General features: G+C 68.6%; 66 protein-coding genes (1 of these 66 running past the window's edge). 58 read left to right on the forward strand and 8 right to left on the reverse strand.

Annotated features, from left to right (window positions below; translation table 11 throughout):
* Positions 1-595: 595 nt before the first annotated feature.
* Positions 596-1,210, reverse strand: coding sequence for a tyrosine-type recombinase/integrase (locus tag HNV26_RS04175; RefSeq protein WP_171443203.1), 615 nt, complete (start codon positions 1,208-1,210; stop codon positions 596-598).
* Between the two features lie 129 nt (positions 1,211-1,339).
* On the opposite strand from HNV26_RS04175, the gene HNV26_RS04180 reads away from it, so the two are divergent.
* Positions 1,340-2,140, forward strand: a complete 801-nt coding sequence (locus HNV26_RS04180) for a BRO-N domain-containing protein (RefSeq protein WP_171443204.1) — start codon at positions 1,340-1,342, stop codon at positions 2,138-2,140.
* A 127-nt stretch (positions 2,141-2,267) separates the two neighbouring features.
* Here the strand turns inward: HNV26_RS04180 and HNV26_RS04185 are convergent, their stop codons facing one another.
* Positions 2,268-2,561, reverse strand: a complete 294-nt coding sequence (locus HNV26_RS04185; RefSeq protein WP_171443201.1) for a hypothetical protein — start codon at positions 2,559-2,561, stop codon at positions 2,268-2,270.
* A gap of 395 nt (positions 2,562-2,956) precedes the next feature.
* On the opposite strand from HNV26_RS04185, the gene HNV26_RS04190 reads away from it, so the two are divergent.
* Complete coding sequence (locus HNV26_RS04190) at positions 2,957-3,586, forward strand: phage terminase large subunit family protein (protein ID WP_366816746.1); 630 nt, start codon at positions 2,957-2,959, stop codon at positions 3,584-3,586.
* 105 nt (positions 3,587-3,691) lie between these two features.
* A complete protein-coding gene (locus tag HNV26_RS04195) occupies positions 3,692-4,228 on the forward strand; it encodes a hypothetical protein (RefSeq protein WP_171443205.1) in 537 nt (178 codons plus the stop codon).
* 283 nt (positions 4,229-4,511) lie between these two features.
* Here HNV26_RS04195 and HNV26_RS04200 read toward each other — a convergent pair whose 3' ends face one another.
* Both HNV26_RS04200 and HNV26_RS04205 read right to left on the reverse strand, forming a co-directional pair.
* The gene (locus HNV26_RS04200; protein ID WP_171443206.1) at positions 4,512-5,414 is read right to left on the reverse strand and encodes a hypothetical protein; all 903 of its coding nucleotides are present in this window, start codon (positions 5,412-5,414) and stop codon (positions 4,512-4,514) included.
* 121 nt (positions 5,415-5,535) lie between these two features.
* On the reverse strand, positions 5,536-5,817 hold the full coding sequence (locus HNV26_RS04205; RefSeq protein ID WP_253816207.1) for a hypothetical protein: 282 nt from the start codon (positions 5,815-5,817) through the stop codon (positions 5,536-5,538).
* A gap of 303 nt (positions 5,818-6,120) precedes the next feature.
* On the opposite strand from HNV26_RS04205, the gene HNV26_RS38160 reads away from it, so the two are divergent.
* From HNV26_RS38160 to HNV26_RS04295, 20 genes are all read left to right on the forward strand, one after another.
* Positions 6,121-6,321, forward strand: a complete 201-nt coding sequence (locus HNV26_RS38160; RefSeq protein WP_246137794.1) for a hypothetical protein — start codon at positions 6,121-6,123, stop codon at positions 6,319-6,321.
* On the forward strand, positions 6,318-8,117 hold the full coding sequence (locus HNV26_RS04210) for a phage portal protein (protein ID WP_366816747.1): 1,800 nt from the start codon (positions 6,318-6,320) through the stop codon (positions 8,115-8,117). Before HNV26_RS38160 ends, HNV26_RS04210 begins: the two co-directional genes overlap by 4 nt.
* Complete coding sequence (locus HNV26_RS04215; protein ID WP_171443208.1) at positions 8,114-8,395, forward strand: hypothetical protein; 282 nt, start codon at positions 8,114-8,116, stop codon at positions 8,393-8,395. Before HNV26_RS04210 ends, HNV26_RS04215 begins: the two co-directional genes overlap by 4 nt.
* Positions 8,376-9,455 carry a structural protein gene (locus HNV26_RS04220; RefSeq protein WP_171443209.1) on the forward strand — a complete coding sequence of 360 codons (1,080 nt, stop codon included), beginning with the start codon at positions 8,376-8,378 and terminating at the stop codon, positions 9,453-9,455. The genes HNV26_RS04215 and HNV26_RS04220 overlap by 20 nt, the downstream gene beginning before the upstream one ends.
* Positions 9,456-9,510: 55 nt before the next feature.
* A complete protein-coding gene (locus tag HNV26_RS04225) occupies positions 9,511-9,696 on the forward strand; it encodes a hypothetical protein (RefSeq protein ID WP_171443210.1) in 186 nt (61 codons plus the stop codon).
* Positions 9,689-11,038 (forward strand): XkdF-like putative serine protease domain-containing protein, encoded by a 1,350-nt coding sequence (locus HNV26_RS04230; protein WP_171443211.1) that lies wholly within the window; start codon positions 9,689-9,691, stop codon positions 11,036-11,038. The genes HNV26_RS04225 and HNV26_RS04230 overlap by 8 nt, the downstream gene beginning before the upstream one ends.
* Complete coding sequence (locus HNV26_RS04235; RefSeq protein ID WP_171443212.1) at positions 11,035-11,733, forward strand: hypothetical protein; 699 nt, start codon at positions 11,035-11,037, stop codon at positions 11,731-11,733. Before HNV26_RS04230 ends, HNV26_RS04235 begins: the two co-directional genes overlap by 4 nt.
* A 46-nt stretch (positions 11,734-11,779) precedes the next feature.
* On the forward strand, positions 11,780-12,559 hold the full coding sequence (locus HNV26_RS04240; protein WP_171443213.1) for a phage major capsid protein: 780 nt from the start codon (positions 11,780-11,782) through the stop codon (positions 12,557-12,559).
* The gene (locus HNV26_RS04245; protein ID WP_046711606.1) at positions 12,493-12,720 is read left to right on the forward strand and encodes a hypothetical protein; all 228 of its coding nucleotides are present in this window, start codon (positions 12,493-12,495) and stop codon (positions 12,718-12,720) included. Before HNV26_RS04240 ends, HNV26_RS04245 begins: the two co-directional genes overlap by 67 nt.
* An 8-nt stretch (positions 12,721-12,728) precedes the next feature.
* Positions 12,729-13,106, forward strand: coding sequence for a hypothetical protein (locus tag HNV26_RS04250; protein WP_171443214.1), 378 nt, complete (start codon positions 12,729-12,731; stop codon positions 13,104-13,106).
* 1 nt (position 13,107) lies between these two features.
* Positions 13,108-13,746: a hypothetical protein gene (locus tag HNV26_RS04255; protein WP_171443215.1), complete on the forward strand. Its 639-nt coding sequence runs from the start codon at positions 13,108-13,110 to the stop codon at positions 13,744-13,746.
* Positions 13,746-14,270: a hypothetical protein gene (locus HNV26_RS04260; protein WP_171443216.1), complete on the forward strand. Its 525-nt coding sequence runs from the start codon at positions 13,746-13,748 to the stop codon at positions 14,268-14,270. Before HNV26_RS04255 ends, HNV26_RS04260 begins: the two co-directional genes overlap by 1 nt.
* Positions 14,267-14,590: a hypothetical protein gene (locus tag HNV26_RS04265; RefSeq protein ID WP_216611788.1), complete on the forward strand. Its 324-nt coding sequence runs from the start codon at positions 14,267-14,269 to the stop codon at positions 14,588-14,590. The genes HNV26_RS04260 and HNV26_RS04265 overlap by 4 nt, the downstream gene beginning before the upstream one ends.
* On the forward strand, positions 14,587-15,228 hold the full coding sequence (locus HNV26_RS04270; protein WP_171443217.1) for a hypothetical protein: 642 nt from the start codon (positions 14,587-14,589) through the stop codon (positions 15,226-15,228). Before HNV26_RS04265 ends, HNV26_RS04270 begins: the two co-directional genes overlap by 4 nt.
* 7 nt (positions 15,229-15,235) lie before the next feature.
* Positions 15,236-15,841, forward strand: a complete 606-nt coding sequence (locus HNV26_RS04275) for a hypothetical protein (RefSeq protein ID WP_171443218.1) — start codon at positions 15,236-15,238, stop codon at positions 15,839-15,841.
* Complete coding sequence (locus tag HNV26_RS04280; RefSeq protein ID WP_171443219.1) at positions 15,841-16,743, forward strand: IPT/TIG domain-containing protein; 903 nt, start codon at positions 15,841-15,843, stop codon at positions 16,741-16,743. The genes HNV26_RS04275 and HNV26_RS04280 overlap by 1 nt, the downstream gene beginning before the upstream one ends.
* Positions 16,740-17,069: a hypothetical protein gene (locus HNV26_RS04285; RefSeq protein ID WP_171443220.1), complete on the forward strand. Its 330-nt coding sequence runs from the start codon at positions 16,740-16,742 to the stop codon at positions 17,067-17,069. The genes HNV26_RS04280 and HNV26_RS04285 overlap by 4 nt, the downstream gene beginning before the upstream one ends.
* Entirely contained in the window at positions 17,066-18,601 is a 1,536-nt protein-coding gene (locus tag HNV26_RS39180; protein ID WP_366816748.1) for a phage tail sheath protein, read from the forward strand. The genes HNV26_RS04285 and HNV26_RS39180 overlap by 4 nt, the downstream gene beginning before the upstream one ends.
* Positions 18,602-18,665: 64 nt before the next feature.
* The gene (locus HNV26_RS39185) at positions 18,666-19,283 is read left to right on the forward strand and encodes a phage tail sheath family protein (RefSeq protein ID WP_366816752.1); all 618 of its coding nucleotides are present in this window, start codon (positions 18,666-18,668) and stop codon (positions 19,281-19,283) included.
* Between the two features lie 11 nt (positions 19,284-19,294).
* A complete protein-coding gene (locus HNV26_RS04295) occupies positions 19,295-19,756 on the forward strand; it encodes a phage tail protein (protein ID WP_171443222.1) in 462 nt (153 codons plus the stop codon).
* 3 nt (positions 19,757-19,759) lie between these two features.
* On the opposite strand, the gene HNV26_RS04300 is transcribed toward HNV26_RS04295, so the two are convergent.
* Entirely contained in the window at positions 19,760-20,233 is a 474-nt protein-coding gene (locus HNV26_RS04300; protein WP_171443223.1) for a hypothetical protein, read from the reverse strand.
* 87 nt (positions 20,234-20,320) lie between these two features.
* On the opposite strand from HNV26_RS04300, the gene HNV26_RS04305 reads away from it, so the two are divergent.
* The 28 genes from HNV26_RS04305 (at position 20,321) to HNV26_RS04440 (ending at position 41,502) form a co-directional block, all read left to right on the forward strand.
* Entirely contained in the window at positions 20,321-21,094 is a 774-nt protein-coding gene (locus tag HNV26_RS04305) for a hypothetical protein (protein WP_171443224.1), read from the forward strand.
* Positions 21,091-21,282, forward strand: coding sequence for a hypothetical protein (locus HNV26_RS04310; protein ID WP_141593130.1), 192 nt, complete (start codon positions 21,091-21,093; stop codon positions 21,280-21,282). The genes HNV26_RS04305 and HNV26_RS04310 overlap by 4 nt, the downstream gene beginning before the upstream one ends.
* Before the next feature lie 3 nt (positions 21,283-21,285).
* Positions 21,286-23,970, forward strand: coding sequence for a phage tail tape measure protein (locus HNV26_RS04315; RefSeq protein ID WP_171443225.1), 2,685 nt, complete (start codon positions 21,286-21,288; stop codon positions 23,968-23,970).
* Positions 23,971-23,984: 14 nt separating this feature from the next.
* Positions 23,985-24,497: a CIS tube protein gene (locus HNV26_RS04320; RefSeq protein ID WP_171443226.1), complete on the forward strand. Its 513-nt coding sequence runs from the start codon at positions 23,985-23,987 to the stop codon at positions 24,495-24,497.
* Positions 24,497-24,838, forward strand: coding sequence for a LysM peptidoglycan-binding domain-containing protein (locus HNV26_RS04325; protein WP_171443227.1), 342 nt, complete (start codon positions 24,497-24,499; stop codon positions 24,836-24,838). The genes HNV26_RS04320 and HNV26_RS04325 overlap by 1 nt, the downstream gene beginning before the upstream one ends.
* Positions 24,835-26,118 (forward strand): phage late control D family protein, encoded by a 1,284-nt coding sequence (locus HNV26_RS04330; protein WP_171443228.1) that lies wholly within the window; start codon positions 24,835-24,837, stop codon positions 26,116-26,118. Before HNV26_RS04325 ends, HNV26_RS04330 begins: the two co-directional genes overlap by 4 nt.
* 10 nt (positions 26,119-26,128) lie before the next feature.
* On the forward strand, positions 26,129-26,707 hold the full coding sequence (locus HNV26_RS04335; protein WP_171443229.1) for a phage baseplate assembly protein V: 579 nt from the start codon (positions 26,129-26,131) through the stop codon (positions 26,705-26,707).
* Between the two features lie 7 nt (positions 26,708-26,714).
* Positions 26,715-27,389: a hypothetical protein gene (locus HNV26_RS04340; RefSeq protein WP_171443230.1), complete on the forward strand. Its 675-nt coding sequence runs from the start codon at positions 26,715-26,717 to the stop codon at positions 27,387-27,389.
* 10 nt (positions 27,390-27,399) lie between these two features.
* Positions 27,400-27,780, forward strand: coding sequence for a GPW/gp25 family protein (locus HNV26_RS04345; RefSeq protein ID WP_171443231.1), 381 nt, complete (start codon positions 27,400-27,402; stop codon positions 27,778-27,780).
* Positions 27,781-27,806: 26 nt separating this feature from the next.
* A complete protein-coding gene (locus HNV26_RS04350; protein ID WP_366816749.1) occupies positions 27,807-28,700 on the forward strand; it encodes a hypothetical protein in 894 nt (297 codons plus the stop codon).
* A gap of 110 nt (positions 28,701-28,810) precedes the next feature.
* Positions 28,811-30,340, forward strand: coding sequence for a baseplate J/gp47 family protein (locus tag HNV26_RS04355; protein ID WP_171443232.1), 1,530 nt, complete (start codon positions 28,811-28,813; stop codon positions 30,338-30,340).
* Position 30,341: 1 nt separating this feature from the next.
* Positions 30,342-30,872, forward strand: a complete 531-nt coding sequence (locus HNV26_RS04360) for a hypothetical protein (protein WP_171443233.1) — start codon at positions 30,342-30,344, stop codon at positions 30,870-30,872.
* Positions 30,873-30,879: 7 nt separating this feature from the next.
* Positions 30,880-31,575, forward strand: a complete 696-nt coding sequence (locus tag HNV26_RS04365; protein WP_171443234.1) for a hypothetical protein — start codon at positions 30,880-30,882, stop codon at positions 31,573-31,575.
* Between the two features lie 4 nt (positions 31,576-31,579).
* Entirely contained in the window at positions 31,580-31,975 is a 396-nt protein-coding gene (locus HNV26_RS04370) for a hypothetical protein (protein ID WP_171443235.1), read from the forward strand.
* 9 nt (positions 31,976-31,984) lie between these two features.
* Positions 31,985-33,322, forward strand: a complete 1,338-nt coding sequence (locus tag HNV26_RS04375; protein WP_171443236.1) for a phage tail protein — start codon at positions 31,985-31,987, stop codon at positions 33,320-33,322.
* 64 nt (positions 33,323-33,386) lie between these two features.
* On the forward strand, positions 33,387-35,297 hold the full coding sequence (locus HNV26_RS04380; RefSeq protein WP_171443237.1) for a hypothetical protein: 1,911 nt from the start codon (positions 33,387-33,389) through the stop codon (positions 35,295-35,297).
* 10 nt (positions 35,298-35,307) lie between these two features.
* A complete protein-coding gene (locus HNV26_RS04385; RefSeq protein ID WP_171443238.1) occupies positions 35,308-35,745 on the forward strand; it encodes a hypothetical protein in 438 nt (145 codons plus the stop codon).
* 140 nt (positions 35,746-35,885) lie between these two features.
* Entirely contained in the window at positions 35,886-36,182 is a 297-nt protein-coding gene (locus HNV26_RS04390; RefSeq protein ID WP_171443239.1) for a hypothetical protein, read from the forward strand.
* Between the two features lie 71 nt (positions 36,183-36,253).
* The gene (locus HNV26_RS04395; RefSeq protein ID WP_171443202.1) at positions 36,254-36,484 is read left to right on the forward strand and encodes a DUF6900 domain-containing protein; all 231 of its coding nucleotides are present in this window, start codon (positions 36,254-36,256) and stop codon (positions 36,482-36,484) included.
* A gap of 109 nt (positions 36,485-36,593) precedes the next feature.
* On the forward strand, positions 36,594-36,818 hold the full coding sequence (locus HNV26_RS04400) for a DUF6900 domain-containing protein (protein WP_171443240.1): 225 nt from the start codon (positions 36,594-36,596) through the stop codon (positions 36,816-36,818).
* 109 nt (positions 36,819-36,927) lie between these two features.
* Positions 36,928-37,563, forward strand: a complete 636-nt coding sequence (locus HNV26_RS04405; RefSeq protein ID WP_171443241.1) for a DUF2924 domain-containing protein — start codon at positions 36,928-36,930, stop codon at positions 37,561-37,563.
* A gap of 201 nt (positions 37,564-37,764) precedes the next feature.
* Positions 37,765-37,923: a hypothetical protein gene (locus HNV26_RS04410; RefSeq protein WP_246137635.1), complete on the forward strand. Its 159-nt coding sequence runs from the start codon at positions 37,765-37,767 to the stop codon at positions 37,921-37,923.
* 277 nt (positions 37,924-38,200) lie between these two features.
* On the forward strand, positions 38,201-38,539 hold the full coding sequence (locus tag HNV26_RS04415) for a hypothetical protein (protein ID WP_141593109.1): 339 nt from the start codon (positions 38,201-38,203) through the stop codon (positions 38,537-38,539).
* Between the two features lie 186 nt (positions 38,540-38,725).
* Positions 38,726-39,031 (forward strand): hypothetical protein, encoded by a 306-nt coding sequence (locus HNV26_RS04420; RefSeq protein WP_253816211.1) that lies wholly within the window; start codon positions 38,726-38,728, stop codon positions 39,029-39,031.
* Positions 39,032-39,400: 369 nt separating this feature from the next.
* On the forward strand, positions 39,401-40,354 hold the full coding sequence (locus HNV26_RS04425; RefSeq protein WP_171443242.1) for an amidoligase family protein: 954 nt from the start codon (positions 39,401-39,403) through the stop codon (positions 40,352-40,354).
* Positions 40,355-40,439: 85 nt separating this feature from the next.
* The gene (locus HNV26_RS04430) at positions 40,440-40,880 is read left to right on the forward strand and encodes a gamma-glutamylcyclotransferase family protein (protein WP_171443243.1); all 441 of its coding nucleotides are present in this window, start codon (positions 40,440-40,442) and stop codon (positions 40,878-40,880) included.
* Positions 40,877-41,266, forward strand: a complete 390-nt coding sequence (locus HNV26_RS04435; protein ID WP_171443244.1) for a gamma-glutamylcyclotransferase family protein — start codon at positions 40,877-40,879, stop codon at positions 41,264-41,266. Before HNV26_RS04430 ends, HNV26_RS04435 begins: the two co-directional genes overlap by 4 nt.
* Before the next feature lie 5 nt (positions 41,267-41,271).
* A complete protein-coding gene (locus HNV26_RS04440; RefSeq protein WP_171443251.1) occupies positions 41,272-41,502 on the forward strand; it encodes a hypothetical protein in 231 nt (76 codons plus the stop codon).
* 113 nt (positions 41,503-41,615) lie between these two features.
* Here HNV26_RS04440 and HNV26_RS04445 read toward each other — a convergent pair whose 3' ends face one another.
* The 3 genes from HNV26_RS04445 to HNV26_RS04455 all read right to left on the reverse strand — a co-directional run bounded on the left by HNV26_RS04445 (position 41,616) and on the right by HNV26_RS04455 (position 45,448).
* A complete protein-coding gene (locus HNV26_RS04445) occupies positions 41,616-41,918 on the reverse strand; it encodes a hypothetical protein (RefSeq protein WP_171443245.1) in 303 nt (100 codons plus the stop codon).
* Between the two features lie 986 nt (positions 41,919-42,904).
* Complete coding sequence (locus tag HNV26_RS04450; RefSeq protein ID WP_171442555.1) at positions 42,905-44,782, reverse strand: HEAT repeat domain-containing protein; 1,878 nt, start codon at positions 44,780-44,782, stop codon at positions 42,905-42,907.
* Positions 44,783-44,842: 60 nt separating this feature from the next.
* The gene (locus HNV26_RS04455) at positions 44,843-45,448 is read right to left on the reverse strand and encodes an RDD family protein (RefSeq protein WP_171442556.1); all 606 of its coding nucleotides are present in this window, start codon (positions 45,446-45,448) and stop codon (positions 44,843-44,845) included.
* Between the two features lie 916 nt (positions 45,449-46,364).
* Between HNV26_RS04455 and HNV26_RS38165 the strand changes: the two genes are divergently transcribed.
* From HNV26_RS38165 to HNV26_RS04490, 7 genes are all read left to right on the forward strand, one after another.
* A complete protein-coding gene (locus tag HNV26_RS38165; protein WP_253816228.1) occupies positions 46,365-46,754 on the forward strand; it encodes a helix-turn-helix domain-containing protein in 390 nt (129 codons plus the stop codon).
* A gap of 47 nt (positions 46,755-46,801) precedes the next feature.
* The gene (locus tag HNV26_RS04465; protein WP_171442558.1) at positions 46,802-47,692 is read left to right on the forward strand and encodes a sterol desaturase family protein; all 891 of its coding nucleotides are present in this window, start codon (positions 46,802-46,804) and stop codon (positions 47,690-47,692) included.
* Positions 47,693-47,985: 293 nt separating this feature from the next.
* Positions 47,986-48,417: an ArsR/SmtB family transcription factor gene (locus HNV26_RS04470; protein WP_366816750.1), complete on the forward strand. Its 432-nt coding sequence runs from the start codon at positions 47,986-47,988 to the stop codon at positions 48,415-48,417.
* Positions 48,418-48,958: 541 nt separating this feature from the next.
* On the forward strand, positions 48,959-49,228 hold the full coding sequence (locus HNV26_RS04475) for a hypothetical protein (protein ID WP_171442559.1): 270 nt from the start codon (positions 48,959-48,961) through the stop codon (positions 49,226-49,228).
* Positions 49,225-50,847: an efflux RND transporter periplasmic adaptor subunit gene (locus HNV26_RS04480; protein WP_366816751.1), complete on the forward strand. Its 1,623-nt coding sequence runs from the start codon at positions 49,225-49,227 to the stop codon at positions 50,845-50,847. The genes HNV26_RS04475 and HNV26_RS04480 overlap by 4 nt, the downstream gene beginning before the upstream one ends.
* Positions 50,848-50,859: 12 nt before the next feature.
* Complete coding sequence (locus tag HNV26_RS04485; protein WP_171442560.1) at positions 50,860-54,006, forward strand: efflux RND transporter permease subunit; 3,147 nt, start codon at positions 50,860-50,862, stop codon at positions 54,004-54,006.
* A gap of 77 nt (positions 54,007-54,083) precedes the next feature.
* Positions 54,084-54,677 carry the 5' portion of a TolC family protein gene (locus HNV26_RS04490; RefSeq protein ID WP_253816212.1) on the forward strand. Its footprint extends 579 nt past the window's final position, so only the first 594 of its 1,173 coding nucleotides appear in the window; its start codon is at positions 54,084-54,086; its stop codon lies beyond the right edge, outside the window.

Raw genomic sequence — 54,677 nt, forward strand, 5'->3', positions numbered from 1 at the left:
CCCTCCGCCCCGCGCGCACCTGGGCGCGCGTGCCGTTACCAGGGGCGAGCCGAATGGCCGAAAATACGCAAAGGCGGCCATTCGGCGTCACCGCCCCCACGCTGTTTCGCGCGCTTACGAGGCCTCCTGGCGGGCCGAAGCGCCGAGGCCAATGGCCGCTTTCCGCTGGTTGGCGCCACCTGCCGCCCGTCATGCGGCCCAGCTCCTCCCCAGTCACCTTCACCGCCTGCCCCGGCCGGGCGCAACCATGCCTACCGATGACGCCAGCACGCCCACCCCGCCTACCCCTGACGCCAGGGTGGGGGGTGGTGCGATCTTTCGTGCGGGGTGCGCCGCCGGGGCGTGTACCTGGGGCCCTTTTCGAGAGGGTCAGCTCCGAAAAAGTGAACACCCCTCCCCTGTTCATTTGCGCCCGGTAAGTGAACGCCTCGCGCTGTTCACTTTCGCCGGCTGCGGCTGCGGCTGCGGCTGCGGCTGCGGCGCCTGGGACGGCCCGCGCGAGCGTTGCGCATGGCCGCCCCTCACCGCCTCCGCGCGGCACCACCGCCCAACCAGGGGCTCTCGCGGGCGCTCAGCGCGGAGGCGGCGTGCCCCATCAGCAGGGCAAGTCGTTCGTCACGCGCACCAGCTCGTCGTCCGAGGGGTGCGTGTAGATGACGGTGGAGTCGACGCTTCGCTGCCTCGCGAACTTCTGAGTGAGGCGGATGTCCTTCGTCCTTCGGTACACCCCGGTGCACGCGGTGTGGCGCACGGCGTGGAAGTTCAGGTGCCGCTCCAACCCCGCGCGTTGCTGCCAGACTCCGAAGCCGTGGCGCACCTGCCGCGTGGACAGGCGCAGGCCCTTGCGGCTCAAGAAGAGCGGCGCCTGGGGCCCCACGTCGTGCCCCTGCGCGCGCTTCAGCCGCAGCAGCTTCTCCAGCTTCGCGCGCACCGTGTCCGAGAGGACAACCTCCTGGGGGCGCGGGTGCCGGCGGCAGCCCTTGAAGACGTGCAGCAGCACGTGCCGGCGTGCGCGCCCGCGCTCGTCGAAGATGTCTCCGACGTTGAGGGCCACCAGCTCATGCTCACGCAGGCCCGAGGCCAGCGCGAGGCTGTAGAGGCAGTGGTCCCTGAATCCCTCCTTGTGCTCCCCCGTGGCGCGCAGCAGCCGCGCCACCTCCTTCTCCGTGAGAGTGCGGGGTGCTCGGACGACAGCGGCATAGGCAGACATGGCGACTCCTTCGTGAAGAGGACGCGGCCATACGCGCTCTGTCGCCCCAACAAGACAAGTCATTAACCACGCTGCGCATTCTTGAGCCGGGCCCCGCGCGGCCTCGGCCTTCCCCCGAGAGGAGTCGCTGTGCATCCGCTGGCCCATTTCAACTTCGAGGCACACCGCATCCGTGTCTCCCTGGACGAGCGGCGCGAGCCATGGTTCGTCGCCGCCGACATCTGCGCGGCCCTCGGCCTCACCGACAGCCGGGACGCCCTCGACTGCCTGGGAGACGATGAGCAGGGCGTCGGCACCACCGACACCCCTGGCGCCCCTGAGAAGGTCGCCACCGTCAACGAGGCCGGCGTGTACCGGCTCGTCTTCACCAGTCGGGTGGCGGAATCGGAGCGCTTCAAGCGCTGGCTCGCGCACGAGGTGCTCCCCACCCTCCGCGAGACGGGCAGCTACACGGCGCCAGATGCTCCGTCACCACAGCCGCGCTTGGCCCCCGCATCACCGCTTCAGGACCAGGTGCTGGCCCACCTGGAAGTGGCCAGGACGCTCGCCTCCTTCGTTCCGGGCCACAAGCCGGAGCTGGCAGCGGCCCACGCGCTCGACGCCATCCAAACGGACACCGGGTTGTCGATGGAGCCTCACCGCAAGGGGCTGTCGACCGCCGTGCCACCCGCGCGGCTCACTGCCATGCAGCTCGGCCAGAGGGTGGGGCTGTCCGCCCCGAAGATGAACCTTCGCCTGGAAGCATGCGGCCTCCAACGGCAAGCCGCGAGTGGCGAGTGGGAGCTGACGGACGCGGGCTGGGAGTACGCCGAGGCTGTTCCCCTCAGCCCCGATGAACATTCCATCTGCGAGCTTCTCTGGCGGCCCGATGTGCTCGGCGTCCTGGAGGATGCCGCTCGTTCCTCGGCCATTTCCGTCGGCCTCGGTTGAAGGAGGACACCGTGACGCTCAGCATCGTCAAGCGCACCGAGGACGACCTCACCCAGTGGCTCGCCACCGAGTCGGGCTTCATCTCCGGCCTCTGCCACTACGACAGTGAGCCGGTGGTGCTGGAGCCCTACCAGCAGGCGCTGCTGGACAACCGCTCCCGCTTCCGCTGGGTGGCGAAGAGCCGCCAGGTGGGCTTCTCCTTCCTCTTCGCCCTCGAGGCCCTCGCGCGCTGCCACCTACGCGACGGCCACACGGCCGTGTTCGTCTCGTACAACTTGTCGGATGCCGTGGAGAAGGTGCTCATCGCCCGGCAGGTGTACGAGGAGCTGCCGCTCGCATTCAAAAAGAAGCTCGTCACCGACGCGAAGACGGAGTTGGCCTTCGAGTCCAACGCCAAGGGCCGCCGCCTCTCGCGCATCATCTCCGTGCCCTCCAAGCCACCTCGCGGCAAGCGCGGCGACGCGTACCTCGACGAGCTGGCGCATTACGTGAACGATAGGGAGGTCTACACGGGCAGCACCGCCCTCATCCTCCGCTCGCACGGGCAGCTCACGGGCTGCAGCACCCCGCTGGGCCGGCGCGGCATCTTCTGGGAAATCGCCTCGCAGGAGCTGCGCAAGTACCCGCACCACACGCGCCAGCAGGTGCCCTGGTGGCTGTGCCGCTTCTTCTCCCTCGACGTGCGGCGCGCCGCAGTGGAGGCACCCCTCATGCCCACCGAGGAGCGCGTCGCGCGCTTCGGGCGCCCCGTCCTCACCGAGCAGTTCGACTCCCTGCCGCAGGAGGACTTCCAGCAGGAATTTGAATGCCTTTTACGTGGACGAATCGTACTCCTTTCTCCCGTACGAGCTCATTCTCCCATGCACCACGGACGAGCTGACGCTGGCCCAGGACGCCTCCGACGTGCCCGTGCCCCAGGGGCGCCTAGTGGCGGGCTTCGATGTGGGCCGCACGAGAGATCGCTCGGAGCTGGCCGTCTTCGAGGAGGTGGCGGGCCGATACACCTGCCGCATGCTGCGGAGCTTCGCGGGCATCCCTTTTGCCGAGCAGGAGGCGCACCTCCGCCGTCTCCTCTCCGTCCTGCCCGTGGCGCGCCTCAGCATCGACAGGAGCGGCATCGGCATGAATCTCGCCGAGAACCTGGCGCGGGACTTCCCACAGGTCGTGGCCGAGAACTTCACGAACGAGGCCAAGGAGCGCTGGGCCACCGACTTCAAAATTCTGCTCCAACGCCGCGACGTCACCCTGCCGCGCGAGCGTGAGCTTGTCGGGCAGATTCACTCCATCAAGCGCCGCGTGCTGCCCTCGGGGAAGGTGTCCTTCGACGCCGAGCGCACCAACCGCGGGCACGCGGACAAGTTCTGGGCCGTGGCCTTGGCCTGCCAGCGCGAACGGGGGCCGGAGCGGCGAGGTAGCGGGGAGATTGGGGTGAGGGTAATTGGATAGGACAGATTCGCTTGCCGCACAGCCAGGATATCCACTACAAACAATTCACTCCAAGTACAATCCATCTACATTTGGCAACTACCGCGCTACCCTTCAAGAGGACTGGTGAATATGCGAACGAATTTATCGATTGTCACACTGGCTGTTCTAGCCATGTCCACGAGCGCGAGTCTCGCCGTCGAATCCGAAGTGGTGGACGTGTGTGCGGAGCAAGGCTCGCCGCCATCCGGCTTCCCAAGCTGCGTGTGGTCAATTCCAATGGAGGGTGGCGAGGTGCTCCTCGACGTGGTCGGCACCGCCAGTGCGTCGGAAGTCCGCCAAGCACATGCCGAGATGCGAGAGCCGAAACTCACGCCCCACGTCTTGACAGACGAGGAAGGCGCGCTCGTCGTCGAGGGGTTGCTGCACGCAACGAGTACGCTCTCCGACGTGGTTGTCAGCGAACTGCCGATCTACGAGCACCCGGACGGCGACGAACCGGTGATAGTGCTTACCGGTAGGCTCTACGGGTTTGGCGGCCTAACCAGAATCGATATCGAGGATCGGGGCGGCGGCCACTTCACCTACATCTTCTTTTTCCGCACGGGCGGCAACGTAGCCTACGACACTCAATTCGGATGGGGCACCTTCTATCCATGGTAACAAACGTGAGAGTGCCGAAGTCGTGACGGTGGGGCTCCTGCTCCTGGTTGATGCACGAGCCCTCTCCATCGAGCACCTCCCGTCCTCCGGTGGATAGTTAGAAGCCGAGCAGTGCCGCGCGCAGCGATTCGCAGGCGCGAGCAGGTGCCCATAACGGTCGTCACCTCGTACCGGACGCTGCGCATCTCGCGTACTAGCTCTTTCCCGTGATGCCCCTGCTACCAGTTTTCCCATTGCAGGGGCACAGAACAGAATCTTGCCCCCGCCTACCTACAGCGGGGGCTCAGCGCCTCGCTGCCGTTCGCGCGTTGACCTTCAGCCACGCTTGGCGCCGGAAGGGGTACGTCGAGCAGATGCGGCGCCACGTCCACACCTCGCTCCGCGTCCACCACTGCGCAGGCGGCTGGAGGCCGACGTCCCGCAGGTTGCCGAGGCCACGGTAGCCAACGCCGTCGAGCCCGAAGGCGGCGTTGGACTCCAGCACCAGCACCTTGTCCGTCTCCGGGTGGAAGTCCGCGACGAGGAAGGTGTGCCCCGAGCCCCACTGGCTGCGCCACCCCTGGATGAGTGTCCAGGGGTGGGGAGGCACGTCCGCCGACGGCGCCAGCAGGGCCATTCCGGACTCGACGACTGCCGTCACCGGGGAGAAGTAGTCGGTCGTGGAGGAGATCATCATCTGCCGGTGGCGGCGCAGGTCCCACGAGAAAGCCGCGCCGTGCGCCTCGGAGAAGGCCTTCACCAGCAGGGCCTCGACGAAGGTGCAGCAGTTGTTCAGCCGGGGCGGCGCGAGCTGGACACGAACGCCCGGCAGCGCCCACGGGTAGTACGCCCGGCTCCCGTCATACCTGTAGTCGAGGAAGGCCCCCAGGAGCGTGGTGAGCCGCTCCTCCAAGACGGCGAGCGGCTCGCTGTCGAACAACAGCCGGGCCATGGCGGGCGAGCGCTCCTGGGAGACGAGCGTCGCGTAGCGCTGGGTGCGCCAGCGCGTGCACACCCAGGTGTCGAGCCCGCGCAACTGCGGCACCAGCAACCGGACGTAGTCGGTGTCGGGCGTGGGGTGGCGAGCCTTCTCCTCGAGCACGAGGTAGTCGCCCGCTTCAACATAGCCTTCGGGCTGCGTGCTCGTGTCCGGCAGCGCGAAGCCGCGCAGGCGCGCGGGCAGTTTCGCGACACGGTAGGTGTCCATGGTGTCTCCTCCACGTTGAAGAGGGGCTCCAACGTGTTCGCCATGGACGAAGAGACAGAGCCGGTCCTGCCATGAGGAGCGGGGTTCGTGCGGCCCACTCTTCGCGCGGGCGCAGCGCGCGTCAGGGAACCCAGTCCGCGTCAGGCGCGTCGTCATCGTCCGCGCGCCACGCGCCGCAGTGGATGCAGAACACCCACCCTACGTAGCCGGCCTGTGCAGCAGGGTGCTCGGGGTACTCCTCGGCCGTCACGAGGTAGTCGCTCGGATGGTGTGCCTCGTCCTCTCGCTCGGAGCACGGACATGGGCACGTCGGCACGTCGGCCGTCGTGGCGGCAACGTCACCGGCGGGCGCGATGCCGCGCGCGTCCTCGTCTCGCATCAAACACTCAGGGTTTGAATTCATCAGCAGCCCTCCCCATCGTCTCTGTGACTCTCGGCAGCGGGAGGCACCTTCACGCATGCGCTTCGGCTCGCGCGCGGGCTCCCGCGTCAGCCGCAGGTGTCGCAAATAGCGCTCTGTCCTCCGACGAAGGCAACTCATTGATGCGCGGACCTTGAGCGAAAAAGCGCGCTCCCGATGTCCCCGAAATTGGGCCCGAGGCCTTTGTCCTCGTTGGAGGTGAGGCGCGCGGCCCCCAACGCCCTCGCACATCGAGGGCGCCCCTCCCACCGCGCGCCTTGCCTCCACTTGGCCCGGGAGGCCCGTGTGCAGAGCGTCGTCAGAGTCTTCGTCCTCGCCTCTCCCTCGGGTGCGCCACACCCCGGGCCGGAGTTCACCGTCGAGGCCTCCACCCACGACGGCCTGCTGGAGGCAGTCCACGCCGAGCTGGCAGCACGCGGCCAGCGTGTGCGCGCCGTCTCTCACACCCCCACGGGCCTCCTGGCTTACGTGGAGGACCGTCCGTGACGGTGCCTGTGGAAGTCCACCAGGCCGAGGAGCGCCTCCAGTCCATCCTGAAGGCGGTGGTGGTGGGCGCGCGCGTGGACGAGCCCGCCAGCCGCCCCGGGGGCGAGGACGCCTTGGCCTTCAGTGAGGCCGGCGCCCTCCAGCCCCCGTATGAGCCGGAGGCCCTCTGCCTTCTCGTCGAGCACTCCAACTCGTTGAGGCAGAACGTCGACGCCTACGCGACGAACATCGACGGCTTCGGGTACCGCTTCGAACCTGCCATCGACTTCGACGCCGACGGCGCCCGGGAGAAGGTGGCCGACGCCATGGCCCTGGAGCGCCTGGCTGCGCGTGACGCGGGCACGCTGCCCTCGGGGACGCCCCCGCTCCCCACGGACGAGGAAGTCACCGCCCATGCCGAGGCAGTGCGTCAGCAGGCCCGAGTGGAGAAGGCCCGCCTGGAGTCCTTCTTCGACTTCTGTTGCTTTGACGGCAGCTTCGTCGAGTTGCGTCGCCGCACCCGCCATGACCTCGAGGTGACGGGCAACGCCTACTGGGAGGTACTGCGCGACGGGAAGGGCGACATCGCCCGCTTCGTCTACGTGCCCTCGTACACGGTGCGGCTCCTCCCTCTCGACAAGGAGGCCGTCGAGGTGCGCGAGCGCGTCCGCACCTCCGCCGTCAGCTTCGACACGGTGAGCACCCGTCGGCGCCTGCGCCGCTACATCCAGGTGCAGGGCAGCGAGCGGGTGTACTTCAAGTCCTTCGGGGACTCGCGCGTCATCTCCCGCCTCACCGGCCGCGCCTTCGCGGATGTCACCGCCCTCAGGGCCGCGGACGCCTCCGACGGTCCCGCCACGGAGCTCATCCACTTCGCCATCCACTCGCCGCGCTCCCCCTACGGCATTCCGCGCTGGGTGGGCACCCTGCTGTCCGTCCTCGGCTCCCGGCAGATGGAGGAGGTCAACTACCTCTACTTCAACAACAAGAGCGTTCCGCCGCTCGCACTCCTCGTCTCCGGAGGGCGGCTCTCCGACGCCTCGGTGCCGCGCATCGAGCGCTTCATCGAGGAGAACCTCAAGGGCAAGGCCAACTTCCACAAGATTCTCATCCTCGAGGCGGACGGCGGCGGCACCGGCGACGGAGGACGCGCGAAGATTGAGCTGCGCCCCCTGACGGACGCCCAGCAGCAGGACGCGCTCTTCCAACAGTACGACCAGCGCAACATCGACAAGGTGGGCAGCGCTTTCCGCCTGCCGCCGCTGCTGCGCGGAGACGGCCGGGACTTCAACCGCTCCGTGGCCGAGGCGCAGCTCCGCTTCGCGGAGGACCAAGTCTTCCAACCCGAGCGCGACGAGTTCGACTTCTTGTTGAATCGGAAGGTGCTCGCGGACATGGGCGTGCGCTTCTGGCGCTTCCGCAGCCAGACGACGGCCACCAGAGACCCGGAGCGCATGACGGAGATGGTGGAGCGCCTGGTGCGCGTGGGTGTGCTGACTCCCGAGGAGGGCCGCCACCTGGCCGGCGACATCTTCCACCGCGAGTTCCGCAAGATTGGGGACGACTGGGTGAAGCGCCCCATCACCCTCACGCTGGCGGGCATCCAGACGGGTGTCGAAGACTTGAAGCCCCAGAAGGACAAAGGCTCGCTGCTGGGCGAGGCGAAACGCCTCTTGGGGCTGCGAGAAGAGCTTCGGGCCGAGGAGGAGCGCCTGGCCCAAGGACGCCTGGCGCTGGCCCGCAGGTACATGGACACCGAGCACGTCCCCGTCCCCCGCGAGGAGTTCGACACCTGGTTCTCGGGGCAACCCACATGACGCCTGAGCAGCTTCAGCGCGCGTGGGTGCTCCAAGCCCAGGCCGACGCCGAGCGCGGAGTCCTGGAGTGCCGCATGTGCCGAAGGCGCGGTCCCCTGGAGGAGACGACGACGCTCTGGCGCAACGGCCTCCTCGTCTTCGCCCTGTGTGACAGGTGCGCGGCAAGCCACGACATCGTCTTCTCCCCCACTGCGGCCGGCGTCGAGGTGCGCGCCAGGCGCCGCAATCCCGTGGAGCTGATGACGCAGGAGCCCCCCCATGTGCACGGCCCCCGCTGACAGCCTCCTCCTCCTACACGAAGCGCGGGAGGTGGCGGACGCCCTGCTGGGGGACGTCCTCCGGCTGCCGGTGGCCAAGGCCCTCGACGTCGGCACCGCCGCCGGTATGGACCGCGCCGTGGCCCTGCTTGCCGCGCGCCTTCGACGCGCCGTCGGGCGCGCGGACGTGGACGCCATGCGAGAGGCGGTGGCCGTCCTCGACGTCGACTGGGGGACGACGACGGCGGCCCAGCGCAGGCGCCTCGTCGCCCAGGCCCTGGAGGCTGCTGGCCGGCGGACGGCCGTCATCCCTTCCCGCATCCAGGCGCCCCTCGGCGACGCAGCCGAGGAAGTGGTGGCGTCCACCCGCAGCCACGCCCGGCGAGAGCAGGGCCTCGCCCTCGCCGCCCGCTTCAACGCCGTCGACAGGCGCGTGGCCCAACACATCGTCCGGACCCAGGGCAACTTCGTGCGGGACGAGTATGGGCGCCGGCTGGACGCCTTCGGCGAGGAGGCCCGGCGCCTCGTGGCCGAAGGGCTGGAGGCCGGCCTCGGGCGAGTCGACATCGCCGAGTCCTTGGAGAGGGCCGCGCGCGGCGCATTCATCGAGCGTGCCCCCTTCTACTGGGAGGTGGTGGCAAGCCACTTCGTCGGCCAGGGGCGCTCCTTCGCCCAGGTGAGCAGCTACGCCGAGGCCGGCATCCGCCGCTACCGCATCGAAGCGGTGCTGGACGAAGCCACCACCCAGGTGTGCCGCTTCCTCCACGGAAAGACATTCTCAGTGGCCGATGCCCTCCAGCGCTTCGAGCGCCTGGAGTCCCTTGAGCGCCCGGAGGATGTGAAGCAGGAGCTGCCCTGGGTGAGGGAGCGCCTCGACGCGGACACGGGGCGCGCGCTCCTCTACGTCAACCGAGGGGGCCAGGAGACGCGCCTGGCCGAGGTGCTCCGCTCGGCCGCCGGCACACGCGACGACGTCGGCGAGTTCCGCGCGCTCGCTTCGGACAGGCAGCTCGCGGACGCGGGCGTGGGCTTCCCGCCGTACCACGGCCTCTGCCGCACCACGACGCTCGCCGTCACTTAAGTGATGTCCCCGATTTCGCGTCGCAGGCCTTTGTCTCTTTCGGAGACGAACCGCGATGCAGGCCACCTCGACACCGACCCCCACTTCACCTCCGACGCCGGAGGGCAACGCCACGACGCAGGAATCGACCTCCACGGCCAAGGCCGAGGCGACGCCCGTCGTCTGGCCTCGCGACCTCAATCTCCCCACGTCCAAGGAGCTGGCGTGGGGCTTCGACCCGGAGGGCCTCCGCGATGGGTAACGCCCTCACGAAGGCCCTCACCCGGGCCCGACACGTCCTGGAGTCCCTCCAGGGCGAGCCGGTGGAAAAAACTATCTGGGGAAGTCCCGCAGGCAAGAAGCGCCTGGCGAAGCGCCTGGTGGCCATGCTGCCCGCGCACAAGACGTACGTGGAGCCTTTCGCCGGCAGCGCCGCCGTCCTCTTCGAGAAGACCCCCTCGGACGTCGAGGCCATCAACGACGCGGACACCGAAATCGCCGACGCGTACCGGCTCATCCAGAAGCTGACGCCCGCGAGCCTGGCCAAGCTGAAGAAGCTGCCGTGGGTGGGCGACGAGAAGACGTTCAAGAGCCTCTTCGACGCCAAACCCCAGGGCGACGTGGCGCGCCTGCACCGCTTCCTCTACCTGACGCACTTCAGCTACGGAAAGCTGCGCGGGCGCAGCTTCAGTCCCAACGGCGCAGGCGTCGAGGCGAAGACGCTCGCCCGCATCGAGCAGTTCGCCCCGCGCCTCAAGCGCGTGAAGGTGTACGGCGGCGACTACGAGAAGGTGGTCCGCAAGTACGACGGGAAGGACACCGTCTTCTTCCTGGACCCCCCGTACCCTGGCTACAACGTCGACGTCGGCGAGGGTGACTTCGATGAGGAGCGCTTCTATGGCGTCCTCAAGTCGCTGAAGGGTCGCTGGCTCATGACGTATGGCATCCGGGGCAAGTTGCCCGGGATGCTGAAGGACTCCGGCTTCCTCGTGAAGCGGATCCGCACGCCTCGCACGATTGCAGCCATGCGCGGCGTGGGTGGCTCCTCCGTGCTGACGCAGCTCCTCGTCAGCAACTACCAGCCCGCCGCGAAGGCGCTGGAAGGTGACGGCCACTTCGCCGTGGACGACTGGAAGCCGGAGGAGCCGCCCGGCACCGCCCCCTTTGTCACCACGGCGTCCCTCCTCAAGGGCGTCGCGCCCGACGACGAGCGGTATGTCCTGGGTGTCGTCCTGGAGCCGGAGACGGTGGACGCCCAAGGCGACATTTACTCCGCCGCGGAGATTCGCCAGGCGGCGCACCGCTTCATGGAGGAGTTCGGCGGACTCGGCCTCATGCACCAACTGCGCGTCAACGGGCAGGTGAAGGTGCTGGAGAGCTACCTGGCCCCCGTCGACTTCAACCTGGGCGAGGTGCAGGTGCGCAAGGGCACCTGGCTTCTCGCCGTGCGCGTCCTCTCCGACGAGCTCTGGGGCCGGGTGAAGGATGGCCAGCTGACGGGCTTCTCCATTGGCGGCACCGCACGCCGCCTCCCCGAGGCTTCGGCCGCCGAGACGCCTCCTTCCGACACCCCTCCCGCTGAGTCCCAGCCGGAGGCCGCATGACGACCACCGCCCAAGGCCCCGCGTCCGTCCACCGCCTCGTCGACATGGTGGTGGAGGAGGTGTCCCTCGTGGACAGGGCCGCCAACAAGCACCGCTTCCTCCTCGTGAAGCGAGACGGAGACACCATGGACAACGCTTCCCAGGACACCACGCAAGCCGAGGGCGCGCGCAGCACCGCCTCGGACACCAACAAGGCCGAGGACGCAGTCCTCGCCGCTGCCCAACAGGCCCTCGAGACAGTGACGAGCCTCGTCGAGGCATTGGCTTCCACGGACGGCATCGACGGCGTGCGCGTGGTGGAGGTGGCCCAGCACCTGCGCGCGCTGGCCGACGCGCTGGAGGAGAGCGAGGACGACTCCGAGGACGAGGAGGATGTCGAGGCGCGCGCGAAGGCCGCCAACCCCGCTCTGCCTCCTCAGTCGGCTCCGCCCGCGCCCGCGACGAGCCCCGACACCTCCGGTGTCATCGAAGGCCTGACGAAGCTCACCGACGCCGTCCGCGCGCTGGAGGGCTCCGTGAAGGAGCAGCAACAGCGCCTGGGCCGCGTGGAGAAGCAGTTCGGCCTTCCCAACAGCAGCGCCCCCGCGGAGCGCCCGCCCAAGCCCACCGTCGAGGACGTCGGCTGGCCCCTCGACATGAACAAGCCCCTCAACCGGGAGAGCGTCGACAAGGCCCTCTCCTTCCACGACGTCTGACGTCCCCCACCCGCCACCAGGAAGCCTCAACGCCCAAGGAATCCCCATGAGTCGTCTCGACAACAGCACCCTCTTGGCCAAGGCGGACCTGGCCCTCGCCGACCTCACGGCCGGCGGCGGCGTCCTCCAGCCCGCGCAGGCGCAGAAGTTCTTGCGCCTGCTCATCAAGCAATCCGTCCTGCTGCAGCAGTGCACCGTCGTCCCCATGGCGGCCCCCAAGCAGCAGTTCTCCAAGCTGAAGTTCGGCAGCCGAATCTTGCGCCCGGGCCAGGAGGCCACCGCCGTCCCCGCCGCCCAGCGCGTGAAGCCCGACCTCTCCCAGGTGGAACTGGACGCCAAGCTCTTCAAGGGCGAGGTGCGCCTCTCCGACGAGGTGCTCGAAGACAGCATCGAGCGCGGCGAACTGCGCCAGACGCTCATGGAGATGCTCGCGGACGCCATCAGCCGCGACATGGAGGAAATCCTCGTCAACGGGGACACGGCCTCGGCGGACCCCTTCCTCGCCACGATGGATGGCGTGCTGAAGCAGGCCACCAGCAACGTCGTCGACGCGGCCGGCGCGCCCATCAGCAAGGACGTCCTCGGCGACCTGCTCAAGTCGCTGCCCTCGGAGCACCTGCGCGACAAGGGCAGCATGGGGTTCCTCTTACCAGCGTCGACGCGGACCTGGACTACCGCAGCACGCTCGCGGAGCGGGCCACGGCGGTCGGCGACAAGTTCCTCGAAGGCGATGCGCCGGTCCTCTACTCGGGCGTCCCGGTGCGGCCCATCCCCCTCTGGCCGGAGAACCTCGGTGCGACGAATGACCGCACGGCCATCCTGCTGACCAACCCCAAGAACATCCACGTCGGCATCTGGCGGCAGATTCGCATCGAGTCCGCGCGCGACATCTCCGAGGGCACGCTGAAGGTGGTGGCCACGCTGCGCTTCGACGCGAAGTTCGCCGAAGAGTCCGGCACGGCCAAGGCCATCAACGTGCAGTTGTGAGGCTCACCATGGACAACTCCTATCTCGTCCGACTGAAGGCCTACGACGCGCGCCGCGGCCACGTCCTGCGGCGCTACACGTACGCCGGAATCAAATTCCAGGAGGAGCGCGGCTGGTACCGGGTGGAGAAGCCGGTGGCGGACTACCTGCGCACCGTGCACCAGTTGCCCGGCGACACCTATTCGCCGCTCGCCTTCGACGTGTGCACGGAGGCCGAGGCGAAGTCCCTCGACGCCACCGAGGCCGACGAGGCCCGTGTGAAGCGCAGCGCCAGCGACGAGCTGAAGCTGAGTGCGGCGCGGCCCGCCGGCACGCTGACGACGGAAGACTTGCCGAAGGCCAGCGAGGAGAAGGACACGCGCCGCGGCAAGCGGGAGAAGGACTGACGTGTACGCCACGGTGGCCGACATGCGCGCCGAGGGCGTCACACCGGCCATGGCGGGCGACACCCGCCTGGCCGTCCTCCTCGACGAGGCGACGCGCACCATCGACAAGGTGACGGGGTGGCACTTCGAGCCGCGCGCGGCGACGTTGCACCTCGACGGGCGCGGCACTCCGTCCCTCTGGCTGCCGGCGCCGCCCATTCGCCTCTACCGCCTGGCGCTGTACGGGGCGGACGTGTCCTTCTCGAAGGAGCGCCTGGTGGTGGTGGGTGCCCCGGTGGGCCCGGGCTTTGATGGGCCCCGCCTCACCTTTCGCCACGGGCGCGTCTTCCCGCGCGGCGAGGGCAACGTCACGGTGGGCGCACGCTGGGGCTACACCGAGGCGGACGGGACGCCGGAGGGGCGCACGCCGCTCGCCATCCGCCGCGCGTGCATGCTCCTCGTCCTGCGCAGCCTCTCGCCCTTGGCGGACGAAGACTCGTTGGAGGAGCGCACGCGCTGGCGCGTGGTGGAAGAGAGGACGCGCGAGCAGAGCTACCGCCTCGACAGTGTCCGCCCCTCCGTGCGGCCTCTCACCGGAGAGCCGGAGGTGGACACCCTCCTCGCCCCCTACGTGAAGCCCTCCTTGCCCGGGGCGGCCTGATGAGGGGCAGGCTCATCTTCCCCTTCCTCGCGGAGCTGCACCGCCTGGACACCACCGCCATGGCGGGCCCCGGTCCGGGCCCCCATGCCAGCGGGTACGACGCGGACTTCCGCGAGCCGGTGCTGGTGGACGCGGACGACGACGGCCTGGCCGAAGCCTTCCGTCGCGAATTTCCGCCCGTGCGTGTCCCCTGCCAGGTGGAGCCGGATGCCTTTGAGTCATTGCGCATGACTCCTTCCGGCAACAGCCCTCGGACGAGCTTCGAACTCGTCTTTCACTTCCGCGACTTGGAGCGCCTCGGCCTCGTCGACGCGGCCACGGGCGACGCCCTCATCCGCCCCAGCGACAGATTGGGCGCCCTCTACGACGTCGCGGGCGCCCTCGTGCAGGCCGTGAGGACGCCTCCCGGCCTGTACGTCACCGAGGCGCGCCCCACGGGCTTCGGCCTCCACCGCCGGAGGCCTCGCCGCAACCTCCTTCTCGTCACCTTCAACGACAGACCCCAAGCCCGAGGACTCGCATGAAAGCACTCCTACTCACCCCACTGCTCGCCACCGCCCTCCTCACCCGCTGCCGCGCGCCGGACGGGTGCGCGCCGGTGTCCACCCGCTGCGCCGGCAACGTCGCCGAAGTCTGCAATGGCGACGGCAACTGGCAGACGCTGGCCGACTGCAACGCCGTCAGCGAGCACAGCAACGCCGCCTTCACCTGCGCCTACGTCAACGAGGAGGGCGTCGCCGGCCACACCTGCCTGCCCGCCACCGTGGACGCGGGCACCGTCAACGCCGGCACCGTGGACGCGGGCACGGATGACGCTGGCGCCACGGAAGGCGGTGTCCTGTGAAGGGTTACCTCCAGTCCCTGCCTGGCGTGGGCGCCCTCTTCCAGCGCGACATCCAACCCGCCGAGGTGTGGGCCTTCTACCAGCACATGCAGTCGCGCCTGCGCACCAAGACTGCCAACAAGGCCGACTCCCTCGAGATGCAGTTGGCGGCCGAGGCGCTGCAGCGCATGGGCATCCTCGACAGGCAGCGCTTCCTGGAGAAGTACGCCACCACCGTGGGCCGCACCCTCTACCTGCCCTTCGAGGTGGGTGTGCCGAAGGGGGGCTGGGACTTGTGGGCCCAGGTGGTGGTGTGCGTCCACGAGCACCAGCACGTCGTCCAGCACGACGAAGAGGGCCCCAGCTACGAGCTGGCCTACCTCACCAGCGCCTCTTCGCGCGCCCGCTACGAGGCCGAGGCGTACACCTGCAACCTGGAGCTGCACTTCTGGCGCTACGGCACCCTGCCCGCTGTGCGCCCCATCGCCGAGGGACTCAAGAACTACGGCTGCCGGCCCGAAGACGTGGAAGTCGCCGCCCACACCCTGGCCCTCACCTCGGTGTCCGTCCGCCACGGCGCGGTGGTGAGCGAGGCCACGCACGTGGCCCTCGAGTGGCTCAACTCGCACGTCCCCCACCTGCGGGCGAAGAAGGGCTGAGACTCCCATGGCCGTCTCGCGCACCGGAGACTGGGCTCGGGCCCGCCAACTGCTGGCGGCGGGCTCGTCGCGCCTTGAGGGGGCGATGCAGACGGCCTTGCGCCAGGAGGCGCACGCCCTGCGCAAGGAGGTGGTGCAGGGCCTCACGCAGCAGGCGCCTGGTGGTGAGCCGCTCCGCCCGCCTTCGCCCCTCACGCTGGCGGCGCGCCAGCTCGCCGGTTTCAACGGGACGAAGGCCCTCCTCGTCTCCGCGGCGCTGCGCAACTCCATCTCCGTCGTCGTGGAGGGTGACGAGGCCTTCATCGGTGTGTCCCGCTCGGCGAAGGGGCCTGACGGCGATTCCCTCGTCGACGTGGCGCAACTCCAGGAGTACGGAGGTCCGCCCGTCGTCATCCCCATGACGCCGAAGATGCGGCGCTTCCTCTTCGCGCTGCTCCGCCAGGCCGGCCTGGCCGGCCAGTCGCGAAACAGCGGCAGGGGGCGCGGAGTGGTTGTGACGCAGACGCCCGCGCGGCCCTTCCTGCGGCCCGCCTTCGCACGCTTTCGCCAGGGCGCCAGCCGCCGCTTCCTCGCGCGCGTCGCGAGGGAGCTGGGCCTCGGAGGGCCCGGGTAATGGCCGTCCCCTCTCTCACCTCCGTGATGCCCACCTCGGGCCCCACCAGTGGCGGCGACATTCTCCGCCTCGCCGGCACGGGCTTCGCCGCGCGGGTAGCCGTGCGCCTGGGTGGACTGCGCGCGGAGGTGCTCTCCGTGCGCCAGCAGTCGGGCGCCTCGCATGTCGACGTGAGGACGCCGCCCCATGAGGCAGGCACCGTCGAAGTGGAGCTGCTCAACCTCTCCGCGGGCGGGAATCCTGTTCCAGGTGAGGCCACCGTCCTCCAGGGGGCGTACCGCTACCTGCGCCCTCGCGTCGCGAAGGAAGCGGCGCTCACCCGCCTCGTGCGCACGTTGCTGCGCGAGCTGAAGCAGCAGGTGGTGGCCAACGTCAGCGCCAGCGTCTCCGTCGACTACGACGACACGGTGGCGGACGGCCTCAACGTCATCGCCATGGCCTCGCTGCCCTCCGTGGTGCTGTCAGGCCCCACGCTGCGAGAGAGTCGTCGCTACTCCACCAACGTCTTGCACGAGGACGTCGTGCAGGGCCCCTCCGGCGCGGAGCTGGTGCGCAGGCGCCCCGCGTACACGGTGGACCTGGCCTTCACCCTCACGGTGGCCTCCGAGCGCACCGCCGAGCTCTTCAACCTCATGGCCGCCGTGGCCACCTTCCTCAACCGCAACCGCTGGCTGACCATGCAGAGGGACGCAGAGGACGCCTCGCGAGGCACCGTGCGCTGGGAAATGGACGCGGACGGCGAGGTGCGCACGCAGCTCGGCAGCCGCGACGACGTGCGCGCCTTCACCTGGGGCCTGGTGGTGCGCGGCTTCGACGTCGACGAGGGCCTGCCCCTCGACATCGGCAAGGCCGTCGCCGGCACGCACCTCGAAACGGACTCTCTCTCTGGAGGCACCTCATGAGCGTCGCCCTCACCAATGCCCTTGGCAGGCTCGTCACCTTCCTCCTGTCTCATGAGTCGTACTGCGTGGCGCGCGGCGAGTGCGCCTGCACCGTGCAGCCTGGCCGTGGCGGCCGGCGCCTGCCCTCCTCCCTCACCCTGGCCACGGGTGTGACGCTGGAGGACGTGCCCGAGGCCGCTCTCTCGGTGCCCGCAGTGGCTGCTGCCATTCGCCGGGGCGAAGTCGCCCTGAAGCGGCAAGCCCCTATGGCCCCGCCGTCGTCGCCCCCCTCTGCCGCGCCGGAGGTGTCGGCGCGCGCGTCCCGCAAGAAGCGAGGTGCCTCATGAGTCGTGAGCTGCTGTCGTCGAAAATCGTCGTGGAGGAGGAGGAGCCGCGCGTCCGTGGCATTCCTTCCGTGCCCACCTCCGTGGCCGGCGCTGTGGGCCTGGCGGAGCGCGGCCCCATCGGCCAGGCCGTGCTGTGCACCTCCTTCGAGGAGTACCAGGCCACCTTCGGCGGCTTCACGCCGGACTCCGATTTGGCCCTCGCCGCCATGGGCTTCTTCGAGCAGGGCGGCAGCCACCTCTGGGCGGTGCGCACCGTCCACTACGAGGACGCCTCCGATTCCGAGTCGCACACGGCCACGCGCGCTGCGGCGGCCCTCACCACGGGTGGCGGGCCCACGCCCGCTGCCGTGCGCGGCACCCTGCGGCCTCCCTTCACCCTGGGAGACGGCCAGCACCTGGAGGTGTCCGCTAACGGCGCCGAGGCGGTGGACATCGTCTTCTCCGGCACCGCGGCTTCCGTCTCCGCGGGTCGCCCCGGCCCTTACACCCTCACCGCCGGGCAGTCGCTCCGCGTGCGCGTCGACGCCGGGCGGGACGTCTTCATCCCCTTCCTCGAGGAGTCCTTCGGCGACATCGCCCAGGCCACCGCCCAGGAGGTGGCCGCCGTCCTCAACGCCGGCCTCGTTGGGGGCCGCGCCCTCGTGGAAGACGGTGTGCTGAGAATCGCCAGCGACACCCAGGGCGCCGCCAGCCGCCTGGAAGTAGGCGACGAGGTGGCTGGCGACGTCTTCGGCTTCCCCGGCGGCCCCCAGGTGGGGAGCGGCAACGTCCAGAGTCTGCGCGCCGTGGAGCTGGCCGAGGTGCGTGCCCTCGTGGAAGCGGCCGTGGCGGGCGTCCGCGTGGCACCCTCCTCCCTGGGAGCCCTGCAGTTGCTCACCCAGTCCACGGGCCCTGGCGCCTCCTTGCGTGTGCAGGGAGACGCGGCCTCCGGGCTCGGACTGGACGCGATGCTGCACACCGGCGACGCCTCCGGCGACATCGACGTCCTTCTCCTGGAGGCCAAGGACGCGGGCGCTTACGCCAACCGCATCGAGGTGGAGGTGCGCCCCGCGACGAATGGCGCGCCCGACACCTTCGACGTCCTCGTCCTCGAGGACGGCGCTTACCGCGAGTCCTTCCCCAACCTCTCCTCGGCCCGGGGCGACGCACGCTACGTCGAGAGCGTCCTCAATGACGAGCGCACCGGCTCCACCTACGTCCGGGCCTTCATGGTGCAACCGGACGCGATTCCGGACGAGCAGACAGTGGCCCTCGCGGGCGGCGCGGACGGCCTCGTCGGCCTGGACGACACGGACTTCATCGGCTCGGAGGCCGGCCGGAGCGGCCTTTTACGCGCTCGACGAAGTGCAGGACCTCTCCCTTCTCCTGGTGCCCGGGCGCGCCACGCCCGCCGTCCACAACGCCATGGTGCGCTACTGCGAGGTGGCGCGCGACGGCCTCGTCTTCGCCATCCTCGATTCGCCCGCGGGCTTCAGCGCCACGGACATCGTCTCCTACGTCTCGCAGGAGGCCGCCCTCGACGGCCTCTCTGAGCACGCGGCCCTCTACTGGCCCCGCGTCAAAGTGCTCAACCCTGCCCGCGGCGTCTTCGGCAATGTGGAGCAGCTCGTCGTCCCGCCCTCCGGCATCATCGCCGGTGTCTTCGCGCGCAACGACAGCGCGCGCCCCGGTGGTGTGTATGAGGCTCCCGCAGGCATCGAATCCGGGCGCATGTTCGGCGTCCTCGGCTTCGAGTCCAAGGAAGCGCTGGACGAGAAGAAGCGGGACATCGTCTACCCTCGCCGCATCAACCCCCTCACCACCGGGCCCGGCCTGCCGCGCTTCATCGACGGCAGCCGCACGCTGAAGGCCAGCGGGAACTTCCCCTACGTCGCCGAGCGGCGCGGGGTGTCGTTCATCGAGCGCAGTCTCAAGGCGGGCCTGCAGTTCGCCCGGCACCGCAACAACACCGAGGGGCTGCGCGCTCAGGTGCGGCGCTCCATTGCCGCCTTCCTCCTCGCGCAGATGAAGAACGGGGCATTCCGCAGCCAGGAGCCCGCCAAGGCCTTCTTCGTCGACGTCTCGGACGCCCTCAACCCGCCGTCCGTCGTCTTCGCCGGCAAGCTGGTGGCGCGCATCGGGCTCGCCACCAACAAGCCCGCCGAGTTCATCGTCCTGCGCATCGCCCAGGACACCCGCGCCCTCGAAGCCGAGCTGGCTTCGGCGGGCCTGTGAGGAGCACCCCCATGGCCATCATCGGACAGCCGCGCAGCTTCCATAAGCGTTTCAAGTTCCTCTGTGAGGCTGACGGCCTCGGGCACTCGGGTTTCCAGAAGTGCTCCGAGCTGTCCGTCGAGGTCGCCAACGTCCAATACTTTGAGGGCGGCAGCCTCATCCCCAACAAGTCCCCGGGGCGCCTCACCTTCTCCGACGTCACCCTGGAGAGAGGCGCCACGCAGGACCATGAGCTCTTCGACTGGTTCCAGGATGTCGTGCACACCACCAGCGGCCTGGGCCTGCCGGACAGCCTCTACAAGCGCAACCTCGACATCGTCCAGCAAGACAGGGACGGCACCACGCTGCGTCGGTGGAGCCTCTCCCGCGCGTGGCCGGTGAAGTTCGTCGCGGGCGAGTGGGACAACGAGTCGGACGAGAACGTCATCGAAAGCGTCACCCTCACCTATGATTCCTTCGAGCTGGCCAAGTAGGCCTCAGTCACCGACGTAGCATCCGTGGGCCCTGCACGCGGGCGGGCGATTCCCATTCAACAGGGGCGCCCGCTCCGCCCATGAGCGAACAAGTTGATTCGCGAGCGTGACTTCGGCGCAGCGATCACACCAGTCCTTGCTCGTCCCCCAGCTCAGGTAGAGCGCCCCGGGGTACACCTTGTTGTCACGGCACCACCGCCAAAGCTTCTGCCCACCGCTGTGGTGCCCTGTCCCACCGTCGTAGAAGCCGTGCAGATCGGCGATGAGGTCGCCGATGCGCGTGCAGAATCGCTGGGACTCGCCAGTGTTGCTCCCCACGTAGAGCGGTTCGCATTCGGACCCGGGCGAGCCCGTCCACGCATACCGGGAGACGAGGTACACGCCACTCCCTGCTGGGGGCCAGGGCTGGTCCTCTTCCATGCACCGCGCCAGCAACTCTGAAATCCGAAACGGTCCTGCCCAGACCAACGCGCTCATGAGTCCCCCACGCAGATTGGGTGCTGCGTCTGTCGATGTCCCCGATTTGGTGCCCGAGGCCTTTGTCCTTCTCGGAGGAAGGACGACATGGCGGACATCATCTCATGCCCCTCGGGGCTGACGGGCCGCATCCGCGGCATGAAGGTGCGTGAGGAGAGGATTCTCGCGGACAGGAAGTTGGCGAAGAGCGGCGGCCAGGTGGATGAGCTGCTCTCCGCGTGCTGGGAAGAGCTGCTGGAGGCGGGCCCCTACACCTTCACCGACGGGAAGGTGGACTGGGGCCAGGTGCTGCAGGGGGACCGCTTCTACGCGCTCCTCCAGGTGCGCGTCCTCACCTACGGCCCCGAGTACGTCTTCGCCGTCCCCTGCCAGAATGCCGCCTGCCGGGCCCGCATCGACTGGGAGCTGGATTTGACGCAGTTGCCGGTGCGCGCCCTCTCGGAGGCCAGCCGCGTGGCCTTCATGGCCAGTAACCGCTTCGAGACGACGCTGCCCGACGCCGGCAAGCGCGTGCGCTTCAAGCTGCTGACGGGTGAGGACGAGCGGCGGCTGCCGCAGTTGCAGCGCGCGGCGCCGGAGAAGCTGCTGTCCTCCGTTCTCGCCTACCGGGTGCAGGACGTCGACGGCGTGGACTCGCGCGACAAGCGCCGCTTCGTCGAGGACCTCACGCTGCGCGACGCCGACTTCCTCGTCGATGAGTTCGACCGCGTCGACTGCGGCGTGGACACGACGCTCGAAGTCGAGTGCCCCGAGTGCTTCATGCGCCAGGAGGTGGAGCTCCCTTTCGACCGGGGCTTCTTCCTGCCGGGGCAAGCCCGGACAGCGAGGCGCCGGGAGCGCTCCACCTCTTCCCCAGCGTGACGCTGGAGACGTGGCGCGAGGGCCTCTTCAACCTGTGCTGGCACCAGCACGGCGGCAGCGGCCTCGCAGCTCCCCTTGGTGACGCGCTGGAGCTGCCCACCTCGGACAGGGACTGGCTCCTCGAGCGCATTGGCCAGCAACGCAGTCGCGAGGCGAAGGCCTTGGAGAAGTCCGCGAAGCGGAGGTAGCGCGTGCTCAACAACCTCGGCCTGGGCTTCGTCTTCACGGCAAGAGACTTGGCCTCTGGCACCTTTCAGGGCGTGGAGCGCAACTTCATGAGCCTGGACAGGCGAGTGGGGTTGGGCACCGCGCGTATTGAAACCGCCTTCCAGCGGCTCGGCGTGGCCATGGCCATCTTCACGGCCGGCGCCGTCACCGTGGGTGCATCCCTCTCGCTGGCCAACGCCGCCGGTGAGTTCGAGCAGGCCGTGGCGGGCGTGGCCGCCGTCTCTGGCGCCTCGGCCGAGGTGCTTGGGGAGCTACGTGACGCTGCCATCAAGGCAAGCCTCGCCACGCAATTCACGCCCACCGAGTCCGTGCTGGGCCTACGCGAACTTACCCAGGCCGGCTTCACCGCCGCCGAGGCCATGAAGCTGTTGGAGCCCGTACTCGACCTGGCCGGTGGCTCGCTGGGAGAGCTGACGCCCCAGGGCGCAGCGGGCCTCGCATCGCAGGCGATGAAGGCCTTCGGCATCTCCACCGACAAGGCCGCCCTCTCCGTCGACCAGATGCTCCAGGCCGTCAACGTCTTCGCCCTCAGCGCCAATGAGCTGCCCCTGGCCCTCGGCACCGCCGCCCGTGGTGCGCAGGCCATCAACCAGGAGCTGCCCGAGACACTCATCGCATTGGGGTTGGTGAAGAACGTCGTCCCCGGCGTGGAGAGAGCCTCCACCGCCGTGGCCGTGGCCATGGAGCGCATGGCGGACCCACAGGTGCAACAGCACCTGCGCGGCCTGGGCGTCGCCGTCACCGACTCCAGCGGCAACTTCCTCAGCTTCCTCGACATTCTCGACAAGCTGTCGCCCGCCCTCAGTCGCATGACGGAGGCCCAGCGCTCTGCATTCCTGCTGAAGGCGTTCGGCCGCGAGGCGCTCGGTGGTGTGAATGCCATCCTCACTCAGTTCACCAACGGCATTCGCAAAGACACCGGCGAAGTCGTCCGCGGCGCCGATGCCCTCGAGTACCTACGAGGCGCGTTCAAGAATGCGGGCGGCACGGCCGAGGCGTTCCGCAAGCAAATGCTGGACACCTATGAGGGGCAGAAGACGCTGCTGGCCGGCAACCTGGAGACGCTGGCCATCGTCCTCGGGGAGCCCTTTAGCCAGGTGTTGAAACCCCTCGTCACCCTCGTCGCCAGCGCAGTGCAGCAGGTGCTGGGTGTCTTCCAGGCCCTGCCCGGTCCGGTGAAGCGAGCCTTCGCAGCCTTCGCGCTCGGAGCTGGCGGACTGCTTACTCTCGTCGGCGCTGTCATCTCCGCGAAGGTGGGCCTGGCGCTGCTGGTGGTGGGCCTCAAGGTGCTGGGCCTCACGCTGGGCGGCCTCCTGGCCACGGTGCTTCCGGCCGTGGGCGCTGTCGTCCTCCTCGGCGTCGCCGTGGCGGGCCTCGCCTACGCCATCCGCAACAACCTCGGGGGCCTGGGCGACTTCGTCCAGCGTGTGCAAGAGCAGGTGACGCTCGCCTTCCGCGGCCTCGTCCAGCTCTTCGAGGACGGAGGCTTCTCCGGCGCGGTGCGGGAGGAGCTGGGCCGTGCGGAGAACGCCGGACTGAAGGACTTCCTAATCAACCTCTACCTGTGGGGCCATCGCCTCCACAGCTTCTTCTCCGGCATCGCCGACGGCTTCTCGGCCGGACTGGAGGCAGCGCGCCCCACCCTCGACGCCTTCCAGGCGACGCTGGGGCGGGTGGGCGAGGCGCTGGGCTTCCTCTCCGAGCGGGACGACGCGGCCACGGCCGCTGCGAAGTTCGCTGCCTTCGGCGACGCGGGGGCCACGGTGGGCCGCACCCTCGCCCGCGTCTTCGACTTCGTCGTCATGGGCATGACGGCCGGTGCAGAGGTGGCGGAAGGCCTGGCGGGCCAATGGCACTACATGAAGGCCGGCGTCGACGTCCTCCTGGGCAGCCTGGCGCACCTGGGCCGCGTCCTCGGCGGGGCACTCTCGGGCCTTTTTGGCACCTCCTCCGCTGTGCAGCAGGGCACCAGTGGGTGGACGCTCATGGGGGAAGCCATTGGGTTTGCCATCGGCAACATCACCACCGTCGTGGGCGTGTTGGTGTCCGCCGTCTCCCTCGTGGTGTCGGTGGTGGGGGGCATCCTCAACGCCGCCCTGGCGGCCTTCTCCGGCATCGTCGACGTCTTCTGGGGCGTGGTGTTGACGCTAAGCGGAGCCCTCACCGGCAACTGGGCCGAGGCGTGGACGGGCCTGAAGCTCATCGTCTTCGGGGTGGTGGACGCCATCTCCGGCGTCCTCTTGGAGTTGGTGGGCGCCATCCTCGGTGTCGTGGACGCCGTGGCGAGCCTCTTCGGCACGGACACCGGCCTCCAGCAAGCCCTGCGAACGGCTCGACTGGGCCTCCACCGGGACTTGTCCGTCGCCTTCGGCCTCGAGGACTCCCCCGGCTCGGCCCCGGCGCCCGTCGCCTCCACGGCCGCCACCTTGCCGGCGGAGTGGCCCCTGGAGTCCTCGTCCATGCCGGCGGTGGCCGCCCTCCAGGCCTCGCTACCCCAGGCAGAGGTGCTCTCTTCCCAGCCGGACGCGCCTCCCGCTGCGCCCGTCCTCGTCAGCGTGCAGGTGGACGGCGAGGTGCTTGCCCAGGCCACGGCGCGCGCCGAGAGGGACGCCGCCTCCCGCAGCTTCTCCCCCATGGCGTCTTACTGAAAGGCAGGCCCCACGTGTCCTTCGCTGCTGGCCTCGCCCGTCCCCCTCGCTGCGTGCTGGTGAATGTCCTCACCGCCGAGGCCATGGAGTGCCTCTTCAACCCCACGCAACTCACCGAGAAGCTCCAGGTGAACTGGAACCGCCTCGCGGTGCCCGGCCTGTCTCACCAGGTGCTCCAGTTTCAGGGCACCTCCAACCGACAGCTCTCGGGCGTGGAGTTCTACCTGGACGCCTTCTTCGCCACGCAGCAGGCCGACGCCTCCAACATCATGGAGTTCCGCGGCTTCGTCCGCGCTCTCACCGTGCCTCCGGCGGGTACCGAGGGTGTGCTGGCGACGGCACCACCGCGCGTCCTCGTGCTCTGGCCCGGCGTCCTCACCGTGGAGTGCGTCGTCGCCAGCGTGGAGTTCCAGTACCGCCAACTCGCCGTCGACGGCCGCGTGCTCGTCTACACCGCCACCGTCACCTTCGAGGAGGTGCTGGACACCCGCATCACCTCCGAGCAGCTCCGCCAGGAGGTGCCGTAGTGGCCCCTCACGCCGGCAGCCGCTACTCCTTCTCCCTTGGCCTCCGGGACGAGGCCAGCCGCCTCTTCCTCACCGAGAGAGTGCCCTACGGCTACCAGCCGCATGCGGACACGCGCGTCCACCTCGTCGCCCAGGGCGACTCCCTCTGGGTCCTCGCCGGCCGCTACTTCGCGCCCCTCCCGCGCGCCTGCGGCTTCTGGTGGGTGCTTGCTGATTTTCAACCCGAACCCATCGTGGACCCCACCCTGGAGCTGGAGGCCGGGCGCCGCCTCTTCATTCCCTCGCTGCGCGTCCTCACCGACGTCATCCTCAGCGAGCAGCGGCGGAAGGTTGGCGAATGACGCGGCCCCTCGACAGGACTGCGCCTGGCGTGCGCCTCACGCTGCTGGCACACGAGAAGGCCCGCAGCGGTGAGCCCCTCTCCCTTGAAGGGCGCGTCCTCGGCCTCACCTTCGAGGACAGCGCGACGAAGGCCGACAAGCTGTCCCTCCAGTTGGACAACTTCGACCTGGCGCTCTTCGACAGGGCCGAGCTGGTGGGCGGCGCAGTGCTGGAAGTGTCCTGGGGCTACCCGGGGCTCATGGCGCCTCCACGGCGAGTCGTGGTGAAGAAGCTGAAGGGCTTCCAGGTGCTCACCGTCGAGGGCCAGGCGCTCAGCGCCCTCATGCACCGCGAGGCGAAGACGCGCACCTGGAAGGGCAAGACGCGCGCCCAGGTGGTGCGCGAGGTGGCTGCCGAGTACGGCTACGAGGAGGCCTCCATCCACGTCGAGGACACCCGAGAGTCCTTCGACACCATCCACCAGGCCGGGGAGACGGATGCGCGCTTTCTCCGGCGCCTGGCCGCGCGGGAGGAGTTCGAGTTCCACGTCGACGACAGGGGCCTCACCTTCGGCCCGCGCAACCAGGCCGCCACGCCCACCCAGGTGCTGTGGTGGTACGCGGACGCGGGCCGGGGCGACATCCTCTCCGTCAACGTCGAGTCTGAGCTGGGCCGCCGAGTGGGCAAGGTGGACGTGCGTGGCCGGGACGCCATGGCCAAGAGAAACCTCGAAGCCCAGGCGAGCAGTGGCACCGTGGAGCGCACCACCCTCGCGGACTTTCTCGAGGTGGTGGACAAGCGCACGGGCACCACCGCGCTGCAGCTACGAAACAGCACCACCAGCGTCCAGCCCACCTCGGCATCGACACCAGCCCAAGCCCAGCGTGAATCCGAGGCCCGCTTCCGACGCGCGGAAGCCGGCACTGTGAAGCTGTCCCTCCAGGTGGTGGGCAACCCCAGCTTGCGTGCGAAGTCCGTCGTGGAGGTGCGCGGCATCTCCAGCTTCCTGTCCGGGAAGTATTACGTCACCGAGGCGAAGCACGTCCTCTCGTCCTCTGGCTACACCTGCGAGTTGAAGCTGTCGCGTGACGGCACGGGGCAGCGTCAGCAAGCCAGCGCCGAGAAGCGAGGCCAGCCCCAGGGCGGCCAGTCCAACACCAGCGCACCCTCGACGACGGGGGCGCTGAAGGAAGTAGAGGCATTCGAGAAGCGTACCGGCACCCGGTACATCGAGTACCACCGTGACGGGCAGCCCATCGGTGTCGAGGACCCGGAAGCCGGAATGAGTTTCCCCAGGTAGCGAGCCCACCATGAGCACCTTCGACGACGACATCCTCGCCCACGACACGCGCCTCCTCGGCATGTACGTGGGCTACGTCACCCAGCGCGACGACGAGGCGCAGCTCGGCCGCGTCCGCGTGTGCATCCCCGGCGTCCTCGAGCCCGAGTCCGCCTGGGCCTGGCCGCTGGGCACCTCCGGCGGTGGCGCCAAGGACACGGGCTTCTTCGCGGTGCCGCACGTGGGCGCGGAGGTGGCCGTCTTCTTCAACCAGGGCGACATCGACGCCCCCTACTACCTCAGCGCGCACTGGGGGAAGCCGGGCGGACAGAGCGAGGTGCCCGAAGAAGCCCAGGTGTCTCCGCCCGACAACCGCGTCCTCGCCACGCCCACCTTCCGCGTCGAACTCGACGAGTCCGCGGGCCACCGCAAGCTGAAGCTCACCAACCGGAAGACGGGCGACTGCCTCACCTTCGACGCTGAGGAGAACACCGTCACCTTGGAAGCCACCACCGCCCTCACTCTGCGCGCGGTGGGCGCCATCTCCCTGGAGGCGGCTCAAGTCACCATCGCCGGCCGCATCGTCCGCCCCATCGCTGAGCCGATTTGAGGCCCGCATGCCATTGCCCATCTGCGTCCACATCCCGCCGCTCCCCGAGGCGCCTACCCTCACCCTGCCCGGCGGGGCCACGCTGCAGCACCACCAGCTCCTGCAGGCCGTCCAGCCAGCGCTCGCGCCGCTCACGCCGCTCTTCGACATCATCGGCGCGGTGCTGGCCCTCGTCGAAGTCGTGAAGGCAATACCCGACGCGCTGGGGCCGCCGCCGGACCCAACAGCCATCGCCGCGGCCCTGCCGAATCTGGCCGAGAAGGTGTCCAAGCTGCTCCGCCTCGTCCCCCAGCTCTCGGTGCCACTCGCGGTGGTGGGCGTCATCGACATCGTCCTGGGCGAGCTGGGGCACGCCCGTGGCCAACTCCTCCACCTGCAACTGCGCCTGTCGAGCGTCGCGCGGGCCCGACTTCGCGCAGCCCAGCTTGGAGACGAGGGCCTCCTCGCGGTGGCGGGCTGCGCGGAGGCGAACGTCTCGCAGGAGGCCGCCAACGTCGGCAAGGCCCTGGGTGCCCTCTCCCAGCTCATGGCCCTCCTCAACGTCCTCCTCGGCCTGGTGGGCGGCCCCCAGGTGCCGGACTTCTCCAGTCTTGAGGGCAGCGCGCTGGAAGAAGCCATTGCCCCCCTCGATGCCATCGTCCGCACGCTGCAGCAGGTGCGCGCGGCCATCCCGGTTCCGTGAGGAGGACACCTTGAGCCAGCAACCTCGGAATCTCCTCGTCCCCTTCCGGCGCGATAGGAAGCGGGACTTCGCCGTGGGCAGCGGGGCCGAGCTGCTCGCATCGAAGGTGCGGCAGGTGCTGCTGACGGAAGGCGCCACGCCCCACTCCACCGGCGAGCTGCCCTGGCGCACCGGCTTCGGCGCGGGCCTCTCGCGCCTTCGCCACCAGCGCAACGACACGGTGCTGGCGGAGCTGGCGCGCGTGTACGTCCGTGACGCCCTCGCGCGCTGGCTGCCTGGCGTCCAGCTCGTGCGGATTAGTGTCGAGCAGGAGGCGGCCACGCTGACGCTTCGTGTGCGCGTGCGCGAAGGTGACACGACAGCGGACTTCGAGGCGCCCCTCCCTGGCTAAGTGGCGCTCCAATCCCACGCATCCGAGTGGACTTCTCCGCGCACCAGAGGGCTGTATGGCTCACCTCAAACGGAGCACCTCACTCAATGAGCCGACAAACAGAATACATGGATGGCAAAGACTTCACCCTGCACTGGTGGGAAGCCGGCGAGCACATCTGCTTCTACAACGCACGGGGTGAAGTCAGCCGGCTTCACATCCGGCAGCTTCAGGAGGAAGCGGTGAAGGTTGTCCGCAAACATCCCTCTGGCATTCGCCTCATGTCCCTGGCGCGAGAGGTGCACAACCAACACCCCGAGGCCCCATTCGCTTGCATTCCTCCGGCCCTCCGCGCCCTGGGCCGCCTGACCTTCACAAACGTCATCAGCAGGCCTGAGCGCGGCCTCTTCGTCCCCGCCGGAATGGGCGAACTCAAGGCCGCCGGGCCCGCTGCCCGGGAAGAGGAGTTCCTCCTGCCCCTCGCCGCATTCCTCGAGGGAGACGTGGAGGAGCTCACCGCCGCAGTCCCCATGGGCAGCCAAGGCCTCGGCGACCCATGGGGGGTGCCGGACATCGTCGGCGTGTACCGGCGATGCGCGGGGGACGCCTTCTCGTGGACTCCCGAAATCCTCGCTGTCGAAGTCAGGAACACGACGGAGGACCTCCTCTCAGCCTATGGGCGGACGGTGGCCCACCAGCTCTTCGCCACGAAGACGTACCTTGCCCTGCCACGTACCCTCGCCTTCAGCGACAAGCGGGAGCTGGTAGCTCGCTGCCAGTTGCGCGGGCTCGGCCTCATTCTCTTCGGGCCCAGCCCACGCGACGAGTACACCCTTCTTGTCCCGGCGCGCAGGTGCCCCCCGGCGCCAGACGAAGCCCAACGCTTCGCCGAGCGGCTGCATGCTCGTGACGAAGAGAAGTTCCGCACGCTGTTCGGGTAGGACGAGGCAGCAGAGCCCCGGCCCTGCGCATGCGGCGCAAGGCCGGCCCGAAGCGCTGTCGATGTCCCCATGTCCCCGAAAAGAAGTGGGCTCAAGGCCTTTGTCTCCCGGTGGAGGCCTTCGCCGACGTGCCACTTCTCCCCGCGTCTACCGACTACACCCACCGCGACTTCGACGCCCTGCGCGCGCGCCTCATGGCGCTGACGAAGAGCGTCTTCCCGGACTGGAGCGACTTCGACGTCGCCAGCTTCGGCAACGTCCTGCTGGAGATGTACGCCTTCGTCGGCGACGTCCTCGGCTTCTACCAGGACAACCTCGCTCGCGAATCACGCCTCTCCACGGCCACCCAGCGCCGTAACGTCATCGCCCTGGCGCGCATGCTGGGCTATCGGCTGCACGGCGCGCAGGCGGCCACAGCCGAGGTGGAGCTGCGCCTGGCCCAGCCTCCCGCAGCTCCCGTCACCTTCCTCGCCGGGACCGTCGTCCGCACGCAGGAGGTGACGGAGGCCGTCCGCTTCCAGTTGCTGGCGCCCGCCACCATTCCGGCCGGCGCCAACCCACCGCGCGTCGTCGCCGTGGTGGAGCATTCGAAGACGCACACCCAGCTCTTCGACGCCCGCGGCCTCGCTGACTTCGAGGCGCACCTGGACTTCGCCCCCTACCTCGACGGCTCCGCCCGCGTGTCCACCGCCCAGGGCGCCTTCAGCGAGGTGGACACCTTCCTCAACTCCCGCGCCTCCGACGCCCACTTCCTCGTCAGCGTCGACCAGGGGGACAAGGCCACCGTCCGCTTCGGCACCGGCACCAACGGCCTGCCTCCCGCTGGCACCGTGGCGGTGGTGTACAAGACGGGCGGCGGCGCGGCCGGCAACGTGGACGCAGGCCGGCTCGTCGTCGTGGAGGGCAGCTTCCGGGACGCCCACGGCCACGCGGTGCAGGTGTCCGTCCACAACCCCGCCCCCGCCTCGGGTGGCGCGGACAGGCAGACTGTGGCCTCCGCGAAGCTGCTCGCCCCTGAGAGCCTCCGGGCCCTGACGCGCACCGTCTCCCGCGAGGACTTCGAAATCAACGCCCGGCGCCTGCCCAGCGTGGCCCGCGCCCTCATGCTGACGTCCAACGAAGACGCCACCATTGGGGAGAACGCGGGCATCCTCTACGTGGTGCCCCAAGGCGGCGGGGTGCCTACGCCCGCGCTCAAGGCCCAGGTGCTTCGCCAGGTGACGGAAGTCTACCCCTGCACCCTCACCTTCCAGGTGAGCGTCCAGGAGCCGGTGTACCGGCGCGTGGACGTCTCCGCCCGCCTCTTCCTGCGCCAGGGCGCTTCGGCCCAGGACGTCGCCTCGCGCGTCCGCCAGGCGCTCGCCGCCCACTTCCGCGTCAGCGAGCCGGATGGCACGCCCAACACGCGCATCGACTTCGGCTTCAACCTCAAGGACGCCCATGGCTCCCCCGCCGGAGAGGTGGCCTGGTCCGACGTCTTCAACGTCATCCGCGACGTGCCCGGCGTCCGGAAACTGGGCGACGCGCGAATGGACCTGACACTCAACGGCCTGCCTGCGGACGTGAAGCTGACGGTGCGGGAGCTGCCGGTGCTGGGCAGCGTCACCCTGCAGGATGGCGACACCGGAGGGCTCTTCTGACATGGCGCTCCTCAACCCCAGCTTCGAGGACGCGGGCGCCCGGCCCGGCGAGGCTGCGCACTGGACGCTGACGTCGGTGACGCGCCTTGAAGTCCTGGCGGGCTTCGGTGTGCCGGAGGAGTCCTGCGAGGACTTCGAGCGCTGGTACGCGTGGCGCGCCGCCCTCTCCGACGTCCCTGTGGCCCTCGCCTTCTTCTCCGGCCAGCGCGAGGGCTTCGAGGCCTTCTCTCGGGGCTGGGACAACGACGGCTTCCTCTTCGAGCTGCCGCCCGCGCAGCTCGTCCCGCACCGCTTCGAGGGGAACGTCGTCGAAACGTGGGGCCAGGGCGCCTTCCTCGTGGACTGGGCGGACGCAGATTCCGTGGAGGGCCTCTTCAGCGACTCGCCGCACGAGCACTTCGAGCAGCGCTGGCACACCAACGAGGGCTACGCCTGGCGCTGGGAGGACGTGACGGCGCAAGGGGCCCTCTTCAACACCACTCAGCCCACCGAGGACTTCGACACCGGGTGGCCGCTGGCCGCCACGCAGTGAGGACACCATGGCACTCGCAGACTGGAGCTACCTCAATCAAGGACTCGACATCGCCACCGTGGACAGGGGCGTGACGGCGGGCATTGCCCGTCCCCCAGGCGGCGGCAACTTCCTCTTCGCCTTCAACTCGTTGTCGGCCGGCCAGGGCGCCGTTGCCCTCTTCGCCAACCTCCCTGACTTCGCCCCCATGGCCAAGGGAGGCAGCATTCGAGGCTGTCTCCAACGAGGGCCCGGTGGCGGCCCCACCGGCTTCTCCCCCTTCCTCTTCCTGTGCGGACAGGGCACCTCCGTCAACGACTCCGCCTACCTGCTGGGCCTCTCCGACGACGAGCCGCACCGGGTGGTGCTCCGCAAGGGCGCGGTGGCTACCGGGCTTCCCGACGCGGACGGCCCCGGCGTCCTCCTGAAGTCCTCGGCCAGCTTCACCCAGGGCACCTGGCTGCACCTGCGCCTGGACGTCATCGTCAACGCCAACGGTGACGTCGTCCTCAAGGCCCTCCAGAATGACTTGGCCGCGCACCCGCTCGGCACGCCTCCCGACTGGCAGCCCGTGCCGGGCATGGCCGACTTCATCGACGACGCCCTCGGCATCAACTCCGGCAGTCAGCCCCTCACCTCGGGCCGGGGCGGCTTCGGCTTCGCGGTGAAGGACGTCACGCGCCGGGCCTACTTCGACTCGCTCGAGCTGTCCCGTCAGGTGTGAAGACATGGCCCTCACCGCCTTCTCCAGTCGCCTGGGCCTGGGGCAGGGCCGCATTCAGCCCCAGCGGGCCACGCCCGCCTCGGGCGAGTACCTCTTCGTGCTCGGCGACGAGGAGCCGGGACGCCGCTTCGAGCTGGCCCTTGGGGACTTCGCCGAGGTGACGCAAGCCGTGGACGTCACCAGCGTGGACCTGGTCCGCGCCGCCTTGCGCCTCCGTGTGCCTTCAGGCGCCCCGGTGGGCCTGGCCTGGGAAGCGTCCCTCGTCGTGGACGGGGTGAAGTACGCCCGGTTTCTCGGGCGCCCGGGCCGCGAGCGCATCGTCTCGGACCTGGCCGCCAACGTCTCGAAGCTCTCCGGAGTCCACACGGTGGGCGTCCGCCTGGAGCTCGTTTCCCCGTGAGGAAGCCCCATGGCCACCGTTGAGCTGCCCGCCCTCTACGTCGACACCGTCTCCCTCTTCGCCGAGACGCGCCGTCCCCTCCTCCTCAACCGTGCCCCGGGCCCCGAGGAGGCGGATGTCCCCATTGACACGACACTCGGGCTGGAACTGGTGGACGTCGGCACGGACGGCATTGCCCGGGCAGCAACACGCGTCTGGGTGGATGGCTTCCTCGCCTTCGAAGGCGGGGCCAGCGTCGAGGTACAACCCGCCTTCATGGGGCCGCTGGCGGAGGTGACGCAAACGGCGGACACCCTGCGTGTGGTTCTCCATCCAGCGGTACCGCTGGTCAGCCAGGCCACCGTCTCCGTACGCGTCGTCTCGGCCACGTCCGGCGGCGCGCACCTCCTCGACGAGACGTACACCTTCACCGTGGAGGACAGGACGGCGCCCCGTCTCGTGGGTGCGCAGGCCCTGGCAGCGAAGTCGGTGCGCCTGGCCTTCGACGAGGACGTGCGGGTGCCACCCTCCGCGCGCTTCACCTTCACGGCTCGCGGCGCGCCCGCAGTCCCGGTGGCCTCCGTTGGCGCCGCGGCGGACGGCCCCCTCGTCCACCTCGCCCTCGACACGGAGCTGACACCGGACGTGGGGTACGAGGTGCTCGTGGAGGGCGTGACGGACGCCCACGGCAACCTGGTGCTCGCCCCCTACCACCGCGCCACCTTCGCGGGCTTCCGGCCGGCCAGGCCGCCCTCCCGGAGCTTCCAGCTCTGGGACATGCTGCCGCGCCACAACCGTCGCGACGACGTCACGGGAGACTTGCACCGCTTCATCTCTTGTCTCCAGGAGGTGACGGACTTGCTCCTCTCTGACTTGGACGCCTTCCCCGACGTCTTCGACTTGGAGCGCGCGCCGGGGGCATTCCTGGACGCCATCCTCCAGGACTTGGGAAACCCCTTCGCCTTCGAGTTGGACGTCCTCGCCCGGCGCCGGCTGGCCTCCGTCCTCGTGGACATGTACCGACAGAAGGGCACGGCCCTGGGCCTGCGCAACGCCATCCGCTTCTTCCTCGGCATCGAGGTTCGGGCCATCTCCCCCTTCGCCTCGGACACCCTCGTGCTGGGCGAGTCCGAGCTGGGCGTGGACTGGGTGCTGGGCCCCTCGGAGCGCTTCGCCCGCTACGCCTTCAACGTCGAGGTGGAGCGTCTCCTCTCGCCCGCGGAGCGCCAGCGCCTGCGCACCCTCGTCGAGTACCTCAAGCCCGCCCACACCCACTTTGTGGACCTGGTGGAGCCCCTGCCGCCCATTCTCCCGGAGCACTGGGAGCTGGGACTCAGCGAGTTGGGCGAGACGACGTTGCTGCACTGACGTCCGCCCTGCATGTCCCCGATTTCTCGCGCCCTGCCTTTGCCTTCCTCTGGAGGGCACAGGCATGAGCAACCGGCTGGATTTTTTCTTCAGGCAACGTGTCAGCGAGGCCGAGCTGGATTTGGCCTTCGCGCAGTTGGAACAGGCGGACCGAAACCTCGCCTCGGACTTGGGCGTCCACGGTGTCATCTCTGGGGCAGTGCCCGCGCCGCACTCCCCCGTGCCCAACCTCTCCGTCGACCTGACGGCCCCGGGCCGCGCCTACGACAACCTCGGCCAGCGCATCTTCTTCGGCACCGGGCAGACGGTGGACTGCGCCATGGACGTCTCCGGCATCCCCACCGACGTCTCCACCTCCGGCAGCGAGAGGTGGCTGGGCGTCTTCCTGCGCTTCACCCGCCTGCTGTCCGAGCCGCGCACGGACGGCAACTCCCAGCAGGTATACTTCCGCCGCGACGAGTCCTTCGAGCTGGTCGTGCGCCAGGCGCCGGAGGGCCCTGCCGGCCAAGCGCCCAAGCCAGCCCTCCAACCCGACGAACTGCTGTTGTGTGACGTCCGGCGCCGCCCGGGGCAGACGCAAATTCTCGCCGCGGACTTGGACACCTCTCGCCGCCAGGCCTTCATCTTCGCCCGGGGAACCTCCGTGGCCGTGGAGAGCGGCACCTGGGACGTCCTGAGCCCCAGCGCGGACACGGTGCAGGCGACGTTGGACTCGGTGGACGGCGAGTTCGCCGGGCACTACTCCGGCGACACCCGGAGGCATGAGGCCGGTGCCGTTGACTACGCTCCCTACGGCTTTCTCACCTCCACCACCGTGCAGGAGGCCGTGGACGAAGTCGTCGAGAAGCTCTCCTCGGCCGCCGCTGGCACACCGGGCGCCTCCCGCGTGGGCGCGGACGCGGTGCCCGGCACACCCAACCTCCTTCCGGCGGGCACCGTGGACGTGCAGCTCTCCTCGCTGCTGGGCTTCCTCAACGCCCACCAGGGCGCGGCCACCGGCGCCCACCACGCCAGCGCCATTGGCGCCACACCCCACGGCTACGTCAGCAGCACCAGCGTGCAGGCCCAGCTCCAGGAGGTCGTCACCCGCCTCGGCGAGACGACGGCAAACAGCCCCGGCGCCTCTCGTGTCGGAGGAGACGCGCTGGCCGGGACGCCCCACTCCCTCCCTGCCAGCAGTCTGCGGCAGCAGGTGGCCGCGCTGCTGGGCTTCCTCAACGGGCACGTCACCCAGCCCGCCGATGCGCATGCAGCCTCCGCCGTCTCCGTCGCGGATGCTGGCAACCTGCTGACGGCAGGCACCGTCGAAGCGGCCCTCGCGGAAGTCCTCTCGGCCTTCAGCGGAGGGCACTTCCGCGGCAACGAGACGGCGGCGGGCCAGCACAAGGCCATCCTCCAGCCCGTCCTCGGCGCCGGCCGCGTCCTTCTTCTCGACGCCCAGGGCGCGGGCGGCGTCGCCGCGCGGCTGCGCCTCTACGCCGACAGCGACTCGGTGTGGTTCACGCTCAACGCCGCCTGGAATGGGAGCGCCTGGGCCCGGGACACCACCGGCGCGGCTGCCGCCGGCTTCCGCCTCTCGCGCAACGAGGTGGAGTTCCTCCATGACGCCAGCCTCACCGCCACCTTCGCCTCCTGGACGCGCACCTTGCGACTCCCCCTGAGTAGCACCGCCAACAACACCTCCTTCGAGCTGGCGGGCAGCGTGCGCGAGGTGGGCCGGCTCGGCCTCCAGTACAGCAATAGCGACACCGCCGCGCACGACAACCTGTCCGGGGGAGGCTCGGTGACGTTCCGCAGTCGCTTCCCCTCCGCGCCCTCCTCCATCACCCTCAGCCCCTACGCCTTCTCCGGAAGCTTCGTCGGCAATCCCACCGTCATGGTGCCGGATAGAGACGGCTTCGCCTTCTACAGCCACCAAAACCTTCCAGGCCTCGCCGCGACGTACTGGTTCGGCTCGTACACCGCTGTCGCGTAAGGGCGCCCCCATGGCCATTCACGAAGTCACCACCGAGGACGTACTTCAGCGCTGCGCCCGGTGCGGCAGCGGCAATCGCCTCTCCCTCGACACCCTCGAGGTCGGCGTCGCCCGTCGGGAGGACGTGGACGACAGCCTCGTCCAGCTCCCTCCCTGTCCCGCCTGCCGCTCCACCGAATTTCTCATCCGCGCCTCCGAGAGCGAGCCGGCGCATCCGGCGCCAGGGAGCTTCGGACACCTGCACCGACTCCTCGTCGGCCATGTCCACGCAGAGCTCGTCCAGCGCGGACGCCTGCATACGGTGCTCAAGCCCAAGGGGGGCGGCGCCAGAAAGGTGGCCGTGCATCCCCTGTCGCAGGAGGCTCGCGAGCGCTGGTTTCCGCAGGGCTTGCGCATCGCGGTGCCCGCCAACGAGGAGCCCCGCGCCCCTGAAGAGCCCAGCCAATAGACATACACCGTCAGTAAAACAGCCCCTCGCGCCGCGATGCCCCGGGGCGTCGCGAATCCCTCGTTCCTCGACTTGCTATGTCCCCAAGACAGAGCGTGTATGTCTTCACGCGCTGCCCACTGCGCGACAGGGAGACACGCATGTTTATCGGCACTGACACCACCTACATCGGCAATGAAATCCCCGGGCTCCGGGGGCAGAGGGTCCGCATCTTCGCGGTGCTGCGCGGTGGCCTCCGCCCCGACGCCAACCCGGACGCGGACGACTACTACGTGAATGACAACGAAAAACTGGCGCGTCTCGGAGGTGCAACGGCCGAGGACTGCATCGACGCGGCTCCCATTCACCCGGACGGAACCACCTCCTTCGTGCATGTCGACCCGCGCGCCATCGACCTGGAGTGCTTCGCGCATCTGCAAAAGCCCAGCGCACAATGACTTGCCATGCGCGCGAAACAGAGCGCGTATGTCTCACGCGCGACGCCCAAGGCGCACGAAAGGACAAAACAATGACACCCCGCAAGCCCGGCCCCGCCAACGCCTCGAAGCCCGCCCAGGCGCCCGCAGAGACCCTCGAGCGCATTGCGCGCGAGGAAATGGACATCGAAACACTAGAGAAGCGATGGAGCGACAGCCTCGACTTCCACAACGTGTCGGTTTGGGGAGTGAAGGCTGCGCTCGAAGCGGCGTACCAAGCCGGTAAGCGCGACGCCGGCAACACTCCCGCCGTCACCCCGTAGCACCTCGGGCCCTCTCCCAAACCCAGCGCTCAATGACTTGCCATGCGCGCGAACCAGAGCGCATATGCCTCACACGCGCCTGCCCAAGGCGCGCAGGGAGGACGAAACAATGACACCCATCAAGCCCCGCTCCAGCAGCCCCTCGAAGCCCGCCCGGGCGCCCGCAGAAACCCTCGAACGCGTTGCGCGCGAGGAGATGAACATTGAAACACTGAAGACACGCAATAGCGACAGCCTCGACATTTACGAAGTGGCGGTATGGCAACTGAGGGACGCCCTCGAAGCGGCCTACCAAGCCGGCAAGCGCGACGCCAGCAACACACCCACCAAGTAGTCCACCACCACCGACGCCCCGCCCAGCGGGGCAGCCGCGCACGAGGGCCGCCGGGCCGCCCCCGTGAACGGCAGACGTGTACCCACGGCCCGGAAAGGAAAACACCACCATGCCTCGCAACGCCGCACCGAAGACGACGAAGACGACGAAGACGAAGATGCTGGAGTCCATGAACCTGACGGAGCTGCGCGCCCGGTACCGCGAAGTCGTGGGCGAGGAGACGCGCAGCCCCAACAGGACGCACCTCATCCGCCGCATCGAGGAGGCACTCGCCGCGAAGAAGCGGAGAAGCCCCACCCACCGGGCGACGGCCGCCACCCCCAGCGCGCCTCCGGCGCCTGCCGCACGGGCCGACACCCCGTCCGAGGGCACGCAGCCGGCCCCCCGACGCGGGCGCTTCGCCAACATGTCGCTCGAGGAGGTGCAGGCGAAGTACCGCGAAGTCGTGGGACGCCCGACAGGCAGCAGCGACATCCCCTACCTCAAGTGGAAGATTCGGGAGGCGGAGGCCGGGCGCGTGCCGGTGGGCCCCCGTCCCGAGCGCGAGGTGAAGGTGGGCGAGGACGGCAAGCGCGTCATCCCCCTCTCCTTCGACGCGGAGGACTTGGCGGTCCTGGACAAGGCCTGGCGCGACGCGGGCATCCCGAGCCGGACTCGTTTCTTCAAGCGCGCGGTCCACCGAGAACTCACGGCCATGGGCGCCACCGAAGCCGCCGCGCGCTTCGCCCCAAAAGAGGAGGAGTGAGGCCCGTACCCACTCGCCCCAGCAGGACAACGAATAGGCCGAGAGGCCCCCAACCCGGACGCGCTCCGCCCCGCCGTCCACACGCGAGGCGGGCGCCAACATCGCCGTGAAGTGGAACACCGCCCGAGACCTTCGACCGGCCCCTCTTTCAACGCAGTCCCCCAAGGGAACAACATGAAGACACGCAGCGAATTGGAAGCAATGACCGTCAAGAAACTGCGCCGCTATGTCATCGACACCGGAAACAGTTTCCCCTACCTGGGGGAAACCAGGAAGTCGGAGATCATCGACAAGCTGATGAAGATTCAAGCCGAGCGGGAGGGCACGAAGCCCGCCCCTGCCTCCAAGAGGGCGCCCTAGCCGCAGCCCCTCTCCATTCGAGGGCCTTGCCGGGCTGCGACAGGCGCGTCCGGCAAGCCACGCGAGCAGGCCGAAATAGGGCCCGAGCGCACACGCCCTGCCTCACCGCCAGCCACGTGCTCCATCAGGAACAGCGTCCCGGCCCGAACGCCAACGCCCCGGACAGCACATACATCCCAAAGACAGCAGAGTAGACTTGATACGCTCACCCACAAGAGCGTGTATGCCTTTCGCGACGGGCAACAAAGCACCGCGCGACTCCGCAGGAATATCGACTATGAGCGCCACGGCCATCCCTACCTTCATCGTCCCGGTCAAGGTTGTTGATTTCAGCAACACCGTATTGACGCTGACCCTCGGCAAGAGCCGGTACGGCACGGCCCAGCCGCAACTGGACATCTTCCTTCAGCCCGGCGCCACCCACCGGCAGGTGAGCGCGCTGCTCCACACCTTCGCCGCCAGCCTGGAGCTGAACACCCCCAACAGCGAGCGGTGGATTGTGCAGTCCGAGCGCCTCTCGGAGCCGAACCACGGCCGCATCTACCTGGAGCTGGCCGAAGGCGACGAGGCCGAGGCCATGCGGGGCATGGCGCTCCTCAACATACTGCTGGGCTGAAGGAGAGGACGGCGGGAATCCGCGCCGCAGCACCGCGCGGGTTCCCGGCCATACGAAAGCCGTCCATGCTCGCGGACGCACTGCCTACAGGCGCCGCACCTCAAGACTCGACTTGCATAACGCATCAACAAGAGCGCGTATGTCTTTCGCAACGGGGCGACATCCCTACGAAACGCGAGGATAACGATGGCCACGACGAGCCAGCAACTGATGATGGTGGGACAGCGCACCGCGCGCTATGGGATTCCCCAGCCGTACATCGAGGTGCGATTCCCGAGGGAGATACGCCAGCGCACGCTGAACGCCGCCCTCCATCGCCTCTACGCCGATGTTGAGATGGCAACCTCGGAGCGAGAGTGCTGGAATGTACGCATTGAGCTGATCCCAGACATACTCATGTACTCCGGGGGCTTCGTGTACGTGGAGCTTGCAGAGGGAACACCGGAGGAAGCGGAGCGGGCGATGGCGATGCTCAAGAGCCTCGTGGGCTGACCCCTCCTGAGCCCCTCGGCATGCGGCGCGCGCACGCCAGGAGCCCTGCGCAGGTGAGAGGCTCTTCCGGCTGAATCAGCGGGCGAGGCAGTGGCAGTCCGCTCCGGGGTATGCCGCCAATCCCCAACGCCCTGCCGGCGAGACAATCACACACGCTGGAATTCCGCCTACCGCCGCCAATCCAGGCAGACTGGCCGCACCCATTCACAGGCGCCCGGCGCGAAAACCCGCGAATTCTCGCAACTATCCCAGACACCCGAAACCCACCCAACCAGACGTCGAAGAGGACTTGCCTCATTCGCGCACAAGAGCGTGTATGTGTTTCGCGACGGGCGCCACAGCCCCGCGCGAACGCGAGAGGCAAACTCCATGAAGACGCTCCGGTTTGGAATTGAGATTGAAACGGTTGGCGCCAGCCGCCAGAAACTGGCCCACGCGATTCAGGGCGCGGTGGGCGGGCACGTTTCCGGCGACTACCGGGGCTGGCAGGTGACGGACCCCCAGGGCCGCGCCTGGAAGGTGGTGCCGGACGGCTCGCTGAGCGGGGGCGAGTACAGCGGCGAAATCGTCTCCCCCATCCTCACCTACCAGGACATGGACGCCTTACAGCAGGTGGTGCGCGCCGCACGCGAGGCCGGCGCTCGCGCCGACGCCTCCACCGGCATCCACATCCACGTCGACGGCAGCCGATTCGAGGCCCAGAGCGTCACCAACCTCGTGAAGATGATTCACAAGCAGGAGCGCCTCCTGGAGACCGCCCTCGGGGTGAGCGCCGCGCGGCTGAACCGCTTCTGCAAGCCCATCGACGGGGCCTTCCTCCAGCGGCTGGAGGCCCGGCGCCCGCGCACCCTCCAGGACGTGAATGAGGCTTGGTACGGACGCCGCAACCTCGCCCCGCAGCGCTACGACTCCAGCCGCTACCACGGCCTCAACCTCAACAGCCTCTTCTTCCGGGGCACGATTGAATTCCGCTACTTCAACGGCTCGGTCCACGCGGGCGAGGTGAAGGCCTACGTCCAACTGGTGTTGGCCCTGGCCGCCCGCGCCCTGGCCTCGAAGGCCGCCTCCAGCAAGCGCCGCGACTTCAACCCCGCCACCGCCAAGTATGACTTCCGGGTGTTCCTCCTCCATCTCGGCCTCATCGGCGAGGAGTTCAAGACGGCCCGCCTCCACCTCCTCAAGCACCTGGAGGGCAGCGCCGCCTGGAAGGGCCAGCGCCGCGACAGGCGCGGCCCGGGTGGGGACGGCACCCCTGGCAGCGAGGACGCGCAGGGCGGCAGCGGGAGCGCCCAGGGCAACGCGCACGAAGCCCTCGCCGCCTGAAGCGGCCTTCACGCCAGGGCCCTTCGGGGCCCTGGTCGGCACTGACAACGGCGGGCCGCGCGCCCGCCCTCAACGCGAGAATCCTATGCTCTACTTCGCCTACGGCTCCAACCTCGACAGGGCCCAAATGCGCGCGCGCTGCCCCAGCGCCACCGTCGAAGCGCGGGCCACCCTTCCCGGCCACACCCTGGTGTTTGGCGGCTACAGCCGCCGCTGGGGTGGCGCCGTCGCCAGTCTCCAGCGCGTGCGCGGAGCCCACGTCGAAGGACTGCTGTACCGCCTCACTCCCGAGGACGTGCGCGCCCTCGACGCCTTCGAGGGGCACCCCCTCGCGTACCGGCGCGCCACCCGACTGGTGACGGACAGGGCCGGCCTGCGCCGCCGCGCACTGGTGTATCTCCAGCCCGAAGCAGACTTCGAGTCCTGGCCCCCCGCTGGCCGCTACTTCCGCGTCCTCTGGCACGCCTACGGGCGCCTGGGCTTCAACCGCGCCGCGCTCGCAGGCGCCCTGGGAGGTGCGGCGTGAAGCGCGCTTCAACTTCGACGCGCGTCTTCGTCTACGGAACGCTGCTGTCCGGCGAGCCCAACCACCGCCTCCTGCGCGGCGCACGCCTCATCGGCCCAGCGCGGACGCAGCCCCGCTTCACCCTCTACGACTACGGGCCCTTCCCTGCCCTCGCCTCCAGGGGCAAGCACGCCGTCGAGGGCGAGGTGTACGAAGTCGACGCTCTCATGCTGGCGGCGCTCGACAGGCTCGAGGGCCATCCTCGCTTCTACGAGCGCACGTCCATTGCCCTCGACGGTGCCGGCCGCGTCGAGGCATACCTGTTTCCCAAGGGGCGGTTGGCCGGCCGCCCCATCATTGAGTCCGGTTGCTGGCGTCAACACCTACAGGAGAGGAAGCCATGGTAATCGTCATGCGCGACGAGCGCGTCCTTCAGGGCACTGCCGTCCAAATCGTGAAGGGAATGCAGGACATCGCCTTCGGTGTGGAGCGCTTGTCCTTGGGCGAGTACGTTGACTGGGTGGTAGCCAATGCCCTGCGATTCGAGTCTGTCGCGCTGCGCGTGCAAGGTGAAACCGACGAGGAGAAGGCCGCGTCCCTCGTGGACGAGATGCTCCGCACGGGCTTGGCGACGCGGAAGTGAGCCAGGCAGGCATGGCATGCCTCTCAGGGCATGCCCATGCAGCCCGGCCTTATCCGCTTGCCGAAGCATCCTGTTTCACCTGATGTTTCACGCACATCAGGGAGGTGCGCCCCTCATGCGTGGCACTCGCCACTGCGGAGGGGCAGTTCTCTCTCGCCGCGAGCAACCGACGCCCGCAGTGCTTCCTGCTCCGGTGTGTGGGCGCACGGCGAGTCTGTCGTCTCCACAAGCTCCAAGGCGTCCTCGGCGCCTAGCGCATGCAACGCCGCAGCCTCTGCTCGTCGGTACTCTTCCTTCGCCCTGGCGAGCCGCGTCCGCGATTCGACACTGCCGTCCATCGCCGCGTACGCCCGCTGCAACGCCACTTCTACTCGCCCCAGCTCTACCGCGAGGGCGTGCCGCTCGTTCATCGTCATCCGCATACTCCACAGCACGCGACATGCCAGCCCGCCGGGTGGCTCAGGCCAGCAACCATTCCCACGAGGTCGCCCCGTATGATTGGCAGAGGCGGGCACTCCTTTTTCCACCCAGGCATTGCTCGACTACGACACGTGCCCCGAGAATGGTAATCATCACCCGGCGCCTCAACGCGCACTCGCCCCGAATACACAGCAAGGCGAGCAAAGGCTCACATGCATAAAAAACCACGCCGTCCTGTTTCGCAGGTTCACGGTTCATCCTCTTCCGCGAGGGAGCTCCTCCGCCCGTCCGCTCCGAAGTTCGCGACATCTCTTGAGGCGTCCTTCCGCACCGCCCTTGATGAGGAGCTGGCGCGCCCACTCGCCAGCCTCGTCGCGAGACTGGCCGGGGTGGCGAAGCGCCTCGTCCCGGGGCCCCAACAGGAAGTGTCGCGCCAGCGCCCCGTCCACGACGCGAGGCCTCCGCCCCCCGCGCAACCGCAGCGCCTGCCCCCGCCGCCTCCTCCCGCGCCTACGGCCAGGGCCTGCGCCGTCATCGGCTGCAAGCGCCCCCACCGCAGCCAGGGTTACTGCGGGGCGCACTACCAGAAGCGGCGCCTCATGTTGGCCACGGGCCGCCTGCACACCGCGTGGGTGGAAGGCGCCGCGCCCCACAGCGTCCCCGAAATCATTCTCCCGCGCGGGCGCAGGCCCAAGGCTGATGCCGCGCCTGCGACGCCAGCCCCCGCCGTCAGCCCGTCCCCTCGCATGTGGGTGCGGAAGAAGGGGGCAATGGGGGCGGACGGCTCCTCCGGCCCTGGGGCGCCAGCGCCTGCCGGGAAACCAGAAGCGAGTCACCTCGACTCGGAGGGCGAGCGCGCCAAGGCCACCGCCCAGCGCTGGGCCAGCGAGTTCCGCTCGCGGACGCGGCGCGCCTGAAGCGCCCCTGCCCGTGCCAGGCCCCCTCCTGCCCCAGGAGGGGCCCCCATTCCCGCGCTGTGGCGTCAGGGTTGGCCCTTCGGTCCGACGGGGGCAAGGCGCCCGTCCCTCGTGATGCGCACCACGTGGGCGGGTGCAAGGGCCCCAGCCGGGCCACATACGACTGCGTCGAGTCGCTGGTCCGTCGTCCCCACCACGAGGTCTCCCGCGTCGTCCAGCGCGTATGCCATGGGCGCCCCCGGGAGCGTCACCCAAGGCGTGGCCCGCCACCGCCCCTCGGACGCGTCGACACGCACCAGACGCCCTGCACCGCCAAGCAGGTGCGCCAGCCCCTCCAGCACCACGAGGGTGCCGTGCATCCGCACGACTTGCAGGGGGTTGGCCTGGGGCTCCTCCAGCACCGTCATCCGCCCGGCCTCATACACCCCCAGGGCGCCCCCAAACTCCCCGTCGTCCCATCCGACGAGACAAGCCTCTCCCATGGCTTCGAGGACGGACGCTGAATCCCCCCCAGGCACGGCTGCACAGGGACTCCCTTGTGGGGGCGCCTTCGGCTTGTCCCAGTGCAACTGGACGGAGGTGTGCCCGTCCTCGCACACCGTCCACTCCCCGCTTCGTCCTGGAATGAGGCGGGCGCAGTCGATGGAGTCCGCCGGCCGCACCTCCTGGTCGGAGCGCCATTCCAGGGCCAACCTCGCGTGGATCCGCGCCACTGGAGAGGCGTGTGCCGCCACCACCTGCTGCAGCAGCGGCTTCAGCTCCTCCGCATGCGCCTGGAAGGAGTAGCTGCCCAGCGCATCAACCGCCGCGGCCTGGACTTCGCTGTGCGGCGCGTCGACCGCCTGGCGCAACGCATCGAGAGCGGCTGAATCTCCGACGCGCCCAAGGGCCTCCGCTGCCCGCGCGCGCTCCCACCCTTCGCCCCCCGTGGCCAGCAGCCGCAGCAGCGGCTCTGTCGCGGCTGGCCGCGCCACGGGCCCCAGGGACGCAAGGCTCGTGAGGGCCCGGGCACGGCATTCAGGCGCGGCGAGCTGCTCAAGGACGCCCGGCACCGCAGCAGGACTCCCGAAGGCCACCAGCGCCTGCAGCGCCACGGGTGTGAGGCGCACGTCCCCCCGCTGTAGCGCCTGCAGCACCTCGGGCGCGGCCTTCTCCCCTTGGCGCCCGTAGGCCGCCAACACCGAAGCCACGTAGGCCGCGCGCGGGGTGCACCCGTCAAAAACCGCCTCGCAGCCTGGCGCGGGGGCCGCCGGGCAGGACATCCCGGGTGGGCGCCGGAGAGTGGGCTCCGCCAGCTCCCTCGCGAGGAGCGTCCGCAGGCGCGGGACGAAAGTCTCCGTGTACATGGAGCCGCGCCGGGTGAGCACGTGGCGCACCAGCACCAGCGCCTCCCAGCTCGACTCAGGATTCTCCAGCACCCCCACCAGCACCGGGGCCAACGTCGGGCCGAGGTGCTCCAGCGTCGACGTGGGCGACTCCAGGAGGTGACGCAGAATGGCTGGAGCTGCTCGCTCGTCATCGAGGGAGGAGAGCGCGTGCAGGGCCATCCCACGGGGCTCCCGCTCATATGCATCAAGCAGAGCGGGCAAGGCGCTCTTGGCATTCTCCCCCATGTTCGCCAGTGCCTGTACCGCACCGCCGCGGACGCGGCGCTCCGGGTGCTCAAGCAGCGAAACCAACCGGGGGACGCCCTCCACCCCCGCGCGCCCCAACTTCCAGGCGGCACACGCCTGCTCCGGTGCTGGCCACTTCTCCCCGGTGTCGGGGCCGTGGGTTTCCTGCAGCAGCGCAAGGCACGCGTCAGTGCCCTCGCAGCACCCCTCCCACGTCATGACGTTGTCCCGCGTCCACGTCTGCCGGGCACACCCCAGCGCCAGCGCCACCACCGCACACACGAGCCCGGCCAACCACCCGGGGCGCCCGGACTTTACAACTCCCTCCATGTCATCGCCTCTCATTCTCCCCCCTCGGTGAAGGGACTTCGAAACCAACGCTCCAGCCAGTCACGCACCACCCAGCAACCGAGTGCCGCGCCCGAGGGCCTTCACAACGCGCGTGCCGGCCACCCAGTCGTGAAGACATCGCCGCTCCTCTCCGACAATGAAGAGCGCATCCACGAGGCCGAACCAGGCGCAGTAACCGCACAGCGCCATCGGGAGCGCATTCCGCAGCAGGGCAATGCGCCACACCTCCGCCGGAAGTCCGTCTCCTCGGACGACTCGAATTCCCAAGAGCCGCTTGCCGAGGCTCGCGCCAGTGCCTCGAATCAGGCTCGCCTGCACGAGCAACACGAGGAGCGCCGGAGTGTAGACGGCTGGAGCCTTCATCGCCGCTTCGCCCGGAATGGCCAGGCACCGAAGCACGCCCAGGAACAGAGACGGAAGCAGGAGCGCTGCCCCATCGACAAGGCATGCCGCGAGCCGGGCCCAGCACGTCGCCAGCTCCGGAGCCGCATGAAGGCACCGGAAACACAGGCCCGCCCCCGACGCGGCACAGAAGGCACAGGTGAAGGTGCCGCAACGAGTACAGGCAAGGGCGGCAGAGAAGCCTGGATGCTCGGAGCATTCGGCTTCCGAAATCGATTCAAGGGCCTCGCGGAAGTCGGACATGGAGGGCCGCAGCACAGCTACGCTCGCCCCCGTGCGGCAAGTTCCTTCAGCGAGAAATCCCCGCCCGCTCCCACAAATGCAACCCAACAGGTATAATCTCCTCGACCATTATGGCAGGCCGCTTGCCACCTGCTGGTTACCGCGACGCCCGCTTTTCGCTATTGGCGGGCTGCCCTGCCCAAGAAATGAGCCTCTTGGCGCGCTCCACTCCAAGGCGGCTCCACCAAAGAGGTGGCCACGTCCAGTGGGTTGAGTGTGGCCAACCTCGGTCGCTGTGTCATGGGTGCGTCACGACGAGTGAGCGGGGAACACACGGGCCGGGGAGTAGTTGTGCCAACGAAACCGGCCGCAGAATAACCAGGGTACGGTCCGGACTTGTCCCGGACGCCAAACGGGGTGAGCAGTTATCCTTGCCCATGTTCCTGGTGCGCCGCAGTCAGCCCCGGAGCCCATCGCAGGTAGCCTCAAACGCGCACATCCTGTCCTGGAACTCCAATCCTGGTAAAAGGAGGGAGTGCCTCGAGAACAGAGATGGCTAGGGCGCGCGATGGTAGGCCCGCGCTGGCTCGCGTACCTGGGGGCCGTTGGCCCAACTCAAGAGCATTCGCACCACGCGTTCCAGCTCGTGCGCGCCACTGAGGGACTGCTCGCGCTCGTAGATGCGCGCGGACGCCGAGCTGAGGGGACGGTGGCCGTCATTCCTCCGGACACCGCTCATCGCATTGAGCACGGTGCAGCACGTGCGTCGCTCGTATTCGTGGACCCGGACGGTCTCGTCGGCCGCAGGTTACGACAGCTTGAGGTGGGCACGGCTTCAGCAGAGTGGGTTCATGCGGGGACGCCTCTACTTCGTGTGCCGCACCCAGCCGAGCTGGTGAGTGCGGATGACTGGGTGCGACTTGTGGAAGAGTCGCTGATGCGATTGGTAGGCGAGGCAATCTCCCCCGGCGCGGTGCACCCTGCGATAAAGCGCCTCGTTACGCTCCTCCCGGGGCGCATCGAAGCGGGAGATGTGAGCCAGCGCGCGCTCGCACAGGAGGTAGGGCTGTCCGCTGGGCGCTTAGGTCATCTTTTCTCAACCAGCATTGGCATCCCGCTGCGTCCCTACATCCTTTGGCTTCGCCTCCGTCGGGCGACAGAAGCCTTCCAGGATGGCGCGACTCTCACCCAAGCCGCTCACGTCGCGGGCTTCACGGACAGCTCGCACCTCAGCAATGCGTTCCGGCGAATGTTCGGTCTTGCCCCCTCGGAGGTGGCGCGGGGCATCGAGTGGGTCAGCGAGCAGCCGTTCGCACCAGCGAAGTAGCCAGTTCTTCCAAGTCAGCGGCGGTGCGGCGATGCCACCCTCCTCCCATGCTGACAACTTCTCTTGAAGCCCCTCCAACGCGTCTGGCACGCCAGGCACTGCGCATGGGGTACCCGCTCTTCATGCTCCTCGGTGTCAACGGCGCAGCCCTTGCCCTTCTCCACGGCGGCGCCTCGAAACTGTGGCTTGGCGGACTCCTCATGGCAGCCATCGGAGTGTCCTTCCTCGCTGAGCGCGCCATCCCCTACGAGCCAGACTGGAACCGCCCCCACGGGGATGTGGGGCGAGACCTCGTTCACTTCGTCGTCAATGAAGCCTCCAATATCCTGTCCATTCTCGCGCTGCCGCTTCTTTCAGGCGTGGTAACCGTGCGCGACGCATGGCCACATGAATGGCCGTTCGTTCTCCAGGTACTCCTCGCCGTGCTGGTGTTCGACCTCGGCGTCACCCTGACGCACTGGCTGAGCCACCGCGCGCCCGCTCTCTGGCGACTCCACGCCGTGCATCACTCGGTAAAGCGCTTCTACGGCTTCAATGGACTGATGAAGCACCCTCTTCACCAGGCGTTGGAGATGACAGTGGGGGTGGCGCCACTACTTCTCATCGGGCTTCCCTCAAGCATCGCCTCAGCGCTCGCCGCACTCTCGTGCGTGCAGCTCCTCATGCAGCACTCGAACGCGGACTACACGGTGGGACCGCTGAAGTACCTGCTGGCCCTCAATGCAGGGCACCGATTCCATCACCTCAAGTGGGCGGGCGTCGGTGACGTCAACTTCGGTCTATTCACCAACATCTGGGACTACCTGCTTGGCACGTGGGCTTACACGCCCGAAAAGCGCTTCTCTTCGGATGAACTCGGCATCGCCAAGGAGCCGGGTTTCCCGGTGGGCTACTGGGCGCAGCTACTCAAGCCCTTTCAAGGCAGCAAGGAAGCCTGAGCGTGGACCCGGTCGCACTGCTGGCCTTCAACGGGGGACTCCAAGTCTTCGTCTCGTCCTTGCTGGCTTCTCGTCTTCAGGGGTTGGACGAACGCGAGCCCGCACCTCCTTAGCGGCTTCGGCATCAATGCATTTGTGCTCGGCGGCTCGTGGGGGCAGCGGACGACTGCTGGCAGCGCAGGGCTCAGGGCCGCGGCGATTCTCTCCGCATGGAGCAGGCTGCACTGCACGACGCTCCCCGTACTCCGGAGGTGAGGGCAGGCGACACAAGGCGCGTTGGAGGGTTGACCCGAGTGCGTCACTTGCTTATATACGCAAACGTGAAGATGAGGCGACCACAAGCCCCCCAGGAGACGACTCCGCTCTCCGCCGACGCCTGTCAGGTGGACTACGTCGACGAGGCGAAGGTGGCGGCTGTCCAACCTCGAATGCTGAGCGCCGACGCGGCCCAGCAGGCGGCGGAACTACTCGGCGCCTTTGCAGACCCGACCCGTCTGCGGCTACTCCATGCGCTCTCACTCTCAGAGCTCTGCGTCTGCGACTTGGCCCACTTGGTTGGGCGCTCCATGGCCACCACCTCGCGGCAGCTTCAGCAACTGCGACACATGGGACTGGTGAAGTACCGGGCCGCTGGCAAGCTCGTGTATTACTCCCTCGCCAGCACCTGGGCGAAGGGGCTCATTCACGACGCCGTCAGGCAGCTTGAGGGCAGGGAGGCCGCATGAAGGGTACCCTTCGCCTCCAACGCGCCCTCTCCCTGAGCCGAGCCCTCTTGGTGGTGCTTCTCGCTCTCGTCTACTCCGGTGCCCCTCGCTATGCGCTGGCCGCGCTTGGCTTTGAGGAGCCAGAGTGTAGTGAAGAATGCGCTGGGTCTCTCGGGGACAAGCAGTGCCCGCCGGGTTGCGCTGTTGGCCCGTGTGCCAAATGCCCCCCCGTTGTCGCGCCTGCTGCGCAGCCTCTCCTCGTGGAGGCGCGCCCGGTGTCCGAAATGCTGGTGCTAGTGCCGCACGCGCCTGCCCCCCCTGTAGCTGAAGGGCTCTTCCAGCCTCCCAGGGCGTAGCACCCGACGCCCACGGGAGAGGTGTGCCCCAAGGCCGGCACCTCACGGCGGTTTGACTCAGACGCACCTTCCCTTCGCCACGCGAGCGCAGTCCGTGCTGACACGGACTGCCACATCGCGCACCGTCCAACCACGCTTCACGTCCAAGCTGTGGGCCCGCTCGCGGGGCTGTCCCCGCGGTGGCCCATGGCCGGAGTCGTCGCCCCATGTCCATGCCCCGCTCGCTGGCGTTTGCTGCCCTCTTCGCGCTTGCCTCCGCAGCCTTCCCAGTTTTTGCCGAAGAAGCCCCCGCCCAGACAAAGCCTGCTGCCCCAGTCAAGTGCGAGCACGGAGTGAAGAAGTCCCTATGCACGCGCTGCAACCCGAAGCTTGAGGCCGTCTTCAAGGCAAAGGGCGACTGGTGTGAGGAGCACCGGCGTCCTGAGTCTCAGTGCGCCGTGTGCAACTCGAAGCTTGCGAAGGAGGGCGTCAAGTGAAGCCCCCGCGCATGCACCTGGTGTGCGCTGCCCTCTTCTTCCTTTCGCTTGCAACTGGCTGCACAAAGGCAGAGGCACCGGCCCCAGACGCCAAGGCCGAGGCGCGCACGCCGCAGACGCAGGCCACCACGGCAGTTGCCACCCGAGAGGCGAAGCCCGCCCCTTCTTCCCCTACTGCCGCGGGCCCCAAGCTGTGCCAGCACGGGGTGCCGGCGGAGTTGTGCACGCAGTGCAGCCCGGAGCTTTCGGAGGTCTTCAAGGAGAAAGGTGACTGGTGCAGCTCGCACGACGTCCCGGAGTCCCACTGCTTCAAGTGCAACCCCAGTCTCACTTTCGCCTCCACGCAAGGCCCCGAGGCCGGAGAGGCTCATGCAACTGTTCCACAGGAGGCGTGGTGTGGAGAGCACGGCGTCCCCGAGGCCAAGTGCACCAAGTGCAAGCCGCAGCTCATCGCGAAGTTCATCGAAGCAGGCGACTTCTGCCGCGAGCACGGCTTCCCCGAGTCGGTGTGCCCCTACTGCCACCCTGAGGTAGTGAAGGCCGCAGGCCACACCCCTCCCGTCTTCCCTCCGCCGGACATGGAAGTGAAGCTCTCTTCGCCCGAGCTTGAGAAGAAGGCCGGCCTGCAGACAACGCGCGCAGCCTCGCAGCCCTTCGCCCCCTCGCTCGAGGTAGTGGGGCAGCTGGACTTCAACCACAACCGCCTCGCGCAGCTGTCCGCGCGCGGGGAGGCCCTCGTCGCCAAGGTGGAGGTGGACATCGGCGACAGGGTGAAGGCGGGCGAGTCGCTGGTGGTACTCACGTCCGCGGGGGTGGGCGAGTCGCAGGGCAAACTGTCCGCTGCCCGGGCGCGCCTGGAAACGGCGCGCGCAGCCCTCCAGCGAGAGGAAGGGCTCGCCTCGCGGGGCATCAGCTCTCGCAGGGAGGTGGAGGAGGCACAAGCTGCCCTTGCGGAGGCCCAGGGTGAGTACCAGGCCGCCACGGCGAGCCTGAATGCCGCCGGCGCTGGCACAGGTGGCAGCGAGGGCCGCTACACGCTGACGGCGCCCTTCGCGGGCATCGTGGTGTCCCGCACTGCGGTAGTCGGCAAGACTGCCTCGCCCGACGAGACGCTCATCGAGGTGGCGGACATGACCACCCTTTGGGCCATTCTCGACGTGCCGGAGGAGGCTGCCTCACAGGTGCATCCCGGCCAACCCGTCACCCTCTTCCTGGACGGCAGGGGCACCCCCCTTGTGGAGGCCAAGGTGAGCCGGGTGGCCGCCTCGGTCGACAAAGAGACGCGTACGGTACGGGTGCGGGTGGACGTGGCCAACCCGGACGGTGCGCTGAAGGCGGGCCACTACCTGCGGGCCCGAATCCAGACGGGGAGCGAGAGGGAGGCCGTCTTGCTGCCACGCGACGCCATTCAGGAAGCCGAAGGGCGAAAGCTCGCCTTCGTACGCTTGGGGCCGGGGGTCTTCAAGCCCGTCGCGGTGGAGCTCGGCGCCCCCGTCGGTGAGGCCGTGCCCGTCTTCAGTGGACTGACGGCTGGTGTGGAGGTTGTCACCACGGGCGCCTTTCTCCTCAAGACAGAAATCCTCAAAGACTCCATCGGCGCCGGCTGCGTGGACGACTGAAAAGGCACGCACATGCTGACACGCATCGTCGACTGGTCCCTGCATCACCGCTTCATGGTGCTCCTGGGCGTGCTCGCCCTCATCATCGCGGGCACCATCTCCTTCCGAGCCCTTCCCCTCGACGCTTACCCCGACACCACGCCCACGCAGGTGACGGTCAACACGGTGGCTCCCGCTCTCTCTCCCGTCGAGGTGGAGAGGCAACTCACCGTCCCCCTCGAGCAGGCGCTCGCTGGCCTGCCGCACCTGGAGGAGATGCGCTCAATCTCCAAGTTCGGCCTCTCCCAAGTGACGCTGCGCTTCTCCGACGAGACGGACATCTGGTTTGCGCGCCAGCAGGTCGCCGAGCGCATGGGCCGCGTCGAGGTGCCCGAGGGCATCGAAAAACCCTCCCTTGGGCCCGTCGCCACGGGCCTCGGCGAGGTATTCCACTACCTGGTGAAGGGCGAAGGACAGTCCCTTGAGGAACTGCGCACGCTGCATGACTGGGTGATTGCACCACAGCTGAGGAGCGTCCCTGGCGTCGCCGAGGTGAATGCCTGGGGGGGCAACGAGAAACAGTGGCACATCGTCGTCGAGCCGCGCCGCCTGCAGAAGTATGACCTGTCCCTCGGGGATGTGTACGAAGCGCTCGAGCGCAACAACGCGAATGTCGGCGGGGGCGTCCTTGAGCGGGGCGGTGCCGCCCGTCTCGTCCTTGGCGTAGGCGTCTTGGAGGGTGGCGAGTCCATCGCGGACGTCGTGCTGGCGGCCCACCAAGGCGTTCCGGTGCGGGTGCGTGACATCGGCCGGGTGGAGGTGGGCCATGAGGTACGGCGCGCCGTCGTCACTGCGGACGGCGAAGGGGAGGCCCTTCTGGGCCTTGGCTTCATGCTGATGGGCGAAAACTCCGACACCGTGACTCGGGCGCTCGCCACACGCCTTGAGGAGGTGAAGAAGAGTCTGCCTGAGGGCGTGGAGGTAACGCCCGTCTACGAGCGCACCGAGCTGGTCGACCACGTGCTGGACACGGTGAAAAAGAGCCTTCTTGAAGGCGCGCTGCTCGTCATCGCCGTCCTCTTCCTCTTCCTCGGCAACGTGCGCGCAGGCCTCATCGTGGCCTCCGCCATCCCACTCTCCATGCTGTTTGCCGCCAACGCCATGCTGCGCTTCGGCATCGCAGGGACGCTCATGTCGCTCGGAGCCATCGACTTCGGGCTTATCGTCGACTCGTCCGTCATTATGGTGGAGAACGCCGAGAAGCACCTGGCCGAGGACACGAAGGGGCGCAGCATCCTCGACGTGGTGCGCGACGCCGCGGTGGAGGTGCGCAAGCCCACCCTCTTCGGCGAGCTCATCATCATGATTGTCTACCTTCCCATCCTCGCCCTCGAGGGTGTGGAAGGAAAGCTGTTCCGCCCGATGGCCCTCACCATCATCTTCGCGCTGCTCGGCAGCGTGCTGGTGTCCATGACGGTGATGCCCGTGTTGGCCTCCTTCGCCCTGAAGAAGGTAGCGCACGGAGCGCACCATGAGCCGCGCTTGGTGCGGTGGCTCAAGCGCGTCTACACGCCCGTCCTCGATTGGGCGACGGGGCACCCGAAGGCCGTCCTCGGTGGAGCACTGGGTATCCTCCTGGTAACGGCCCTTTCCGCCACACAGTTGGGCAGCGAATTCGTGCCGAAGCTGTCCGAGGGCACCATCGTCGTGAACACGGTGCGCCTTGCCGAGGTGTCCCTCACTGAGTCGGCGCGCTACGGCGGCCAACTAGAGAAAGCTCTCCTTGAGAGCTTCCCCGACGAGGTGGCACGAGTGTGGACGCGCACTGGCACCCCAGAGGTGGCGACCGACCCGATGGGGCCCGAACTGTCCGACCTTTTCGTCACCCTTAAGCCGCGCGAGGACTGGAAGCGCGCCAGGACGCAAGAGGAACTCGTGCACCTCATGCAGGAAGAACTCGAGGGCATGCCCGGCATGCGGATGAGTTTCCTCCAGCCGATTGAGATGCGCGTCAACGAGATGATTGCCGGCGTCCGGAGCGACTTGGGCATCAAGCTCTTCGGGGACGATTTGGACGTGCTGAAGGCCAAGGCCCAGGAGATTGAGAAGGTGGCGCGTACTCTCCCCGGTGCCGCCGACGTCACTCTTGAGCAGGTAACAGGTCAGCCGGTGCTTGAGGTGCAGGTTGACCGAGCAGCCATCTCCCGCTACGGCATTCCGGCCCGCGCGGTGCTCGACGTCGTGGAGGCCATGGGCGTGCGCAAGGTGGGCGAGGTGCGTGAGGGCGAGCGCCGCTTCGATTTGGCCGTACGCCTTGCGGAGGAGTTCCGTGACGAGGAGAAGGTGTCCTCAGTCCTCGTCACCGCCCCTTCCGGTGAAAGGGTACCACTCGGCCGCCTGGCCACCCTGAAGACGGTCTCCGGTCCCACCACCATTCAGCGAGAATGGGGCAAGCGGCGCGTCGTGGTGCAAGTGAACGTGCGCGGACGCGACTTGGGCGGTTTCGTCAAGGAAGCGCAGGCCGCCATCGAGAAGAGCGTTGAACTGCCTCCTGGCTACTTCCTTCGCTTCGGCGGGCAATTTGAGAACCTCGAGCGCGCCCGGCTGCGCCTCTTCCTCGTGGTGCCCCTAGCCCTCGCGCTTGTCTTCGGGCTCCTCTACCTCACGTACCGTAACGTAGCCGAGAGTCTCCGGCCGCTCCTCACTGGCGTCCCCTTCGCCATGGTAGGCGGCGTCCTTGCCCTCCTCCTCCGGGGCCTGCCCTTCTCCATCTCCGCTGCCGTGGGCTTCATCGCCCTCACGGGCATCGCCATGCTGGGAGACATGGTGTTCGTCTCCCGCGTCCGTCAACTGCTGGAGGCGGGCGAGGGCATGCAGCAGGCGGTGCGCGAAGCGGCACTCTCACGACTGAGGCCCGTCCTCATGACGGCCGCAGTCGCAGGCCTGGGCTTCGTCCCCATGGCCTTCGCCACTGGTATCGGCAGCGAGGTGCAGCGGCCGCTCGCCACCGTCGTCATCGGAGGCATCATCTCCTCTACCTTCCTCACGCTTATCGTGCTGCCCGTCCTCTACCCTCTCTTCGCGCGGCTCACCGGGAGGGACAAGGTGGCCATACACGAGGCTGAGGAGGCCCAAGCCGTGCTGCCCAAGCGCCTCCGCATGGCGGAGGGGGAGTCATGAGGCTGCGCGCTTTATGGGGGTGGGCTTGGGCTCCGGCGCTGCTGCTGGCAACATATGCAGGCGCCGCCGAGAGGGGAATGACGGAGGAGCAGGCCGTCTCCCGCGCCCTGCAAGCTAATGCGGACGTGCGCCTGCAGCATGCCGAGGTGGAGGCCGCGCAGGCCCGCTTGGCGCAAGCCACGCTCTTCTTCCAGGCCAACCCGGAACTGTCCGCAGCCGTAGGCCCCAGACGGGGCACGCAGGAAACAACGGACGTGAACGTGCAGCTCACCCAGGCCTTTGAGGTCGCGGGCCAACAAGGCGCGCGCGACGCGGCCGCCAGGGCCTCTATGGAGGCCGCCCAGGCGCGCCTCTCAGCACGCAGGCTAGAGGTGGCTGCGGCGGTGCGTGAGGCCTTCGGGCGAGCCCTCGTTGCCGAGCGGCGCCTCATTCTCTCCGAGGAAGCCGCCCAGTTGGCAGCCCAATCGCTCACCACTGCCCAGTCGCGACTGGAGGCGGGGGACGCCACTCGCATCGAGGTCAATGCCGCACGCATCGAGGTGGGGCGCTCCCAGGCGGAAGCACGACGGGCCGCGCAGGGGCTGTCAGTGGCCCTCGCAGAGGTGCGCGCTCTGCTCGCCTTCTCTCCAGGGGAGGACTTGCGCCTCTTGGGAGAGCTGCCTTCCCCAGCG

This window comes from Myxococcus xanthus (assembly GCF_013116825.1).
GTDB lineage: Bacteria > Myxococcota > Myxococcia > Myxococcales > Myxococcaceae > Myxococcus > Myxococcus xanthus_B.

Excerpts from the sequence above, each read along its gene's own strand:
- HNV26_RS38165 (WP_253816228.1), top strand. The coding sequence starts at position 46,365 with ATGCGATTGGTAGGCGAGGCAATCTCCCCCGGCGCGGTGCACCCTGCG.
- HNV26_RS04485 (WP_171442560.1), top strand. The coding sequence starts at position 50,860 with ATGCTGACACGCATCGTCGACTGGTCCCTGCATCACCGCTTCATGGTG.
- HNV26_RS04260 (WP_171443216.1), top strand. The coding sequence starts at position 13,746 with ATGAGGGGCAGGCTCATCTTCCCCTTCCTCGCGGAGCTGCACCGCCTG.
- HNV26_RS04410 (WP_246137635.1), top strand. The coding sequence starts at position 37,765 with ATGACCGTCAAGAAACTGCGCCGCTATGTCATCGACACCGGAAACAGT.
- HNV26_RS04365 (WP_171443234.1), top strand. The coding sequence starts at position 30,880 with ATGGCACTCGCAGACTGGAGCTACCTCAATCAAGGACTCGACATCGCC.
- HNV26_RS04275 (WP_171443218.1), top strand. The coding sequence starts at position 15,236 with ATGGCCGTCTCGCGCACCGGAGACTGGGCTCGGGCCCGCCAACTGCTG.
- HNV26_RS04330 (WP_171443228.1), top strand. The coding sequence starts at position 24,835 with ATGACGCGGCCCCTCGACAGGACTGCGCCTGGCGTGCGCCTCACGCTG.
- HNV26_RS04360 (WP_171443233.1), top strand. The coding sequence starts at position 30,342 with ATGGCGCTCCTCAACCCCAGCTTCGAGGACGCGGGCGCCCGGCCCGGC.
- HNV26_RS04265 (WP_216611788.1), top strand. The coding sequence starts at position 14,267 with ATGAAAGCACTCCTACTCACCCCACTGCTCGCCACCGCCCTCCTCACC.
- HNV26_RS04385 (WP_171443238.1), top strand. The coding sequence starts at position 35,308 with ATGGCCATTCACGAAGTCACCACCGAGGACGTACTTCAGCGCTGCGCC.
- HNV26_RS04465 (WP_171442558.1), top strand. The coding sequence starts at position 46,802 with ATGCTGACAACTTCTCTTGAAGCCCCTCCAACGCGTCTGGCACGCCAG.
- HNV26_RS04335 (WP_171443229.1), top strand. The coding sequence starts at position 26,129 with ATGAGCACCTTCGACGACGACATCCTCGCCCACGACACGCGCCTCCTC.
- HNV26_RS04240 (WP_171443213.1), top strand. The coding sequence starts at position 11,780 with ATGAGTCGTCTCGACAACAGCACCCTCTTGGCCAAGGCGGACCTGGCC.
- HNV26_RS04420 (WP_253816211.1), top strand. The coding sequence starts at position 38,726 with ATGGCCACGACGAGCCAGCAACTGATGATGGTGGGACAGCGCACCGCG.
- HNV26_RS04395 (WP_171443202.1), top strand. The coding sequence starts at position 36,254 with ATGACACCCCGCAAGCCCGGCCCCGCCAACGCCTCGAAGCCCGCCCAG.
- HNV26_RS04280 (WP_171443219.1), top strand. The coding sequence starts at position 15,841 with ATGGCCGTCCCCTCTCTCACCTCCGTGATGCCCACCTCGGGCCCCACC.
- HNV26_RS04475 (WP_171442559.1), top strand. The coding sequence starts at position 48,959 with ATGTCCATGCCCCGCTCGCTGGCGTTTGCTGCCCTCTTCGCGCTTGCC.
- HNV26_RS39180 (WP_366816748.1), top strand. The coding sequence starts at position 17,066 with ATGAGTCGTGAGCTGCTGTCGTCGAAAATCGTCGTGGAGGAGGAGGAG.
- HNV26_RS04455 (WP_171442556.1), bottom strand. The coding sequence starts at position 45,448 with ATGTCCGACTTCCGCGAGGCCCTTGAATCGATTTCGGAAGCCGAATGC.
- HNV26_RS04200 (WP_171443206.1), bottom strand. The coding sequence starts at position 5,414 with ATGGACACCTACCGTGTCGCGAAACTGCCCGCGCGCCTGCGCGGCTTC.
- HNV26_RS04300 (WP_171443223.1), bottom strand. The coding sequence starts at position 20,233 with ATGAGCGCGTTGGTCTGGGCAGGACCGTTTCGGATTTCAGAGTTGCTG.
- HNV26_RS04295 (WP_171443222.1), top strand. The coding sequence starts at position 19,295 with ATGGCCATCATCGGACAGCCGCGCAGCTTCCATAAGCGTTTCAAGTTC.
- HNV26_RS04450 (WP_171442555.1), bottom strand. The coding sequence starts at position 44,782 with ATGGAGGGAGTTGTAAAGTCCGGGCGCCCCGGGTGGTTGGCCGGGCTC.
- HNV26_RS04445 (WP_171443245.1), bottom strand. The coding sequence starts at position 41,918 with ATGACGATGAACGAGCGGCACGCCCTCGCGGTAGAGCTGGGGCGAGTA.
- HNV26_RS04185 (WP_171443201.1), bottom strand. The coding sequence starts at position 2,561 with ATGATGCGCGAGAGGCGGCGGCCCTTGGCGTTGGACTCGAAGGCCAAC.
- HNV26_RS04285 (WP_171443220.1), top strand. The coding sequence starts at position 16,740 with ATGAGCGTCGCCCTCACCAATGCCCTTGGCAGGCTCGTCACCTTCCTC.
- HNV26_RS04370 (WP_171443235.1), top strand. The coding sequence starts at position 31,580 with ATGGCCCTCACCGCCTTCTCCAGTCGCCTGGGCCTGGGGCAGGGCCGC.
- HNV26_RS04220 (WP_171443209.1), top strand. The coding sequence starts at position 8,376 with ATGTGCACGGCCCCCGCTGACAGCCTCCTCCTCCTACACGAAGCGCGG.
- HNV26_RS04225 (WP_171443210.1), top strand. The coding sequence starts at position 9,511 with ATGCAGGCCACCTCGACACCGACCCCCACTTCACCTCCGACGCCGGAG.
- HNV26_RS04430 (WP_171443243.1), top strand. The coding sequence starts at position 40,440 with ATGCTCTACTTCGCCTACGGCTCCAACCTCGACAGGGCCCAAATGCGC.
- HNV26_RS04230 (WP_171443211.1), top strand. The coding sequence starts at position 9,689 with ATGGGTAACGCCCTCACGAAGGCCCTCACCCGGGCCCGACACGTCCTG.
- HNV26_RS04405 (WP_171443241.1), top strand. The coding sequence starts at position 36,928 with ATGCCTCGCAACGCCGCACCGAAGACGACGAAGACGACGAAGACGAAG.
- HNV26_RS04380 (WP_171443237.1), top strand. The coding sequence starts at position 33,387 with ATGAGCAACCGGCTGGATTTTTTCTTCAGGCAACGTGTCAGCGAGGCC.
- HNV26_RS04215 (WP_171443208.1), top strand. The coding sequence starts at position 8,114 with ATGACGCCTGAGCAGCTTCAGCGCGCGTGGGTGCTCCAAGCCCAGGCC.
- HNV26_RS04250 (WP_171443214.1), top strand. The coding sequence starts at position 12,729 with ATGGACAACTCCTATCTCGTCCGACTGAAGGCCTACGACGCGCGCCGC.
- HNV26_RS04440 (WP_171443251.1), top strand. The coding sequence starts at position 41,272 with ATGCGCGACGAGCGCGTCCTTCAGGGCACTGCCGTCCAAATCGTGAAG.
- HNV26_RS04205 (WP_253816207.1), bottom strand. The coding sequence starts at position 5,817 with ATGAATTCAAACCCTGAGTGTTTGATGCGAGACGAGGACGCGCGCGGC.
- HNV26_RS04400 (WP_171443240.1), top strand. The coding sequence starts at position 36,594 with ATGACACCCATCAAGCCCCGCTCCAGCAGCCCCTCGAAGCCCGCCCGG.
- HNV26_RS04175 (WP_171443203.1), bottom strand. The coding sequence starts at position 1,210 with ATGTCTGCCTATGCCGCTGTCGTCCGAGCACCCCGCACTCTCACGGAG.
- HNV26_RS04235 (WP_171443212.1), top strand. The coding sequence starts at position 11,035 with ATGACGACCACCGCCCAAGGCCCCGCGTCCGTCCACCGCCTCGTCGAC.
- HNV26_RS04375 (WP_171443236.1), top strand. The coding sequence starts at position 31,985 with ATGGCCACCGTTGAGCTGCCCGCCCTCTACGTCGACACCGTCTCCCTC.
- HNV26_RS04340 (WP_171443230.1), top strand. The coding sequence starts at position 26,715 with ATGCCATTGCCCATCTGCGTCCACATCCCGCCGCTCCCCGAGGCGCCT.
- HNV26_RS04390 (WP_171443239.1), top strand. The coding sequence starts at position 35,886 with ATGTTTATCGGCACTGACACCACCTACATCGGCAATGAAATCCCCGGG.
- HNV26_RS04425 (WP_171443242.1), top strand. The coding sequence starts at position 39,401 with ATGAAGACGCTCCGGTTTGGAATTGAGATTGAAACGGTTGGCGCCAGC.
- HNV26_RS04415 (WP_141593109.1), top strand. The coding sequence starts at position 38,201 with ATGAGCGCCACGGCCATCCCTACCTTCATCGTCCCGGTCAAGGTTGTT.
- HNV26_RS04305 (WP_171443224.1), top strand. The coding sequence starts at position 20,321 with ATGGCGGACATCATCTCATGCCCCTCGGGGCTGACGGGCCGCATCCGC.